This is a genomic window from Jiangella aurantiaca (assembly GCF_004349105.1).
In the GTDB taxonomy this organism is placed as follows: domain Bacteria; phylum Actinomycetota; class Actinomycetes; order Jiangellales; family Jiangellaceae; genus Jiangella; species Jiangella aurantiaca.
This window is the reverse complement of the sequence record NZ_SMLB01000039.1, coordinates 1-55,048: the sequence shown is the minus strand read 5'-3', so window position 1 is coordinate 55,048 and position 55,048 is coordinate 1. Positions and strand designations below refer to the sequence as shown.

Sequence of the window (55,048 nt, the reverse complement as noted above, 5' to 3'; positions counted from 1 at the left end):
GCGCCCAGCCCGCCGCCCCCGGGCATCGTCGGCACCCGGCCGGATGACACCTCACCCGCGTGAGGGCCGTGACAGGGGACCCGTACGCACGCCATCTGGCGTTCAGGCGGGTGAGGTGCACGTGCCCCGGCGCCGACTCGCCGGCCGGCAGCGCCTCGGCCGCGTGGCGGCCCCCGGGTGACCGCGGCGCGATCGCCGGGCTCGCCGGTGACCCAGGTCGTGACGGCCCACGGCTTCGGGAAGCTCGCGGACGGCTTCCCCATCCGCAGCGGCACCGGACCGGCAGCGGCAGCCGCGGAGCGAGGCCCGGCACCCACCGGTACTCCGTTGGTTGTCCCAGCCGGGGCCGCCAGACGGACGTCCAGGTCCGCGAGGTCGGGGTGCTGCTCGCGCAGCAGTGTCAGCAGCAGCCGTTCGTCCACCCGTGCCGACCCTAGGCACTCCAGGTGCCGGTCAGCAGCATCGCGAACGTGAACACGCCGAGCGCGATGCGGTAGACGATGAACGGGACGAACGACCGCTTCTCCAGCCACGACATCAGCCAGGCGATGACGCCGAAGCCGACGAAGAACGCGACGATCGTCGCCAGGATCGTCGGGCCGGCGCCGTAGACCGACCCCTCCTTCATCGCGCTCGGCCACTCGAAGACGCCCGAACCGAGCACGGCCGGGATCGCGAGCAGGAACGCGAACCGCGCCGCCGCCTTGCGGTCCAGTCCCAGGAACAGACCCATGCTGATCGACGCGCCGGACCGGGACACGCCCGGGATCAGCGCCAGCGCCTGCGCGAACCCGATGAGGACGGCGTCCTTGTAGGTGAGGTCGGCGGCGGTGCGCTCCTTGCGGCCGACGCGGTCGGCGATGCCCAGGATGATGCCGAGGACGACCAGCGTGGTCGCGATGATCCACAGTGAGCGGAAGTCGTCCTCGATGACGTCCTTGAGCACGTAGCCGAGTGCGCCGATCGGAAGCGTGCCGATGATCACGAACCAGCCCATGCGAGCGTCCTGCGGGTCGTACGTGGCGCGCCGGCGACGGCCCCGCGACGCACCGTCCCGCGAGTCGCGCGAGGCGACCAGCGAGCGGAACCACGCGCTGACGATGCGGCCGATGTCGCGGGCGAAGTACAGGATGACGGCGGACTCGGTGCCGATCTGCGTGACGGCGGTGAACGCGGCGCCCGGGTCCTCCCAGCCGAACAGCTCCGGATAGATCCGCAGGTGAGCGCTGGACGAGATGGGCAGGAACTCGGTCAGACCCTGCAGCACGCCCAGCACGACGGCGTGGAACCACTCCATGTGTGCGTCGACTCCCTACGACCCGGTCAGGATGCCAGTCCGGCGGCGTCCAGCGCCTCGGCGACGGTGCGCAGCGCCGCGATGCGGGCCTCCAGCGGCTCGGCGTGCGTCGCGACGGACAGCGTCGTCACGCCCGACTCCGCGTAGGCGTGCAGCCGGTCGCGGATCCGCTTCGGCGGGCCGATGAGCGCCGTCCGGTCGACGAACTCCAGCGGGACGGCGGCCGCCGCTTCGCGGTGCTTGCGATCCAGGAACAGGTCCTGGACGGTGCGCGCGGCGTCGCCGAAGCCCATGCGGACAGCGAGCGCGTTGTAGAAGTTCTGCTGCCGGCTGCCCATGCCGCCGAGGTACAGCGCCGAGTAGGCCCGGACCGGCTCGGCGCACGCCTCCAGGTCGTCGCCGACGGACACCGGGACGGTCGGCACGACGTCGAACCCGTCCATCGTCGCGCCGCCCTTGTCGCGTCCGGCGCGGATCAGGTCCAGCGACTCCGCGGCGTGCTCCGGCGCGTAGAAGACGCCCAGCCAGCCGTCGGCGATCTCGCCGGTCAGTTCCAGGTTCCGCGGGCCGATCGAGGCCAGGTACACCGGGATCGACGGCCGCGCCGGGTGCACCGTCAGCTGCAGCGCCTTGCCCGGGCCGTCGGGCAGCGGGAGCCGCCAGTGCTCGCCGTCGTAGGCCAGCCGCTGCCGCGACAGCGCGAGCCGGACGATGTCGACGTACTCGCGGGTGCGGGCCAGCGGGTGGTCGAACCGGACGCCGTGCCAGCCCTCCGAGACCTGCGGGCCGGAGACGCCGAGGCCGAGGCGGAATCGGCCGCCGGACAGGCTGTCGAGCGTGGCGGCCGTCATCGCCGTCGTCGCCGGAGTGCGGGCCGGGATCTGCATGACGGCGCTGCCGACGTCGACCCGCTCCGTCTGCGCCGCCACCCAGGCGAGCACCGTCGGAGCGTCGGACCCGTACGCCTCGGCGGCCCACACCACGGAGTAGCCGAGCCGGTCGGCCTCTTTGGCCAGCGCCAGGTTCAGGTGGTTGTCGCCACCGCCCCAGTAGCCCAGGTTCAGCCCGAGCCGCATCCGTCACCTCCCGCGAGACATCCCGGGCGACTCTACCCGTCGGCGATGCGCGGCCCGCGCCCGCGCCGCACCCGGTAGCCTCACGGCGTGGAACAGCGACGACTCGGGGGAAGCGGGCTGTACGTCTCGCGTCTGGGGCTCGGCACCATGACGTGGGGACGCGACACCGACCAGCACGACGCGCGGGAGCAGTTGAAGGCGTACGCCGACGCCGGCGGCACGCTGGTCGACACCGCGGCGTCGTACGGCGGCGGCGAGAGCGAGAAGCTCGTCGGCGCGCTGCTGGACAGCGCGGTGTCGCGGACGAACCTGCTGATCGCGACGAAGGCCGGTACGCGGCGCACGCTCGGCGGCCGCGTCGACGTGTCCCGCAAGGGTCTGCTCGACCAGCTGGACGACTCCCTCGACCGCCTCGACCTCGACTACGTCGACCTCTGGCAGGTCGACGCGTGGAGCGACGCCGCGCCGATGGAGGAGACGCTGGCCGCGCTGGAGCACGCCGTCACGTCCGGGCGGGCGCGCTACGCCGGTGTTTCCAACTACGCCGGCTGGCAGACCGCGGCGGCCGCGGTCCACCAGCGCGGGGTCGCCGGGACGCAGGCGCCGCTGGTGTCGACGCAGGTCGAGTACTCGCTGCTGGAACGCGGCGTCGAGCGCGAGGTGCTGCCGGCGGCATCGCGGTTCGGGCTCGGGGTGCTGGCGTGGTCGCCGCTCGGGCGGGGTGTGCTGACCGGCAAGTACCGCAGCGGCACCCCGGCCGACTCCCGGGCCGCGACGACGCACTTCGCGCCGTTCGTCGACAAGTACCTCGACGGCCGCTCGGCCAAGATCGTCGACGCCGTCTGCACGGCCGCCGACGGCCTCGACGCCCTGCCGCTGGAGGTCGCGCTGACGTGGGTGCGCGACCGGCCGGGCGTCAGTGCCGCGATCGTCGGCGCCCGCACGGCCGGACAGCTGCGCGACGTCCTGGGGTCGGACGACCTCGAGCTGCCGGCCGAGATCCGGGCCGCGCTGGACGAGGTGTCCGCGATCGAGTTCGGCTACCCGGAGAACCGCTGAGCGCGGACGTCAGTCGTCGGTGTGGATGATCTCGTCGACGCGGTAGACCAGGAGGTCCTCGTCGGCCACGCCGAACGGGTCGGTGGTGAGGGTCTGCTCGTCCGCCTCGCCCAGCGCCTGCACCCACACCGTCCCGCCGCGCGGCAGCAGCCCGGCGTCCTCGGCCCGCTCGTCCAGGCCGTCGACGCCGTAGGCGTGCAGCATCTGGTACAGCGCCCGGCCCGGGTGCGACACATCGGCGACGGCGGACTCGCGCGCGTCCTGCGGGTACAGCTCGCCGTACGCCTCGCGGCCCGCGCCGATCAGCCGGTCGGCGTCGTCGATCTCGTAGTCGCGGCGGACCAGCACGCCGACCACGCCCGGCTCGGCGTCGAGGTCCTCGAACTCGACACTCGGCGGCTCCTCGGGGAACTCCCACGGCGTGACCTCCTCGGTCACGTCGTAGAGGAGGTCGTCGTAGCGGTCGGCGGCGATCCGCAGCTTGTTGTAGGCGGCCTGGACCACCGGGTCCGATTCACCGGTGCGCGCCAGGCAGGCGTTGAGGTGGGCTTCCAGGGCGTCGGTGAGGTCGTCGAGCGCGGCCTGCAGGCGCTCGGCGTCGTGCGGCGGCATGGTCACAGTCGACGACCGTACCCGGTTCGGTCGTGGCAAGATACGTAAATGGAATGGTCGGTGGCGAGAAGCCTCAGTTCCCGAGTCTCCCCGGCCACCGAGTACGAGTTCCGGCACATCTCGCTCCCCCGCACCACGTCGCGCGGTGCGGCTCGCCGCCTGCTGACCGAGCAGGCGGAGCACGGGCACTGGGAACTCGCTCGGCTGCGCCTCCACCCCGACGGCACGCGCAAGATCGTGCTCCGTCGCAAGATCATGCGGGTGCGCCCGACGCTCTGACCAGCCGGGCGAGAGCGTCGCGCGGGCACCGTCAGGCCCGCCGGGCCTGCAGCGTCATCGCGGCACCGCCGGCGAGCAGCAGGCCGAGCACCACCAGCGCGCGTGCTCCATGCCGCCACCGGCCACCGGGGTCGCGCCCGTGTGCGACCTCGCGGCGTCGACGCTCCACGAGAACGAATTTCGTCAACCAAGACGTGTTCAGGCGAGGTCGAGGAAGCGGTCGAGGACGCGGGCGCCGAAGCCGAGCCCGTCGACCGGCACGCGTTCGTCGACGCCGTGGAACATGCCGGCGAAGTCGAGGTCCGGGGGCAGGCGCAGCGGCGCGAAGCCGAAGTTGCGGATGCCCAGCAGGCTGAACGACTTCGCGTCGGTGCCGCCGGACATGCAGTACGGGACGGTCCGGGCGCCGGGGTCCTCGGACAGCAGCGCCGCGCTCATGGCGTCGACCAGGGGGCCGTCGAAGGAGGTCTCGACGGCGATGTCGTGGACCAGCGACTCGCGCTGGACGTTCGGGCCGAGCAGCTCGTCGAGGGTGGCCGCGAACTCCGCCTCCTGGCCGGGCAGGAACCGGCCGTCGATGTAGGCCTCGGCACGGCCGGGGATGACGTTGTGCTTGTAGCCGGCTCTGAGCATGGTCGGGTTGGTGCTGTTGCGCAGCGTGGCGCCGATGATGCGGCCGAGGTTGCCGAGCTGGCCGAGCAGCCGCTCGGGGTCGTCGGGGTCGAACTCGAAGCCGAACGCCTGGCCGGCCTCCTCGAGGAAGGACCGCACCGTGGGCGTCAGCCGCACCGGCCACTGGTACCGGCCGACCCGCGCGACCGCCTCGGCCAGCTCGGTGACGGCGTTGTTCGCGCTGACCATGGAGCCGTGGCCGGCCCGGCCGGTGACGGTCAGCTTCATCCAGTCGATGCCCTTCTCGGCGGTCTCGACCAGGTACAAGCGAAGATCGTCGTTGACGGTGAGGCTGAACCCGCCGACCTCGCTGATGGCCTCCGTCGCGCCCTCGAACAGCTCCGGCCGGTGGTCGACGGCCCAGTGGGCACCGAGCCCGCCGCCCGCCTCCTCGTCGGCGAGGAAGGCGAGGATCAGCGGACGGGCCGGGCGCCGGCCGGTGCGCAGCCGGTGCCGCACGACGGCCAGGATCATGGCGTCCATGTCCTTCATGTCGACGGCGCCGCGCCCCCACAGGCAGTCGTCGGCGATCTCGCCGGAGAACGGGTCGTGCGTCCAGTCGTCGGCGTCGGCCGGGACGACGTCGAGGTGGCCGTGCATGAGCAGCGCGTCGGATCGGCCAGGGTCGGCGCCCTCGACCCGGGCGACGACGGTGGTGCGCCCCGGCTCGGACTCGAACACGACGGGGTCGAGGCCGACCTCGGCGAGCTTCTCGGCCACGTACTCAGCGGCCTTGCGCTCGCCAGGGCCGCTGCTGTCGCCGAAGTTCGAGGTGTCGATGCGCAGCAGGTCGCGGCAGAGGTCGACGACCTCGGCGTCGGCGCTGCTCGGTGGCGCGGCGGGGGTCTGCGTCATCCGCCTATCCTGGCACGCCGCCAGTACTGCCGCTTGTCCTGGTCACGCACCACGACCCCGAGCTTGCCCAGTTCCTCGCGCAGCTCGGCGAGGTCCTTCTGGTCGCCCTTCTCCAGTGCCCCGGCCCGGGCCTTGAGAACGGCGTTCGCGCCGGCCGGCAGCTCCGGCTCGTCCGGCACCCAGCGGCGGTACTCGTCGCGGTGCGGGTCGCCGTCGGCCCGCCACGGGTAGCCCTGCCCCGTGAACGCCGCCGCCAGCCGCCCCGTCGCGAGGTCGGACTTCTCCCGGGCCAGCTCCTCGCCGGACCGGCCGGTCAGCACCAACTCCTTGCCGTCGGCGAACACCGCGGTGACATCGCCCCTGGCGATGGTGCGGGTCGTGCCGTCGCGGGTCAGCGTGACGGCGGACGGGCCGACGCCGACGCGCAGCACCTCGCCCTGCGCCGTCAACGCCACGACGACGCCGAGCACCACGCCCGCGGCGACCGTCGCGATGGACGCCTGCGGCTGCGGCAGCTCGGCGACGAACCTGGCGGGGCCGATGTCGGGCACCCAGGACGTCTCGAGGATCCAGTCGGCCAGCGGCCGGACGCCCAGCCCGAGCAGCGCACCCAGTACCGGGAACCCGGCCCAGACCAGTACCGCCTCCCAGACCGAGCGGCCGACCACCGCCTCGCCGCCAGGCCCGATACGGCTCACTTGATCTCCGACCGCAGCACCCGCCACAGGCCGAAGGCCAGCGGGACGACCAGCCACACGGCGAGCGACGTGCCCAGCCGGCCCCACGCCTCACCGGTCATGTCGCCGTCGATCAGCGGCATCGTGGTGTTCGAGAGGTCCAGCCACTCGGCCGGGGTCTCGAGCGCGGAGATCGTGCTGCCGAGGATGGTCCACAGGGTCGGCAGCAGGAAGTACAGGACGATCGCCAGCGGCGTGCTCAGCAGCGCCAGGCCGAACGCGGTGCCGATCAGCACGTTGACGACCTGGAAGAGCACCACCCGGCCGAGGCCCTCGGCGCTGAAGCTCCAGCTCGCGTCCGCGTCGGTGACCAGCGGGGCGACGACGTTGGCTAGCGCGGCCCAGGCGAGGCTCGCGACGACGACGCCGACGGCCATCAGGACGGCTGCGGACAGCTTGGCCGCGACAACCCGCTCGCGCCGCGGCTCCAGCGCGAACGTGCTCAGCGTGGTGCGCTGCGACCACTCACCGGTGACGGCCAGGATGCCGACGACCGGGAGCAGGAGGCCCACCGGCAGCTGGGCGCCGCCGAAGAACTCGGCGAACGTGCGGTCCTCCGCCCGGCCGGTGAAGATCTGGATGAGGACCATGCCGAGCGCGGCCAGTGCGATGATCGCGAGCACCCAGAAGCCGGCCCGGGTGTCGGTGGCCTTGCGCAGCTCGACGGCGGTGAGCCGGGCGAGCGACGGACGGCTGGTGCGAGCGGGCCGGTGCGTGCCGGCGGCCGGGGTGGTGGCGAGGGTGGACATCAGGCGGCTTCCTTCTTCGAGTCACTGGCGTCGTGCTTCGAGGTGAGACGGAGGAACATCTCCTCCAGGCCTCCGGAGTCGGCGTTCCGCAGCTCCAGCAGGACGACGCCGGAGGCCAGCGCGGCGCGCCCGACGGTCTCGGCGTCGGCGGCGACGCTGAAGCCGCCGTCGCGGGTCGGCTGGACGGAGAGGCCGGCCTCGGTGAGCGCCTTCTCCAGGGTGGCGGGCTCGAGCCCGCGGACGTAGAGGCCGCCGGCGTGCAGCAGGTCGTCCTTGGCGCCGTCGGCGACGATCTTGCCGTTGCCGATGACCACCAGGTGGTCGGCGACGGCCTCGACCTCGCGCAGCAGGTGGGACGAGAGCATGACGGTGCCGCCGCGGTCGGCGAAGTCGCGTAGGACGCCGCGCATCCAGAAGATGCCCTCGGGGTCGAGGCCGTTGGCCGGCTCGTCGAGCATCAGCGCAGTGGGGTCGCCGAGCAGGGCGTGCGCGAGGCCGAGCCGCTGCCGCATGCCGAGCGAGTAGTTGCCGACGCGGCGCTTCTCCGCCGGGCCGGCCAGGCCGACCAGCTCGAGCATCGCGTCGACCCGCTTCTGGCCGACACCGAGCAGCTGGGCCGACAGCGACAGGATCTCGCGGCCAGTGCGGCCGGAGTGCTGGGCGGACGCGTCCAGCAGGACACCGATGTGCCGGCCCGGGTTGGGGAGGTCGCGGAAGGCGACGCCGTTGACGGTGGCGGTGCCGGACGACGGCGGGGTCAGGCCGCTGATCATCCGCATCGTGGTGGACTTCCCGGCGCCGTTCGGGCCGAGGAAGCCGGTGACGGTGCCGGGGACGCAGGTGAACGACACGTCGCTCACGGCGGTGAAGGCGCCGTACCGCTTCGTCAGGTGCTCGACAGTGATCATGGCATCCACCCTGGCCGCGCCACCCGGCCACGCGCGTCGGCCCGAAGGCTGCCGCCGTCCGACCAAGGTCTAGGGCGTGATCGACCTTCGTCGCTATCCGTCCGCGCCGATCGGCTCGTAGCGTGCTGTCTCATGACGACCCCTGTGCCCGGCGGCGTGGCCAGCAGCCCGGAGCTGCCGGCGCTGCTGCCGGGCATGCTGCGGGTCGACCCCGATGCCGCGGACCCGGCCCGGCGCGGGCGGGTGCGGCGGTCGGTGCGGGACTGGATCATCGACACGCTGTGCTTCGTGGTCGCGATCCTCGTGGGCCTGATGTCCTACGACACGGCGATGCAGACCGATCCGCCGGAACCGGTCCAGCTTCTCGACCTCGTCGCCGGCGCGATGGCCTGCCTGACGCTGTGGTGGCGCCGGCGCTGGCCGGTGCAGCTCGCCGTCGTCGTGACGCTGCTGTCCATCGGGGTGTCGTCGGCCGCGGGCGCGGGCCTCATCCTCATGTTCACCGTCGCCGTGCACCGCCGCTGGGCGGTGGCCGCCGCCGTCGCCGCGTTGGGCGCCCTGTCGGGCCTGGTCTTCTATCGCATCTACCCCGACCCCGAGCTGTCGTTCCAGTGGATGGCACTGCTCACCGTCTTCGGCATCGCCGCGATCACGCTGTGGGGCATGCTCGTGCGCTCGCGCCGCCAGCTGGTGCTGTCGCTGCGCGAGCGGGCCTACCAGGCCGAGTCCGAGGCGGCGCTGCGGGTCGAGCGGGCGCGTCACCTCGAGCGCGAGCGCATCGCCCGCGAGATGCACGACGTGTTGGCGCACCGCATCTCGCTGCTCAGCGTGCACGCCGGCGCCCTGGAGTACCGTCCGGACGCTCCGCGAGAGGACGTGGCGAACGCCGCCGGCGTCATCCGGGCCAGCGCGCATCAGGCGCTCCAGGACCTGCGCGAGATCATCGGCGTCCTGCGGGCGCCGTCCTCCGACGACGACCCCGACCGGCCACAGCCCACGCTGGCGCAGCTGCCGGCGCTGGTCGACGAGTCACGGCAGGCCGGCATGCGGGTCACCGTCGTCGACGAGCTCGCCGGCGCCGGCGCCGAGCCGCCGCCGGTCGTGGCCCGCTGCGCCTACCGCGTCGTGCAGGAGGCGCTCACCAACGTGCGCAAGCACGCCCGCGGCACCGGCGTCTGCGTCACGCTGACCGGCGGGCCGGGCGGCGGACTGGCCGTCGAGGTGCGCAACCGCATGCCGGTCGGTTCGGCGGGTCGCTCGGAGATCCCCGGCACCGGCACCGGGCTCATCGGGCTGGCCGAGCGGGTCGAGCTGGCCGGTGGCTCATTGGAGCACGGAATCACCGCTGACGGCGACTTCCGGGTCCACGCCTGGCTACCGTGGCCGGCATGACGTCCGAGCCCGAGCCAGCGGTCACCAGGATCCTCATCGTCGACGACGACGCCCTCGTGCGGGCCGGGCTGTCGATGATGCTGGCCGGCGTGCCCGACCTCGATATCGTCGGCGAGGCGGCCGACGGCGCCGACGTGCCGGCGATGGTGGAGTCGGCCCGGCCCGACGTCGTGCTCATGGACATCCGGATGCCCCGGGTCGACGGCCTGGCAGCCACCGAGGCGCTGCGCCGGCGCACCGACCCGCCGGAGATCGTCATCCTCACGACGTTCGACACCGACGACCACGTGCTGCGCGCGCTGCGGGCCGGCGCGACCGGGTTCCTGCTGAAGGACACGCCGCCGGCCGACATCGTCACAGCGGTCCGGCGCGCGGCGGCCGGCGAGCCGATCCTGTCGCCGTCGGTCACCCGGCAGCTCATCGCGCACGTGTCCGACGGCGACGGCGGCGGCCGGGCCCGGCGGGCGGAGAAGCAGCTGGCCGAGCTGTCCGAGCGGGAGCTGGAGGTGGCGGTCGCGATCGCCCACGGCAAGTCGAACGCCGAGATCAGCGCTGAGCTGTTCATGAGCGTCGCGACGGTGAAGGCGCACGTCTCGCGGGTGCTGACGAAGCTGGGCCTCAACAACCGGGTACAGATCGCGCTGCTCGTGCACGACGCCGGGCTGGTCTGACGCCGACCCGTAAATGATCACGTGATCAACCCAACTTGACTTGATCATTCGGGGGTCTTCTGCTCGATCCGTGGGTCCATCTCGCCCGTGAGCGGCCGCGGTGGGTGACGGACGCTCGGGGTGTTGCGGGTGGTGGCGGCGGCGGACAACCGGTCCGATGTCGGACGGGTCGTCTGCGCCGTCAGCGTGTCGTACGGGGCTGGCGCACACGGCGACGACGACCGGGTACGGCTTGATCATGGAGAAGGTCGGCTCTGCAGTCGCGGGAAACCCGACCCCTTCTCCATGATCAACTCGGTGGCGGCGGTGTGAGCCGCCATGGGGGTAGTTCATCCAGGCGCTGCCCGCTGCGGCGGCCGGGCGTCCGTGCCCGGGGGCCGGTCGTGGTCGCGGGGTGGTGACATGAGCGCCAACTGTTGGCGCTGGTGTCAACACGCCCGGGTCGTGTTCGGTGCCCTGGCCGGGTCGGCCAGGCCCGCGGGCGCGGCCGACGCCGTGACGACGCCGACGTCGCCGTGCCGATCACCCGACCTCGCCCGTGACCGCCAGATCCTCATGATCAGTGACGCCATCATCGGCAGTTTCATTGGCGGCTCACACGTTCGCGGTGGTTGTGTTCTGCCGAGCGCGTGGCACGTGGCACGTCAGCCGGGGTTCGTGCGTGGGCTTGTGGTGTGGCGTTGGTGCTTGTGGACAGCGGTGATCATCAACGATCGGCCACCTCACGTGAGAACCAACGGTCGAACGCCGTGAACGGCCGCCCGTCGAACCGGGACCCGCCGACCCACGGAAGCAGCAGAAGAGACTCATTCGGAGGCGGCGCGGGCGGCCCATTCGGACGCGAGCATGGCGTAGTCGTACTCGCTCGCCAAGACGCCCTTGACGAGCTCGTTCTCGACGAGGTGGGCCTCGCGGCGCATGCCGAGCCATTCCATGAGGCCGGCGGAGGCGGCGTTGGCGGCGTCGCAGCGGCCGATGATCCGGCGGAAGCCGAGGGTCTCGAACGCCAGCCGCAGCAGCTCCGTTGCGGCCTCACGGGCGTAGCCCTGGCCGTGGTGATCCGGGTGGAACGCGAACCCGATCTCGGCGCGCTGGTGCGTCTCGCTGGCGTAGTGCAGGTGCACCTCGCCGAGGAACATGCCGTCGGCGGTGCGGACGACCGCGAGATCGAGCGTGTCCCCCTCGTGCGCGGGCGTCGTCTGCTGCATCCGCTTGCCCAGACCCTCCAGTGCCCGGCCGCGCGACCAGGGCTCCCAGTACATGTACCGGGCGACGTCAGGGTGGGAGTGGAGGCGGTGGATGTCGTCGAGGTCGGTCTCGAGGTAGTGGCGCAGGGTCAGGCGGCCGGTGGTCAGTGGCAGCGGAAGGTCGGGCACCGGGCCATCCTAGGCAGCCCGACGCCGTGTCCGATTCCCGCCAGCGTTCCCCCGCTCCGGCGCCGAGGCTGGTCTCATGAACACGTACGACTACCGCCCGATCCCCGCCGACGTCGCCGCCCGGCTGCGCGAGCGGGACGACGCCGGGCAGATCCGAGAGCCGTTCGTCGACGACGAGGGCGGCGCGCCGCTGCGCTGCTGCCTGACCCGTAGCGTCCCCGGCGACACGCTCGTCCTCGTGTCCTATGCGCCGCTGCGCCGGTGGGCCGAGGAGCACGGCGCCGACCCGGGCGCCTACGACGAGACCGGCCCGGTGTTCCTGCACGCTCAGGCCTGCGCCGGGCCGCGCCACGACGGGTTCCCGGCCGGCGTCGCGTCGGCCCGCCGGGTGTTCCGCGGCTACGACAAGCGCGGCCACATCGTCGGCGGCCGGCTCGTCGACCCCGCGCGCGGGCATGCCGAGGAGGTCGCGGCGGCCGCGCTGGACGACCTCTTCGCCGACCCGGCGGTCCAGGTCGTCCACGTCCGCGCGGTCGAGTTCGGCTGCTTCCACACCGAGGTGCGCCGCCCGTCCTGACCGCACCGCTTGGCGCCGCCGGGAACGGGTATGAGCACGGCATGACCAACGGGAACGACGCGGCCGACCGGCTCGGCGACGTGCGCGAAGGAATGACGGTGGTCGACGCCCTCGGTGAGGAGTTGGGCCCCGTCGCGGAGGTGAAGCTCGGCGACCCCGAGGCGGTCACTACGGCCGGCCAGGAGCCGGCACCCGGCGGCGACGACCTCGTCGGCACCGCGGCCCGGGCGATCTGGAGCGGCCCGGACCTGCCCGAGCAGGAGATCGCCCGGTTCCGCCGGGTCGGCTACCTGCGGGTGGACCGGGCGATGGCCAGGGACCTCTACGCCGCGGCGGACGATGTCCATCGGGTCGACGGCGAGATGGTCCGCCTCTCCGTCCCCGCCGACCAGCTCGTCTCCGGCTGACGTCGTCGCCGGCCCGCGCTACGGGGACGACGGGCCGGCGACGCGGTGCCGGAAGACCCACCACGTCACCACCTGGCCGATCAGCAGCAACGGCAGCACGGCGCCCACCGCCGGGACGAGCAGCCGCAGCGTGGCGTCGTCGGCGGCCGAGCCGGCGAACTCGAGCCGGGCGCCGACGGCGAGCACGACCGCGGCCAGCGCGCCCGCCGTCAGCGCGAACCTCGCGCGCCCTCCCGTCCGGCCGGGCAGCCGAAGCCCGGCGAAGGCCAGGCCGTGCAGCGCGAACAGCGCGACGACGACGGCGCCGAGCAGGGCCACCACGGCGCCGCCGGCGACACCGTCCGTCACGCCGGTCAGCAGCCCGGCCAGGATCCACGCCCACGCGCCCGCGACCGTCCATGAGCCCAGCGTCACCACGGTGTCACAGACCGCGGGCCACACCCGGGCGCCCGCGCGCTCCCGCGACCACAGCCCCATGTCGCGGACGATCCACCCGGTCACCAGCGCGACGATCAGCGGGAACAGGCCCGGGAAGAGCTCCGCCTCCAGGGCCGGGAACGCGCCGATGAGCAGGCCGGCGGTCGCCACCAGCCACACCTCGTTGGCCAGGAAGAACGGGACGATCGTGGCGACGACCAGCCGCCGCCGGCCGCCGTCGCGGCCGAGGAACGGCAGCATCATGCCGACGCCGATGTCCGCGCCGCCGAGCACGAAGTAGCCCGTGGCGAAGAACCCGAGCAGCACCGCGGCCATCGTCTCTGTCATACGAGCACCCCCTGGGTCACCGGCTCCGGGCCTCGCGTCACAGGATCGGGGCCGCGCCGCGCCTGCCGGGCCAGCAGCCACGTGTTGACCGCGATGAGCACCGCGAACGCGGTCCCGAACAGCGCGAACGAGAACCGGATCGCCGACGGCGAGAGGTCCGACACCGCGTCCTGCGTGGTCAGGAGCCCGTCGACGACCCACGGCTGGCGGCCCACCTCGCGGAACACCCACCCAGAGATCATCGCGACGTACGGCAGCGGGATCGCCGCGATCAACGCGACGTGCCACAGGCGCGCCGTCACGATCACCCGTCGCGACAGCGCCAGCAGCACGTTCAGCAGCGAGAAGAAGAACATCGCCGCGAAGCTCGTCAGCATGAGCAGCGCGCCGACCCTGGCCGCGCTGGAGCCGTCACTGAACTCGGCCCACTTGTGCGGCTGGATGTCCCGAATCAGCTGCAGCTGGCGGCCACCGGTGACCGCGGACGCGAACAGCGCCGGCGCGGCGACGAACACCCCGATCCGCAGCGACCGGCCGAAGAACTCCGCCTCGGGCGTGCGCCGCAGCAGGTGCCAGGCGCTCACCCCGGCGAGGAAGAACCCGGCCGTGACCAGAGCGCCGGCCAGCACGTGCCAGAACGCCTGCAGCGTGCTCGGGTTCGTCAGCACCGCGGCGGCGTCGGTGAGCCGCAGCCCCTCGCCGCCGGGCGCCGCGCCGACCGGGTTCTGCATGAACCCGTTCGCCACCAGGATCCAGTACGCCGACGCGTACGCCGTCAGCGTCACCACCCAGATCGCGGCCAGGTGCGCCCACCGGTTCAGCTTGTCCCAGCCGAAGACCCACAGGCCGAGGAACGTCGACTCGACGAAGAACGCCACCAGCGTCTCCATCGCCAGCGATGCGCCCACCACGTTGCCGGCGAAGTGCGTCAGCCCGCTCCAGCTCAGGCCCAGCTGGAACTCCATGACCAGCCCGGTGACGATCCCCATCGCGTAGTTGATCACGTAGAGCCGGCCCCAGAACCGGGTCATCCGGGCATGGATCGCGCTGCGCCCGACGGTGGCCCGGGTCTGCAGGACGGCGACGACGGTGGCCAGCCCGAGCGTCAGCGCGACGAAGAGGAAGTGGGCGCCCGCCGTCAGCGCGAACTGCAGGCGCGCCAGCTCCAGCACGTCCATCGGCTACCGCTCGCGGCCGGCGGCGACGGCGTCGTCCCGCGTGAGCCGGTCGGCCCGCTCCAGCGCGATGTGCGGCAGGATCCGGTCCAGCCAGCGCGGCAGCCACCACGCCCGCTCCCCCAGCAGGCTCATCACGGCCGGCACGATCAGGCAGCGGATGACCACGGCGTCCAGGAAGACGGCCACCGCGAGGCCGAGGCCGAACTGCTGCAGCATCCGGTCCGGGCTGAGCAGGAACGCCCCGAACACCACGACCATGATCGCCGCCGCCGCCGTGATCACCCCGCCGGTCGTGGCCAGGCCCTCGCGAACGGCGCGGACGGCGTTGCCGGACCGGCGCCACTCCTCGTGCATCCGCGACACAAGGAAGACCTCGTAGTCCATCGACAGGCCGAACACGATCGCGAAGATCATCACCGGGACGAACGCCTCGACCGGGCCGGCCGGCACGCCGAACAACCCCTCCCCGAACACCAGCGTCACGACGCCCAGCGACGCGCCGATGCTCAGCAGGTTCAGCACGGCCGCCTTCACCGGCACCCAGACCGACCGGAAGACGGCCGTGAGCAGCAGTGCGGACAGCCCGACGACGACGGCGACGAACAGCGGCAGCCGGTCGCTGACGGCGGCGGAGAAGTCCTCCGCGGCGGCCGTCGACCCGCCGACCAGGTAGGTCGCCCCGGTCGACTCCTCCAGCGGCGGCAGCACGTCGTCGCGCAGCCGGTGGACGAGCTCGGCGGTCGCGGCGTCCTGCGGCGCGGAGTCCGGGAAGGTGACCACCAGCGTCAGGTCGGTGTCCGGCAACGGCTGCGGCGGCGCGACGCCGGCGATGCCGTCGGTCTCCTCCAGCGTCGACGCCAGCGCGGCGCCGCCGTCGGACGCGCCCTCCGCCAGCACGATCAGCGGACCGTTGAAGCCTGGGCCGAACCCCGCGGCGAGCAGGTCGTAGGCCTGCCGGCTGGTCGACGACGTGGCCTCGTGGCCGGCGTCGGCGAACCCGAGCCGCATGCCGAGCGCGGGCGCGGACAGTGCGAGCAGGACGGCGACCGCGGCGACGAGCGCGGGCAGCGGCCGGCGCCGGACCGCGTCGGCCAGGCGCCGCCACCGGGCGCCGGGCTGCCGCTTCGACCGCTGCGCGTGGGTGAGGATCCGCTTCTCGATCCGCTTGCCGAACACCGTCAGCAGCGACGGCATCAGCGTCAGCGACGCGAGCATGGTGACCAGCACGGTCAGCGCCACGGCGAGCGCCACGCCCTGCAGCGAGCCCAGGCCCAGCGCGAACAGCCCGAGCAGCGCGATGATCACGGTGCAGCCGGCGAAGATCACCGAGCGGCCCGCGGTGTCCAGCGCGGTCCGAGCGGCCTGCTGCCGGTCGGCGCCGGCCAGCAGCTCCGAGCGGTACCGGGCGAACACCAGCAGCGCGTAGTCGATGCCGACGCCGATGCCGACCAGCATCATCAGCGGCGCCGTATACGTCGCGATCGTGACGACGTTGGAGAGCAGGACGATCACACCCAGCGTCGAGCCGACCGCGAACACCGCGGTGATCAGTGGCAGCGTCGCGGCCAGGAACGAGCCGAACATGAACACGAGGATCACCAGCGCCGCCAGCATGCCGGCGCCCTCGGCGGCTCCGCCCTCGGACTCCTCGGCGCCGCGGACGGCGTCGCCGCCCAGCTCGACGTCGAGCCCGTCCCCGGACGCGGCCTGGGCGGTGTCGATGATGTCGCGGACGGCGTCGGCCGGCACGTCCGCGGCGGCGCCGTCCAGCGTCACAGTCACGTACGCGATGGTGCCGTCGCCGGACACCGTGCCCGGCGTGTCGAACGGGTCAGCGACGTGGGCGACGTGCGGCAGCATGCTCAGGTCGCCGAGCATGGGCTCGATGCGGTCCCGCTGCGCCTCGACGCCGTCCTCGTCGTGCAGCACGACCTGGACGGAGTCGCCGGCCTGCGCGGGGGCGGCGTCCTCGAGCGTGTCCGACAGCAGCTGCGACTCCGTGCCCGGCAGCGTGTGCTCGTCGTGGTAGTCGTCGCCGACGGCCTGCGACAGCACCGTGACGCCGGCCAGCACTGCCACCCACAGCCCGATGGCCAGCCAGTGGTGCCGCTGCGACCAGGCGGCGAGCCGTTCCAGCCCCATGATCCTGTCCTCCCTCGTTCATGCCGGGTTCTCCCGGCCATTGACGAGGATCGGGCGACGGCACCGCCGTGCGCGTCCGGCTGGAGCGGACACCTGACGTACTCCAGGAGTTGCGTCCTCGGGGTGATCACGTACGCCTGGAGTTGGCTCCGCCGCCCCCACCCCCGCCGGCACCGCCGCGTCAGGGCCCGTCCGACCTGGTGCTCGACGACGGGCGCGCGCGGCTGGTGCGGATCTACGCGATCCAGGTGTTCATGCTGGTCTTCGCGGTGGCCTACTTCCAGGTGCACACCCAGCCGGTGCGCCCGCGGCCGGCGACGACGCTGCTGGCGGTCTGGTACGCGTACACGGCCGCAGTGGTGGCGCACGAGGGCGTCGTCGACGCGGCGCCCGGCATCGCCGACGAGCCGGGACTGTCTGGCGTGCTCGGCCTGCTGCTGCCGCCGGACGGGCTGGCGCACACGCTGCTCGCCGCGCCCGCCGTCGCCGCCGGGTGCGCCGCCGTCCACGCGCTGGTCGCGCGGCTGCGGCGCCCTCAGCCCAGCCAGCCGGGCGTCACCAGCCCGGCCTCGTAGGCGAGCACGACCAGCTGGGCGCGGTCGCGCGCGTCGAGCTTGGTGAGGATGCGGCTGACGTGCGTCTTCGCCGTCGCCGGGCTGAGCACGAGCCGGTCGGCGATCTCGTCGTTCGACAGCCCTGCCGCGACCAGCTCGAGCACCTCGCGCTCCCGCTCGGTCAGCGCGTTGAGCCGGGTGTTCGGGACCGGCTTGGCGGCCCGGCCGGCGATCTCGGAGATCAGCCGCCTGGTGACGGACGGGGCGATCAGCGCGTCGCCGCGGGCCACGACCCGGACGGCGTGGATCAGCTCCATCGGCTCGGTGTCCTTGACGAGGAACCCGCTGGCCCCGGCCCGCAACGCGCCGTACACGTAGTCGTCGAGGTCGAACGTGGTGAGGATGACGACGCGGACGCCGGCCAGCGCGGGGTCGGCGACGATCCGGTTCGTCGCCTCCAGGCCGTCCAGCTCGGGCATCCGCACGTCCATCAGCACGACGTCCGGCCGCAGCTCGCGCACCAGCGTGAGCGCCTCCGCGCCGTCGGCGGCCTCGCCCACGACCTCCAGGTCCGGCTCGCCGTCGAGGATCGACCGGAACCCGGCCCGGACGAGCCGCTGGTCGTCGGCCAGCAGCACCGTCGTCACGCCGCACCCCCGTACGGCAGCCGCGCGGTCACCCGGAAGCCGCCCTCAGGACGGTCTGACGCCTCCAGCGAACCGCCGAGCGCCTCGGCCCGCGATCGCATGCCGTCGATGCCGCTGCCGCCACCGGCCCGCGCCCCGGCGCCCCGTCCGTCGTCGCTCACGTCCACCAGCACATCATCGCGCCCGTACCCGATGCGGACGGTCACCCGGCCCGCACCGGCGTGCCGGGTGACGTTGGTGAGCGCCTCCTGGACGATCCGGTAGGCGGCGAGGTCGACCGCCGGTCGGAGGCCGACCGGGTCGCCGTCGGTGCGGACGTCGACGGACAGGCCGGCGGCCCGGCTGCGCTCGGCCAGCTCCGGCAGCCGGCGCAGGCCGGGCGCGGGCGCCGTCGGGGCCTCCTCGTCGACCTGCCGCAGCACGCCGAGGGTGCCGCGCAGCTCGCGGAGCGCCTCGCGGCTGGTCTCCTTGATCGCGGTCAGCGCCTCCGCGGCCGGCCCGTCCGCGCCGTCCCGCGACAGGGCATGCAGCGCGGCCCCGGCCTGGACGTTGATCAGCGAGATGTTGTGCCCGAGAACGTCGTGCAGCTCGCGGGCGATGCGCAGCCGCTCCTCCGTCGCCCGGCGCCGCAGCGCCTCCTCGCGCTCGCGCCGTGTGCTGTGCATGACCGCCCCGATCGCGACGGCCGCCACCAGCCAGCTGACCAGCATAAACATCCCGGCGTCGCCGAGCGGGGACGCGTCCGTGCCGTACTCACCGAACGCAGAGCCGGCGATGGCCAGCCCGCCGATGACCGCAGCCGCGACGATCCGGCCGGCCGACGCCAGCGTGTACAGCGCGATGATCAGCGTGACCAGCAGCGCGCCGTCGGGGTTGATGGCCGGGTAGTAGATCGTCGAGGCCAGCAGCGTGACGACGCCCACCGCGACCGGGAACCGGCGCCGGAACGTCAGCGCGCCGCAGCCCACGAACATCAGCAGCCAGCCGGCCGCCGGCACCGGCCGCAGCCCGACCGGATCGCCCTCCCCGATCACCGTCGTGAGCACCACTAACAGGCCAGTCCCGGCCGCCAGCAGGACGTCGGCGCAGGTAGCGTCCCGACTGCAATTCCGTCGCGCTGCCGCACTGCGCGGGCCCGTTCCCCGGTCGCCGCTCATGCACGGCAGCTTAGATAAGGTCGGGGCTGTTCCGGCCACGTCTTCGCTAGGAGTCGCGACACCATGAGCACCGGCACCGGCCGTCGTTTCCCCGACGACTTCCTCTGGGGGTCGGCCACGGCCTCCTACCAGATCGAGGGCGCGGCCAAGGAGGGCGGCCGCGGGCCGTCCATCTGGGACACGTTCTCGCACACGCCCGGCAAGACCCTGAACGGCGACACCGGCGACGTCGCCGACGGCCATTACCACCGCTGGCAGGAGGACCTCGGCCACATCGCCGACCTCGGCCTCGGCGCGTACCGGTTCTCCACGGCGTGGCCGCGGGTGCAGCCGGGCGGGCGCGGCCCGGTGAACCGCGAAGGGCTGGACTTCTACTCCCGGCTGGTCGACGGCCTGCTCGAGCGCGGCATCAAGCCGGTGCTGACGCTCTACCACTGGGACCTGCCGCAGGATCTCGAGGACGCCGGCGGCTGGGCCACCCGCGACACCGCGTACCGGTTCGCCGACTACGCCGAGATCATGGCCCGCGAGCTGGGCGACCGCATCGACACCTGGACCACGCTGAACGAGCCGTGGTGCAGCGCCTACCTCGGCTACGCCTCCGGCGCGCACGCACCGGGCCGGGCCGAGCCGGCCGCCGCGCTCGCCGCCGTCCACCACCTCAACCTCGCGCACGGCCTGGGCATTCAGGCCGTCCGCTCGGTGCTGCCGTCGGCGCGAGCCTCGGTGACGCTGAACCTCCACGTCATCCGGCCGGTCGACCCCTCGTCCGAGGGCGACCTCGACGCCGTCCGCCAGATCGACGCGCTGGCCAACCGCGCGTTCACCGGCCCCATGCTGGACGGCGCCTACCCGTCCGACCTGCTGGACGACACCGCGCACGTCACCGACTGGTCGTTCGTCCAGGACGGCGATGTGGCGATCGCGCACCAGCCGCTCGAGATGCTCGGCGTCAACTACTACTCGACCGGCCTGGCCCGCCGCTGGGACGGCGTCAGCCCGCGCTCGGAGGACGACGGCCACGACGACGCGCTCGGCTCCCCCTGGGTCGGCGCCGACGACGTCGAGTTCGTCCGCCCCGAGGGCCCGTACACCGCGATGGGCTGGAACATCGACCCGTCCGGCCTCACCGAGCTGCTGCTGCGGATGCACCGCGAGCACCCGGGCCTGCCGATGATGATCACCGAGAACGGCGCCGCGTTCGCCGACACCGTCTCCCCCGACGGCGCCGTCCACGACCCGCAGCGCATCGACTACATCGCCCGCCACCTGGAGGCCACCGGCCAGGCGATCGACCAGGGCGCGGACGTGCGCGGCTACTTCGCGTGGTCGCTGATGGACAACTTCGAGTGGTCCTTCGGCTACGACCGCCGGTTCGGCCTCATCCGCGTCGACTACGACACGCTGGAGCGGACCTGGAAGGACTCCGCCCACTGGTACCGCGACGTCATCGCCCGCAACGGCCTGAAGGGCTAGCTCGGCAGCACGACCACGACGACGAACCAGGCGGCGAACGCCAGCCAGAGCAGGGCGGCGCCGGCCAGCGCGAGCCGGCCGCGCCTCCCCGTCCGCCGCGAGCACCGTCGCCGTCCGCCGCACCACCGTTCTCCCTCCACCCCCGCAGCTGTCGGGCGACGATCTATCCGCCGCGTGTCGTGCCCTGCCCGCCCGGACCTTTCGAGTTGCGAGCCGGACACGTGTTTTGCATATCTGCTTAAGTCAAGTACGGGTGGCGCGAGCGTTGATCGTGAACGCCACCAGGTTGCGGGCGGTTGAGCGTCGCCAGGCCATGACGTGCCGTGCTTCACGCGACTGGATCATGCGCTGCTTGCGACCAGTGCGCCGCCGGTGGCGGTCAGTGAATACAGCACTTCACGTCCGCTGCGTCGCCGGACCACCAGACCGGTCCGGCGCATCACGCCGAGGTGGGTACTGATGCCGCCCGCGCTCCACCCCGTCCTCGCGGCGAGCGCTTGGGTCGACGCCGGCTGGTCCAGCGCGAGCAGGATCGTCGCGCGTCGTCGGCCGAGGAGTTCTTCGAGTGCTCGCGGTCCCTGATCGTCGCGGAGCCAGACGTCCCCGAATCCCGGCGGCTGGTAGGTCAACGCCGGATCCCACGGGTCATCGACGCGCGGCCAGACTCCGAAGGCAAGGACTGACGGAATCAGGAGCAGCCCCCTGCCGCCGAGGCTGACGGTGTGCGAAGCCATCACGGGCCCGTGCACCGTCAAGCTCCAGTCGTCCGACGTGACGTCGGAGTCGAGGTCGTCGAACGCGGACCGGCCGCCGACGGTGACCCGCTCACCGGCCTGGCCTGGACCGCGCTGGAGTCGGGCCACCTCGGCTGCTGCCACCCGAACTGCGCCAACGCAGCCTCAACACTCGCCAGCACCAGCAAGCCCGGCGAGCCGATCCGCGACGGCGCGCCTCCGCACGCCGGTCCGGGCGACACCGCCCGACCCGCCGACACCGCGGGGCCGGTGGTTCTCGGCCGACGCCGCGGCAGGCCCGCCACCGTGCACCGCGGGTCAGCGACGCCGCGGGTGGTGCTCACCTCATCAACCTCACTCACCTCACTCGCCGCCAGCCCGCCGCCGGCGCTCGCTCACACCGATGGCGCCAGTAGCGCGGCAGCCAGGTCGGTGCGGGTGTAGACGACGCGGCGGCCGGTGCGGCGGCGCGAGACCAGGCCGGTGCGGTGCAGGATCGTCAGGTGGTATGAGACCGTCGCCGGCGAGAGGGCCTCGCGACGGCCCAGCTCGGCGGTCGTGCGCGGGATGTCCAGGGCCGCGAGCAACGTCGCCCGGGTGTGACCGATCAGTTCGCCCAGGTCGGCGGGCGCCGCGGCGCTCGTCGACCACAGCGCGTGCAGCCCGCGCGCCGGGTACAGGATCGACGGCGTCGTCGGGCGCTCGGCGTTCAGCAGCACGCCGTCGCTCAAGCCGGTGCACGGGATCAGCAACAGCCCGTCGTACGCCCAGTCGACCACCAGCTCGAACGGCTTGCGCACCAGGATCGCGCCGTCGTCCCAGCGCACCGACGAGTGGAAGTCGTCCAGCAGGGCCAGCGCGCCGTACTGGGCCATGCGGTCGCCGCGGTAGGCGACGTCGGCGGTCAGGACGTCGAGCACCCGCGGCCAGTCAGGCGCGAGCACCCGCTCGAAGTACGTCCGCATGGCGTCGGCCACCCGGGCCACGAAGGCCGCCGGTCCCCCGTCGAGCACCTCGGCGACGACGGCGGGCATCGGCTGGCGCAGCTCTTCGAGGCGGGCCGGGCCGCCGACGCTCTCGGCCACGGCCGGCGGAATGGCCCGGCCGCGGAACGCGATGTCCAGCTGGTATTCGATCAGCTCGACCGGCGTCGCCGCGATGGCGGCCACCTCGTCGTCGACCGTCATCACGGCGGCCTCCGGCGGCGGCGTGAGCAGGTCGAGGTTGTACACGTCGCTGCCCGTCAGTGCGGCGAGCAGGCTGAGCGGGGCAGCCGGGACGGCGTCGAGCGCCCGCGCGCGCCAGCGCATCAGGTGCGGCGACCCGGGCGACGGACGGTGCAGGGCGCGCAGGCTGCCGACCACCTCGGCGCACGGCGAGATGCCGAACCGGGACCGGCCCAGCGCCTCCGCGGTCATCGGCATCCGGACCGTCACGATTCGAACCTACTCGAATTCCTGGCGGCACCGGCGCCCGCCCGGGTCGGCTATGCCCATGACGCAACCGAACCTCACCCGCCGCCGGCTGCTCCGCGCCGGCACCACCACCGCCGCCGGCCTCACCGCCGGCCTCGCTCTCCCCGCGATCGCCGACGCGGCCCAGGCGCCCGCCCAGCGCAAGGTCGTCCTCGTCGGCGCCAACCCCGGCGTCCAACTGTTCCATCGCGACGTCGTCAGCGCCTACGCGTCGGTCTGGACGGTCGACTGGTCCGCTCAGGGCAGTGGTTCGGCGATCGTGCTGTGGCACGACGGCGAGGTGCGGGTCCTGACCGACCACTCGGACCTCGGCTACTGGCTGGAGCGGACCTTCACCCGGTTCTTCCCCGAGGCCGAGGGGCTGCCGTGGCCGGAGCCGCGGATCGAGCGGCGCGCCGTCCGCGTCGCCAACGACCTCGCCCGCGGCACGTACGCGCGGGCGGGCGACGTCGCAGTCCGCATCGCTGATGTGCTGGACCGGAGGGCGTTCGCGACCGACGAGTACGACCTCGGCGGCCGCGTCCACAGCCTCAGTCTGGTGACCGGGCCGAGCGCCGTCGCGTCCATCGAGGTCCGCGGCCGGCGGCTGCCCGGGGAGATCATCCGGGCGGGTACACCGGAGCGCCCGTCGTCCAGCGCATTCGTCGCCGTGGCGGAGGTCTGGCGGTATTGATGGGAATCACTTGCTCCGCCACATCTGATACCCCAAGATCACCCGGTACGATTTCACAGCTACCGGGTCATCTCGGAGGTAACAAGGCGTGTCGGCCAGCAACGAGATCGACGATTTCGCGAGCATGCTGCGGCGGCATCGGCTGGCGGCCGGTCTGTCGCAGGAGGAGCTTGCCGAAAAAGCCGGTCTCAGCTCCGACGCCGTCGCCGCCCTGGAACGCGGCCGCCGTCGCGCGCCCCGGCCGCTCACCGTGCGCCTGCTGGCCACCGCGCTGAACCTCTCCGAGAGCGAGTTCGGTGAGTTCACCGAGTCGCTGCGCCGGTCCCCCACGGTCTACGCACCGCAGGTCCAGGGTCCGCCGCTGCCGCCGGACACGCTGATCGGCCGGGCGTCGGAGCTGGCCGAACTGTCGTCACTGCTCAGCCACGGCGGCGTCCGGCTGGTCACGCTCACCGGGCTCGGCGGCGTCGGCAAGACCCGCCTCGCGATCGCCGTCGCCAACGAGGTGCGCCGGCAGTTCGAGGCCGGCGCCTGCTGGGTGCCACTGGGCGCGCGCCCGGACGGGCCGGAGGTCACCGACGCCGTCGCGGCCGCCGTCGGGCTGCGGCCCGCCTCCGACGCCGCCGAGGTCGACGCGCTGGCCGAGCACATCAGCTCCCGGCAGCTGCTGATCGTGCTGGACAACTGCGAGCACGTGGTCGAGACGTGTGCCTGGCTGTGCACCGTCCTGCTGCAGCGCTGCCCCCGGCTGACCATCCTGGCCACCAGCCGCGAACTGCTGCGCGCGCCCGGCGAGGTGGTCCGGCAGGTGCAGCCGCTGACGGTGCCGCCGTCCCGCGCCGCGCCGGAGGAGATCCGCGAGGCCGACGCCGTCCGCATGTTCCTGGCCCGTGCCGCCGCCCACGGCGTGCACCCGCGCGACGACCGCCTGCTGCAGGTCAGCCGCGTGTGCCGGAGCGTGCAGGGCATCCCGCTGGCGATCGAGCTGGCGGCCGCCCGCGTCAACGTCCTGACGATCGAGCAGATCGCGGACGAGCTGGACACCTCCTCGCGCATCCTCTCCGGTGGCAGCCGCACCGCGCCGCTGCGCCAGCAGACCATCGACGCCGCCCTGGACTGGAGCTACCAGCTGCTCAGCGCCGAGGAGCGCGGGTTCTTCGAGGCGGTCTCGACGTTCTCCGGCGGCTGGACGATGTCCGCCGCCGTCGCGGTGTTCTGCGCCGAGCAGACCGACGCCTGCCACGAGCGGGTCCTCGACCTCACCGGCCGGCTCATCGACAAGTCGCTGATCCGGGTCGACCGCGACGCCGCCGAGGCGCGCTACTCGATGTTCTCCGTCATCCGCCAGTACGCCGACCGGCGGCTCGACGACGGCGGCCGGCGCACCCTCATCGAGCAGCGGCATCTCCACTACTACGTCGAGCTGGCCGAACGGGCCGAGCGCAGTCTCGGCACCGACCAGCAGGCCGCGACGCTGGACCACCTCGACGTCGAGCTGGACAACCTGCGGGTCGCGCTCGGCCGGGCGATCAGCCGCGAACTGGGCGCGGAGTCGATGCGGCTGGGCGCCGCCCTGTGGCGCTACTTCTACCTGCGCGGCCACTACTCCGAGGGGCGCGACTGGCTGGAGTCGGCGCTGCGGATCGCCCGCGCCGCGCCCGAACCCGTCGCACCGTCCGCACTGGCGGCCGCCTCCCGCGGCGCCGGATACCTGGCGTTCCTGCAGTGCGAGTACGACGTCGCGGCCGAGCGGCTGGACGAGGCGCTCGCGCTCTACCGCCGGCTCGACGACGCCGCCGGCGCGGCGCTCACGCTGCGGCACCTGGGCAGCATCGCCCGCGAGCAGGGGGACTACGATCGCTCCTACCAGCTACACCTCGAGGGCATGCAGCTACGCCAGCAGCTGGGCGACAAGGCCGGCATCGCCTGGGCCTGGCATTACCTGGCATTCGTCTCGTGGCTGCGGATGGATTTCGACCGCGCGCGCGACTACGCCGAGGCGGCCCTCGCCTACTTCCAACAGGCCGGCGACGGCGAGGGCATCACCTGGTCGCAGATCAACCTCGGCGTCGTCGCCCTCTACGAAGGCGACCTCGGCACCGCCGAGCGGCTGCTGCACCAGAGCCTGGGCCGGGCGCAACGGCTCGGGTTCCGCGAGGGCGTCGGCTGGTCGCTGAACCTGCTGGGGGTGGTCGCCCGCCGTCAGGGGCGCCTCGAACGGGCCATCCACCTGCTCGACGAGAGCCTCGCCGAACAGCAGGAACTGGGCGACAAGTGGCGGGCCGCGAGCGTCCTCGAGGCGCTGGCCTCGGTGGCGCAGGAGCACGACAACAGCGCATACGCCGCGTTCCTGCTGGGCGCCGCGGCGGCGGTCCGCGACACCATCGGCGCGCCTGTCCCGCTGTGCGAGCGCCCGGACAACGAACTCACCATGGCGGTCGTTCGCGACAAGCTGGGCGAGCGCGCGTTCGCCCACGCGTGGGGGGCGGGTCAAGCCACACCCCTGCACGCCGTCGCCGACGGCTACCCGCCCGACACCCTGAGCACGCTCGACACCCCCTGGTGAGCGCTGCCCCCGGTGTGTCGGGCCAGTGGGTAAAATGCCCGGCCGGCAGCGGTCTTGCCCCCCGCTAGACGCGCTGCCGGCCAAGCTGTGCGGCGCCGGCGCCTGGCCATGTCCACCCACATCTGCTTCGGGTCCGGCACTCCTCCCCCCGCAGGAACAACAATGTCGTGCCGGGGCGAGACACAACAGCTACAGCACCCTGACAACAGCCTGACAATCAAAAGCCGCCCCGTACCTCCGTGGTACGGGGCCGACGATGGCTCTCCGGAGTGACGACTCGCGAAGCTGGCGTCCGTAGCGTCCGCAGGTATGACGACCGCACCCTTGCGCGGCGGCCTCCGCCTGGTCCAGCTGCTGCTCATCGCCCTCATCGCGCTGCTGATCGCGCGCGGCCCACTGTACGGCGTCGTCGACGGCGGCCCCTACGACGGCGCCTGGGGCGGGCCGTCTCGATCGGGCGCGTGGCTGGTACACGCCGCGGTCGCGGTGCCCATCGGGGTGGTCGCCGGCGCCCTGCTCGTGGCGGTGGAACGACTGCGCCGCCGGCTCGTCCCGCGGGAGCAGGGCGAACCGGCGGCGTGGTGGGTACGGTCCGCGGCCGTGACGACCGTCGTGCTGGCCGCGCTGTTCGTGGTGCTGTGGGTGCGCCAGCTCTAGCCGCGGCAGCTCTGACCGGGTCAGGACCGCCCGCCCGGCACCCGCACGTCCACCCAGACCAGCCGGTGGTCGCTGGTCGGGAACGGGAACTCGCCGGTCAGCCGGGACAGCGGGTCCGAGCGCACCGGCCAGAACACGCCCGCGCCCACCGGGCGCAGCTGCCGCGACGGCAGGACGTAGTCGGCGCGCAGGTTGCCCGGCGCGGTGTCGGCGAAGTCGGCGGTGTCGTAGCGCGGGTCGCCCTCGTGGGTCGTGTTCGCGCCGCCCTGAAGGACGGCGGCCTCGGGAGCGCCCTCCGACGTGGGCAGCGGGTCGACGATGCGCGGGTGCTCCAGCAGCTGCTGGATCGCGCCCGGCACCGAGTCGCCGTCGACCGGGTCGCTGTTCTGGTCGCCGAGGACGAGGAACGCCGAGCCCGGCTTCAGTCCGCCGCGCACGCCCTCGTCGTCGTAGATGTAGGACCCCCGGCCGGGGCCCACGTAGTCGGCCCAGAACCGGATCTCGTCGTGGTTGCGCCGCCCGTTGCGGTCCTCCGCGCCGTCGAACGTCGGCGGCGTCGGGTGCGAGGCCAGCACGTGCACCACCCGGCGGCCCACCTGCACCGGCACGTCCCAGTGCGACTTACTGGACAGCCGGACCACCTCGAGCTCCTCCGGCGAGAACCAGTCCGGCGGCAGCAGCGCGCCGGGCATGTCCGTCCAGAGGAAGTTCTGGAACGTGCGGACGTCGTCCTCCAGGATCGGGTACTTCGACAGCACGGCCATGCCGTACTGGCCGGGGAACAGCCCGAACCCGTAGGCGTCGTCGCCGCCTCCGACGGTGCCGTCGTTGTTGAGGTCGAAGCCGCTCGGGATGCCGGTGTTGGACGGCGCGACGAAGGCGTACGGGTACTCGATCGGGTCGGCGCCGCCCTGGCCGACCTCCAGGTAGTTGTCGCGGAACAGGTCGGCCGCGACGCCGCCCTCGACGTAGTCGAACTCGTTGAGCAGGACGATGTCGGGCCGGGTCCGCTGGATGACCTCGGCCACGGCCTGCGCCTGGGTGTCGGTGCCGCTGGCCAGGTCGGTCTCCAGCTCGCCCTCGGCGGCGCGATTGAGGCTGAGGTTGTACGTGGCGACGCGGATGGCGGCGGCGCCGCCGTCGGGCCGGCCGACGCTCGCCGGTGCCGCGGCGATCAGCACCGCGGCCGCAGTGGTCAGGGCCGCCGTCACCGCGACGGCGGCGATCGAGATGCGCATGGGTGTCCTTCCCGTGGTGGACCCGAACCGGGCAACCCTAGACCTCTCGGGCGAACACTGGATTATCGGAGACTGACGTCAGACCTCGCGGTCGGCTACCACCACGTGTCACGACGATGACGCAGCGAGTTCGAGCACCCGCCGGGCCAGCGCGGCGTCGGTCACCAGCGTGGTGACGAAGCCGCCGCGCACCGCGGCCAGCGCGGCCTCGGCCCGGCGCGCGCCGTAGGCGATGGCGATGACGACAGGGGTGTCGCGCAGCTCCTGCAGGGTCACCCCGACGACGCGCTCGTCGAAGTCGCCGGTGACGTCGCGCCCGCGAGCGTCGAACAGGCGGCCACCGGACTCGCCGACGGCGCCGCGGGCCAGCGCCTCGGCCCGCTCGGCCTCGGTGACGGCGTCCCACACCGTCGACAGCCCGGGCCCCCAGCTGCCCACCGAGACGACGGCGACGTCGAGCGCCCTCGACCGGTCCAGGGCCCGGGCGATCTCGCGCTGCCGGCGCAGCCCGGCCGCCGTCGCGGCGTCCTCGACCACCAGCGGCGCGTAGACCGGCAGCGCCTCGCCGCCGGCCACGGCCGCCACCGACCGGACCACCTCGACGGTGCCGGCCGAGGCGCCCTCGACGGCGATCGACCCGGCCAGCTGAACCACCGTGCACGGCGCCAGCCGCTGCAGCCGCCGTGACATCGCCTCGATGGTCCGGCTCCAGGTCAGGCCCAGCACCTGGCCGGGCTGAACGGTCTCGGTGACCAGCCCGGCGACGACTTCGGCCAGCTCGTCGCGGGTGGCCGACTCCGGCTGCGCAGGCGCCTCGACGACCACCGCCTCACGCACCCCGACGGCGTCGCGCAGCGCCAGCGACAGCTCGTCGTCGAGGTGCCCGGGGAGGGTGATCTCGACCCGCACCCAGCCACGCGCCCGCGCCTCGGTGAGGATGCGCGCCACCTGGAACCGGGACAGCCCGAACTCGTCGGCGATCTCGACCTTCGACCGGCCGTCGACGTAGTGCCGGCGAGCCACGGCGCCCGCGAGCACCAGGTCGGACGGCCCCATCGACGGACCGCCTCCGGCCGGTGGCCTTCCCCTGCGTGGCATGACTCCCCTTGACCGTCCACTCACACCGCGATACAACCATCATTGTACACATATGAGCGTCAAATTCGCTCATATGAGCGACAGCAAGGAGGCTGCATGCGCGCCGTCGTCATCGAGAAGCCGGGCGACATCTCCGTCCGCGACGTGCCCGACCCGGCGCCCGGACCCGGCGACGTGGTCGTCGCGGTGGGCGCCTGCGGCCTGTGCGGCACCGACCTGCACATCGCGGCGGGCGAGTTCCCGCCCAGCCCTTATCCCCTGGTCCCGGGGCACGAGTTCGCCGGCGTGGTGGCCGAGGTCGGCCCCGGCGTGACCACCGGCCTCCAGGTGGGCGACCGGGTCGCCGTCGACCCGTCGCTGTTCTGCGGGCACTGCCGGCAGTGCCGCCGCGGCCGCGGCAACCTGTGCGAGAACTGGGGCGCCATCGGCGACACCGTCGACGGCGCGTTCGCCGAGTACGTCGCCGTCCCGGCCGCATCCTGCTACCGGCTGCCCGACGAGCTGACGTTCGCGCAGGGCGCGGTGATCGAGCCGGTGTCGTGCGCGGTGCACGGCCTGCGCCGACTCGGCGCGGAGCCCGGCGAGCGGGTGCTCGTCCTCGGCGCCGGCACGATGGGCCTGATCATGACCCAGCTGCTGGCCGCGGCCGGCGCCCGGGTCAGCGTCGTCGACCTCGCCGCGGGCAAGCTGCCGCTGGCGACGGAGCTGGGCGCGGCCGAGGTCGCCGCCTCGGTGCCGGAGCTGCCGACGCAGCGCTTCGACGCCGCCGTCGACGTCACCGGCGCGCCGCCCGCGCTGGAGGCGGCGTTCGGTGCACTGGACCGCGGCGGCCGGCTGCAGGTGTTCGGCGTCGCGCCGGCCGAGGCCCGCATCGCGCTGTCGCCGTTCCGCATCTACAACGACGAGATCACCATCGTCGGCTCGATGGCGGTGCTGCACAGCTTCGGCGACGCCGTCGGACTGGTCGCGTCCGGGCAGGTGCGCACCGAGCCGCTCGTCTCGCACACCGTCGGCCTGGAGGAGTTCCCGGCCGTCCTCGACCTCGTCCGGTCCGGCGCGACCATCAAGGCGCAGGTGGCACCGGGCGGTGCGGCATGAGCCGGCGGACGCTCCGGCTGGCCGCCGCGGCCGGTTCGCTGGCCGTGCTCAGCGCCTGCGCCGGGGCCGGCGCTCTGACGTCCGGTTCGGACTCGGGCACGACGATCGTCGTCGCGGTCGTCTCGAACCCGCAGATGACCGACGCGATCGCGCTGGCCGACGACTTCCGCGAGGTGCACCCCGGCGTCGACGTCGACTTCGTCTCACTTCCGGAGAACGAGTCGCGGGCGAAGATCACCGCGTCGGTCGCCACCGGCGGCGGCGAGTTCGACGTCATCATGGTCAGCAACTACGAGACCGCCATGTGGGCCGAGAACGGCTGGCTGGTCGACCTGCAGCCGTACGCCGACGCCACCGAGGACTACGACACCGACGACTTCATCGCACCGGTCCGCGAGTCGCTGTCCTACGCGGGCGACATGTACTCGGTGCCGTTCTACGGCGAGTCGTCGTTCCTGGTGTACCGGCAGGACGTGTTCGACGCCGCCGGCCTCACCATGCCGGAGCGGCCGACCTGGCCGGAGGTGCGCGAGCTGGCCGCCGCCATCGAGGAGGCCAACCCGGACATGAATGGCATCTGCCTGCGCGGGCTGGCCGGCTGGGGCGAGAACCTGGCGCCGCTGAACACCGTGATCAACACGTTCGGCGGCCGCTGGTTCGACGAGGACTGGAACGCGCAGCTGGACTCCCCCGAGGTCCGCGAGGCGGTCGAGTTCTACGTCGACCTGGTCCGCGAGCACGGTCAGACGGGCTCGGCCACCAGCGGGTTCGCCGACTGCGCGACGCGCTACGGCCAGGGCCAGGCGGCGATGTGGTACGACGCCACGTCGATGGTCAACGTGGTCGAGAGCCCGGAGGACTCCGTCACCGCCGGCCGCAACGGCTACGCGCCGGCGCCCGTCGTCGAGACCGACGCCAGCGGCTGGCTCTACACCTGGTCGCTGGGCATCCCGGCGTCGTCGGATCACCCGGACGAGGCGTGGGACTTCATCGCCTGGATGACCGACAAGGAGTACCCCCACCTCGTCGCCGAGGAGCTGGGATGGGAGCGGGTGCCGCCAGGCAGCCGCACGTCCACGTACGAGATCCCCGAGTACGCCGAGGTGGCGGCCGCATTCGCCGAGCCGACGCTGTCGTCGATGGAGGTCGCCGACCAGGAGCACACGATGACGGCGCCGGTCCCCTACGACGGCATCCAGTTCCTCGCCATCCCGGAGTTCCAGGACCTCGGCACCCGCGTCGGGCAGCAGATCTCCGCCGCCATCGCCGGGCAGATCAGCGTCGACGAGGCCCTCGACCAGGCACAGCGCTACGCCGAGACCGTCGGCGAGTCATATCAGGAGGTGGGCTCGTGAGCACCGACGTCGCCACCACCGCCGTCCCACGGCCGGCCGTCCCGGCCCGCGAGCCCGTCCGCTCCGCGCGTCGCGAAGGCTGGCGGCGGCGGGCGCCCCTCCTGCCCGCGCTGGTCTTCGCCATCCTCGTGACGCAGATCCCGTTCCTCGTCACGCTCTGGTACTCGCTGAACTCGTGGAACCTGGTCCGCCCCGGCTCGGAGCGGTTCGTCGGCCTGTCCAACTACGCCGACGTCTTCGCCGACCGGGTGTTCCGCCAGGCCGCGCTGAACACCATCGTGATCACCGCCGGCTGCGTCATCGTCGCGATGTTGCTGGGCGTCGCGCTGGCGCTGCTGCTGGACCGCAAGTTCGTCGGCCGGTCCGTGGTGCGGACGCTGATCATCACGCCGTTCCTCATCATGCCGGTGGCCGGCGCGCTGGTGTGGAAGACGACGATGCTCGACCCGCTGTTCGGCATCGTGAACTTCGTGCTGTCGCCGTTCGGCGCCGGCGACTACGACTGGACCAGCTCCGCGCCGCTGATCTCCGTCATCGCCGCGCTGGTGTGGCAGTGGACGCCATTCATGACGCTGCTGGTGCTGGCAGGGCTGCAGAGCCAGGGCCGCGACGTGCTGGAGGCCGCGCAGGTCGACGGTGCGGGCGCGGCCCGGACGTTCCGGTCGATCACGCTGCCGCACCTGCGCCGCTACATCGAGCTGGGCGTGCTGCTGGGCGCGATCTACGTGGTCAACACGTTCGACCAGATCTACATCATGACGCAGGGCGGGCCTGGCACCGCCAGCTCGAACCTGCCCTTCTACATCTACCAGCGGGCGTTCCTCGGCTTCGACGTCGGCCAGGCCGCGGCCATGGGCGTGGTCGTCGTCATCGGCACCATCGTCGTCGCGACGCTCGCGCTGCGGCTGCTGTTCCGCTCGTTCGTCCAGGAGGACCGATGACTGCCGCCGCCGTCGCCGTCGCCGGCCCGCGCCGCCGGTCCGCCGGCCTGCTGACCGTGCTCACCTGGATCATCGGCATCGTCTTCTTCTTCCCGGTGCTCTGGATGGTGATCACCGCCTTCAAGCACGAGGCCGACGCCTACACCGACCCGCCGAGCCTGATCTTCACGCCGACGCTGGAGCAGTTCCGGGCGCTGTTCGACGCCGGCGCCTGGCCGTACTTCCTCAACTCGCTGTTCGCGACGACGGTGTCGACACTGCTGGTATTGGCGCTCGCGGTGCCGGCGGCGTACGCGCTGGCGATCCGGCCGGTGAAGAAGACCCAGGACGTGCTGTTCTTCTTCATCTCGACGAAGATGCTGCCGGTCGTCGCGGTGATCGTGCCGATCTACGTGATCGCCGGGCGCATCGGCGCGCTGGACAACGTCTGGACGCTGGTCGTGCTGTATACGGCGATGAACCTGCCGATCGCGGTCTGGATGATGCGCTCGTTCCTGCAGGAGATCCCCGCCGAGGTGCTCGAGGCCGCCGCCATGGACGGCGCCTCGCTGCGGCAGACGCTGCTCAAGGTGATGCTGCCGATGGTCGCGCCCGGCCTCGCGGCGACCGCGCTGATCTGCGTGATCTTCGCGTGGAACGAGTTCTTCTTCGCCGTCAACCTCACCGCCTCGCAGGCCGCGACGGTGCCACTGTTCCTCGTCGGCTTCATGACCAGCGAGGGCCTCTACTGGGCCCAGCTGGCCGCCGCCGCGACGCTGGCCTCGCTGCCGGTGGTGCTGGCCGGCTGGGTGGCGCAGAAGCAGCTCGTCCGCGGCCTGTCGATGGGCGCCATCAAGTGACCCATCCCGGTCGGAAATGAGGTTCTCCTCGCGCTTCCCCAGACGTTCTCCCGCTTCACCAGACATGCATGCCTCGCAGAGCGGGAGCGTCATCGTCTTCTGCGACGAGGGCTACGCGTCCAGCCTCGCCGCCGGGTCGCTGCGCGAGCTCGGGCTGGTCAACGCGATCGACCTGGTCGGCGGCTTTCACGCCTGGGCGGGCCTCCCGGTCACGGGAGGCCCGCCCAGGCCCCTGACCCTCCTTTCCTCGTGGGGCTCGTCGTCGCTCGGGACCTTCGCGGTCGGCGTCTGGCTAGGCTCGGGGGCATGACGCTGGAACGCGGTGTCTACGCCAACCGCACGCTGAACCTGCGCTCGGTGCAGGCCATCGGCTACGACATGGACTACACGCTCATCCACTACCGCACGCGCGAATGGGAGCGGACGGCGTTCGAGCACGCCACGCGGGTGCTCGCGGCCGGCGACTACCCCGTCGCCGGCCTGACGTTCGAGCCCGACCGGTACCTGCAGGGCCTGGTCATCGACCTCGACCTCGGCAACCTGGTCAAGGCCACCCGATTCGGCTACATCATCCAGGCGCAGCACGGCACGCGCCAGCTGTCCTTCGACGAGCTGCGGACCACGTACAACGGCGTCAACGTCGACCTCAACAACCCGCGGTTCAGGTTCATGAACACGCTGTTCACGATCTCCGAGTCCGCGCTCTACGCCCAGTTCGTCGACCGTCTCGACGACGGCACCATTCCCGGGCCGCTCGGCTACGACGAGCTGTACCGCATCGTGTCGGCCGCGCTGGACGAGTCGCACACCACCGGGGCATTGAAGGCGGAGATCGTCGCCGACCCGGACCGCTTCTGCGACATCGACCCGTCCACCGCGCAGACCCTGATCGACCAGCGGCTGGCCGGGAAACGGCTGCTGCTCATCACGAACAGCGACTGGTCGTACACGAAGGCGATGATGAGCTACGCCTTCGACCGCCACGTGCCGTCCGGCTCGTGGCGCGACCTGTTCGACATCGTGGTCGTGGCTGCCGCCAAGCCGCGGTTCTTCGCCGAGGTCGAGCCGGTGTACCGCGTCGTCGACGGCGAGCGCGGGCTGCTGCAGCCGCACTGGGGCCCGTTCAAGACCGGCGAGGTCTACCACGGCGGGTGCGCCCGGCAGGTCGAGCAGAGCCTCGGCCTCACCGGCGCCGAGATCCTCTACGTCGGCGACCACCTGTTCGGCGACGTCCACGTCACCAAGTCCGCGCTGCGCTGGCGCACCGCGCTCATCATGCGAGAGCTCGAGGCCGAGATCGCCGCGGCCCAGGTGTTCGCCGGCGACGAGGCCGAGCTGCGGCGCCTCATGACCGAGAAGGCCGTCCTGGAGGACCGCCTCGCGCACGCCCGCATGGCACTACTGCGCCCCGGCGACGACGCGCCCCGCGAGAGCGTCGAGGCGCTGCGCGAGGCGCTGCGGACGCTGGACGAGCGCATCGTGCCGTTGGCTCGCGCCGCCAGCGAACTGGGCAACCCCACGTGGGGCCCGATGATGCGGGCCGGCAACGACAAGAGCCTGTTCGCCCGCCAGGTCGAGAAGTACGCCGACATCTACACCTCGCGGGTCGCCAACCTCGGGCAGCGCACACCGTTCGCGTTCCTCCGGGCGGCCCGGACGTCGCTGCCGCACGACCTCATGCCGCGGGAGATAGCGCCGGAGTGATGCGCTTCTCACGGCGGGCCCGCGCGATGCCTGAACGTCACGCCGGCCGGCACCTGCTCGCCGCCGGGATGATGGTGGACGGCGACCTGTGCGCCCTGCGCCGCGAACGCTCGCGCCACCGCCGCGCCGATACCTCCGTCGGCGCCCGTGACGAGCGCGACCTTTCCGCTCAATCCGGTGTCGATCACGCCGGCGAGCCTTCTTGATCCGCTCGGCGCGGCGCAACCGGTTTAATCCGGACATCGCACCCGGATAGTTTCCGCAAAAAAAGACCGTCCGCGTATGCCCGGGAAATCCCAGAGGCATACGCGGACGGGTTCGTGGGGAGCCGCCAAGCGCCCACCGGATGGAGAAGGGCTTACGCGCCAGATGTCAGCCGAGCAGGCCGGTGACGGTACCCAGCAGCTGGTTGACCAGCGCGACGATGCTGTCGAGGATGCCGGAAAGTGCGTCCATGATCGTGACTCCTTCGGTGAAGATCTTCGGTTGGCGAACCGCAGGGCCAAGCTCTTGTCCGGACGGCCCCGTGTTCTTGACTGTGAGTCTAGGCAGAGAAAGTAGTGGCGCAAGGAGAAACGAAGAAATCCTTCTTGCGTGTCGTCCCAATAAACATTCTCGACGCACAGAATGTCGTTCAAAGGCGGACATACGTGTCTTGACACGCCGCATCACCGGCTTGTCACGGCCTGTCGAGGCGTTCCGCAGCAAGTCAGGCGTACCATTGACGGCATGACCCAGTGCACGCAGCCGATGATGCGCCCCGTCCAGGGGCCACTACGCGTGCGCTGACACCGTCACCCACAGCAAGCGTCGCCCCTGCTCAGCGGGGGCTTCGTCATCGTGCGCACTCCCCCGCCGGCGCAGGGCGGAGGGGAGCCACCATGACCACCGGCCACTACTACGTCACCACGTCGATCCCGTACGTCAACGGGGCGCCGCACCTCGGCCACGCGCTCGAGCTGGTCCAGACCGACGTGCTCGCCCGGCACCGGCGCCGCCGCGGGCGGCCGGTCCGGTTCCTCACCGGCACCGACGACAACGCGCTGAAGAACGTCGTCGCCGCGCGGGCCGCAGGCGTGCCCACCCGCGAGTTCGTCGACGCCAACGCCGCCAGGTTCGCCGCGCTGCGCGGGCCGCTGGCGCTGTCGGTGGACGACGTCATCCGGACCAGCGGCGACCCTCGGCACCCGCCGGGCGTCCGGCGGCTCTGGGAGCGGTGCGCCGCGCGCGGCGACTTCTACCGGCGCCGCTACACCGGGCTGTACTGCGCCGGCTGCGAGCAGTTCTACGCGGAGGCCGAGCTGCCCGGCGGCGTGTGCCCGGAGCACGGCGTCGCACCCGAGCAGGTCAGCGAGGAGAACTGGTTCTTCCGGCTGTCGCGGTACCAGGACGAGCTGCTGCGCGTCCTGGAATCCGGCGCCGTCCGGATCGAGCCGGCGGCCAGACGCGCCGAGGTGCTGGCCTTCGTCCGGTCCGGCCTGCGCGACGTCAGCGTGTCCCGGCCGGCCGAGCGGGGCGGCGGCTGGGGCATCCCGGTCCCCGGCGACCCCGGCCAGGTGGTGTACGTCTGGTGGGACGCGCTGGCCAACTACGTGACGGCGCTCGGCTACGGCGGCGACGACAGGGCCTACCGGAACTGGTGGACGGAGTCGGCCGACCGCGTGCACGTCATCGGCAAGGGCATCGTGCGGTTCCACGCGGTGTACTGGCTGGCCCAGCTGCGCTCCGCCGGACTGCCGCTGCCGACGGCGATCCTCGTCCACGACTACCTCACCGCCGGCGGCGCGAAGATCGCCAAGAGCAGCGGCGGCGCCGCCGACCCCGCCGCCCTGGTCGAGCGGTACGGCACCAACGCGTTGCGCTGGTGGTTCGTCCGCGAGGTGCCACGCACCGGCGACACCGACTTCACCGAGGAGCGGCTGGTCGCCCGGCACGACCTCGAGTTGGCGAACGGGCTGGGCAACCTGGTGCAGCGCACGCTGACACTGGTACACCGGCTGGACGACGGCGTCGTCGGCGCGCCCGACCCCGGCGCCGAGCTGGTCGCGGCAGCCGGCGCGCTGCCGGCCGCCGTCGACCGGGCGCTGGACGGGTTCGACCTGCGGGCGGCGACGGCCGCGCTGGTCGCCGTCGTGGACCTCGCGAACCGCACGATCGAGGCGGACCGGCCATGGGAGCGCGACCGCCGCCGCCGGCCCGGGGCCGCGGTCGTCCTGGCCGGTCTGGTGCACGCGTGCCGGGTGGTCGCCGCCGAGCTGGAGCCGTTCCTGCCTGGCGGCGCGGCCCGGCTGCGGGCCCAGCTCGGCGCCGTCGGCGACACGAGGGTGCGCCGGCCGGAACCGGCGTTCGAGCGACTCGCGCAATCACGGGCCGGCCGACCCTAGACTCGGTCACTGTTCGCCGGCGAGAAGGGATACATCATGGGCCAGGGCGTGCACATGCAGGAGCTGCCGGGCATCGGCAAGCGGTATGACATCGACCTCGGCAGCGCGACGCAGCGGATCTCCGTCGTCGTGCGCCACGGCGACATCCGCGACCTCTACGTCTTCACCACCAAGGGCGACGAGCCGACCGCCGTCCTCGAGCTGAGCCGCGAGCAGGCGTTGAAGCTGGGCGCCGTCCTGACCGGCACGTTCTTCGAGGGCTAGGGCGCAGGTGCACGCTGACCTCATCGGCCTGGGCGCCATCGTCCTGCTCGCCGGGCTGGTGGCCCGGCTGGGCCGCCGGTACGGCTTCCCGACGGTGCCCTGTTACATGCTGATCGGCATCGTGTTCGGCCCCGGCACGCCCGGGCCGGTGCTGATCGAGCACCCCGAGGACCTCTCGCTGCTGGCGTCGCTGGGTCTGGTGCTGCTGCTGTTCCACCTGGGCGTGGAGTTCCCGGCCGAGCAGGTGCTGGGCAGCGGGCGGCGGCTGTTCATCGCCGCCGGCGTGTACATCGGACTCAACGTGAGCGCCGGCCTGGCGCTCGGCTTTGCGCTCGGCTGGGGCACGTCCGAGGCGCTGGTCATCGCCGGCGCGCTGGGCATCTCGTCGTCGGCGATCGCGACGAAGTTGCTGATCGAGCTGCGCCGGTTGACCAACGCCGAGACGCCGATCATCCTCGGCATCATCGTCATCGAGGACATGTTCCTCGCGTTCTATCTGGCCCTGCTGGCGCCGGTGCTGAACGACTCCGGCTCGACGCTGGACTTCGTCGTCGACCTGCTGGTCAGCTTCGGGTTCCTGGTGGCGCTCTTCGCGCTCGCGCGGTGGGGCGCCCGGGCGATCGCGCTGGTCCTGGACTCTCGCGAGGACGAGCTGCTGGCGATCCTCATGATCGGGCTGGTCGTGCTGGTGGCGGGCGTGGCCCTCGAGGTCGGCGTGTCCGAGGCGATCGGCGCGCTGATGATCGGGCTGGTGGTGTCGCGCACGGCGCTGAAGGAGCGGGTCGAGCAGCTCGTGCTGCCGCTGCGCGACGTGTTCGCGGCGGTGTTCTTCATCTCGTTCGGGCTGACGATCGATGTCGGCGATCTCGGCGCCGTCGCCCTGCCGGTCGTGATCGCCGTCTGCATGACGCTGCTGACGAACCTCACCGCCGGCGTCTTCACCGCCCGGCTGTTCGGGTTCAACCAGCGGGCAGCGGCGAACATCGGGCTGACGGTGCTGGGCCGCGGCGAGTTCTCGCTGATCCTGGCGACGCTGGCCATCGCCGCCGGCCTGGACGAGCGCATCGGCCCGTTCGTCGCGCTGTACGTGCTGGTGCTCGCGATCGCGGCGCCGCTGCTGGCGTCGCAGTCCAGGCACTTCGCCCGATTCGTGCCCGACCGGATCCTGCGGTCGCGCTGGCAGTACGTCCGCTCCGAGACCATGAGCACGTCCTGCACCCACCAGGACCAGATGAACGTCACCGACACCGACATCGACGTGTGCCAGCAGTGCGTCGACGAGGGCGCCAACTGGGTGCAGCTGCGGCTGTGCATGAAGTGTGGTCTGGTGGCCTGCTGCGACGACTCACCCCGGCGGCACTCCCGGGCGCACTATCAAGCCGAGCACCACCCGATCATCCAGTCGCTGGAGCCGGGCGCGGACTGGCAGTACTGCTACGTCGACGAGATTCTCGTGCGCGAGCCGCTCGGCCGATCGCGCGCCGGCTGACTCACGGCGTGACGTAGATCCACTCGAGGCCGTCGAAGCCGAGCCCGTCGAGGTGCTCGGCCCGGGTCAGCCCGGCCCGGACGGCGACCCGCTGCGAGGCGAGGTTCGTCGGCCGGATCCGGGCGACGACCGCCACGCCCGGCAGGTGCTTCGCGGCCCACTCGACGGCGGCGCGGGCAGCCTCGGCTGCCAGCCCGCGTCCCCACCAGGCCGGGTCGAAGCCGTAGAAGAGGTTCGTCACCTGGTCGTCGTGGAACCACATGTACTTGAGCCCGCAGAACCCGACCGGCCGGTCGGACTCCTGCCGCAGCACCGTCCAGTAGCCGAACCCCGTGGCGCGCCAGTGCTCGTCCCAGCTGTGGTACAGGTTCTCCGCGCCGTCGCGGTCGCGCAGCCGGTTGGACGGGTTGTGCTCACTGGACCGCGGGTCGCGGTAGATGTCGAAGATGATGTCGACGTCCTCGGGCCGCGGCCGCCGCAGCAGCAGCCGGTCGGTCACGAGTGTGGAGTGCCCGGCGTCCCTCACCGGGGCGAGGTTACCCGCCCCCGGTGACGATCATGCGAACGGCCAGCACCACGATGACGGCGCCGGACACGAACGCCGTCGCCAGCCGGCCGCGCGGCCCCGTCACGAACCGGCCGAGCAGCGCTCCCCCGCCGGCCAGCAGCAGTTGCCAGCTGGCCGAGGCGGCGAACGCCGCGACGACGAACGCGACGGCCTCGGCACCGCCGGCCAGCTCGGCGCCGCTGCCGATGACCAGCGCGGCGAAGTAGACGACGGTCATCGGGTTGATCACGGTGATGCCGGCGAACCTGACGAACGCCCCGGCCGGCGTCACCCGGTCGGCGCGGCCGTCGTCCGGGTCCGCCGTGGCCGGGCCGGCACGGTGCCGGCGGTACGCGGCGACCGCCCCGACGGCCGCCATCACCAGCAGCACGGCGGCGGACGCCCAGCGCAACGGGACGGCGTACGGCTCGATCGCGCCGGCCAGCGCCGCCCCGCCGAGCACGGCGGCGATCGCGTAGCCGCCGTCGACGGCCGCGATGCCCAGGGCCGCGCCCGTGCCCACCGTCAGCGAGGTGCGCGCCGTCAGGGCCACCAGATAGGCGCCCACGGCACCGACCGGGATCGCGATGCCGTAGCCGGCCAGCAACCCCGCGACGATCGCCGCGGTCACGGCGTCGGAGCGATCGGCCTCCAGCCCGGGCGCGTCTGCTGCTTCGTCGCCGCCGGACGAGCGGGGACGGGCAGCGCGCGGGGACCGGGTGTCGACATCATGGACGGATGATGGCAAACGACGACCTCGCCCTCAACGGGGTTTCCGGCCGGCCGCTGGAGCTGCTGGCGCGCTGGCTCTCCGACGCCGGCGACGACGGCATCGCCACCAGGGCCCGCTTCGACCTCGCCGGCGGGGAGTGGACGCGCCGCTTCGTCCTCCCGTGACCTACCCTGTGAGCCGTCCCGCCGATCGATGGAGGCCGCGCCTTGCCCGAACCGCCCGAGCACTACTACGCGAGCACGCCCGGCGTGGCCAGCTCGAGGCGGACGATCGAGCTCGACCTGCCGGACCTGCGGCTCACGCTGCTAACGGACACCGGGGTGTTCTCGTTCAAGCAGCTCGACGCCGGCACCCGGGTGCTGCTGGAGAACGCGCCGCGACCGGCGGTCCGCGGCGACCTGCTCGACCTCGGGTGTGGATACGGGCCGATCGCGCTCACGTTGGCGCACCGGCAGCGGCGGCGGCGCGTCTGGGCGGTCGACGTCAACGAGCGGGCGCTGGAGCTGGTGCGCGAGAACGCCGCCGCGGCCGGCCTGAGTGGGGTCCGGGCGGCGCTGCCCGGCGACGTGCCGGCCGACGTGCGGTTCGCGGCGGTGTACTCCAACCCGCCCATCCGGGTCGGCAAGGCGGCCCTGCACGACCTGCTGCTCCAGTGGCTGCCCCGGCTGTTGCCGGGCGGCGCGGCGTACCTGGTCGTGCAGCGCAACCTGGGCTCTGACTCGCTGGCCCGGTGGCTGTCGGAGACCGGCTTCCCGACCCGGCGGCTGCTGTCCCGGCACGGCTACCGGGTGCTCGAGGTCAAGCCACGTTCGTCCACCACGACAACGGAGTAGCACGTGCGACAGCTCGGCGGAACGGAACTGAAGCGACTGCACCGGTCGTGGCGCCGGAAGGACTCCTTCCGGCTCGCGCTGCTGCTCGAGGACGTGCAGTCGCCGTTCAACGTGGGGTCGATCATGCGGACGGCGGCCGCGCTCAGCGTCAGCGAGCTGTACGTCGTCGGCCGCACCGCCGCCCCGAACTCCCCCAAGGCGCAGAAGACCGCGCTGGGCACCGGCCGCTACCTGACGTGGAGCACCCACGAGGACATCGCGGCGGCGGTCGGCGTGGTGCGCGCCGACGGCTACCTGGTCGTCGGCCTGGAGCTGGCCGACGAGGCCGAGCCGCTGGCCTCGCTGAACCTGCGCCGGGACGTCTGCATCGTGCTGGGCAACGAGGACCGCGGGCTGTCCTCGACGTGCCTGAACCTCTGCGACGCGGTCGGCTACGTGCCGCAGACGGGCCGGGTCGGCTCACTCAACGTCGCCGCCGCGGCCGCCGTCGCCTGCTATGAGGTGCGCCGGCAGGGCTGGGCCGACGCTCCCGCCGAGTAACTGGGCAGCGTCGGATCCCATGTCGATCTTGGAGTTGTTCGGCAATTGCGAGGTGAAATGTCCGATAGATGGCCGAACAAGTCCAAGATCAACACTGGGTGGGCGGCGTGGCGTCGCCCGGGCCCGGGATGCATCAACGGCATGGGCGCGCAGACCAGCCGACCTCGACGACCCACATCCACCCCGGCCTACGGTCAGGGGACGCCGAGCAGCCGCAGGACGGCGGCCGTCCCGGCGGCGGCCAGGACCACCACGACGAACGGCGCGCGCCGCCAGGCCAGCACCGCACCGACCACGACGCCGGCCGGCCGGGCGATGCTGTCGAATTCGCGGCCGTCCAGCATCGTGGCGGTCGCGACCAGCGCGGCCAGCAGGACGATCGTCGACACGCCCAGCAGCTGCTCCGCCCGCGGCGGCAGCGTCATCCGCTCGCGCAGCGCCGGACCGGCGTAGCGGAACGCGAACGTCCCGACGCCCAGCACCAGAACGGCCGCGACCAGCGTTGTCGTCGACACCGTCATGCAGCCACCTCCTCGGGGCGCGACGCGGACCGGGCCCGGGCAAGCGCGACCACGACCCCGGCCAGCGCCAGCAGCACCGGCAGCCCGGCTTGCAGGAAGGGCGCCGTCGCCAGCGCGATCGCCGCGCCCACGGCCGCCGCCAGCGCCGTCGTCCGGTCTCGCAGCGCTGGCAGTACCAGCGCCAGCAGCACCGCCGGGAAGGCGGCGTCCAGCCCGAGTGCGGCCGGGTCGCTCACCGCCGTCCCGAGGAACGCGCCGGCCAGCACGCCGAGGTTCCAGCAGACGAACACCGCCACCCCGCAGCCCCAGTAGGCCGCCCGTCGGCGCTCCCCGTCCGGCTGGGCCAGCGCGAACGCGACCGACTCGTCGACCATGACATGACTGCCGGCGGCCCGCTGCCAGCCGCGGCCGACGACGTCGCCGACGGTGAAGCCGAACACCACGTGCCGCAGGTTCACCAGCAGCCCGGCCAGCACCGCGGCCACCGGGTTGCCGCCCGACGCGACCAGCCCGACGAACATGAACTGCGCCGCCCCCGCGAACACCACGACCGACAGCAGCATCGGCAGCCACACCGGCAGCCCTTCGCCCACGGTGATGGCCCCGAACGACAGCCCCACCACCCCGTCGGCGACACACACGAGCGCGATGTCCCGCGCCAACGCCCGGTCGGCGCGTAGTGTTCGGTAGATCGAACGCATGACCAGTAGACTGAACGATTAACGTCCGTTCGTCAAGACGAACGATCGATCGATGGAGCGAACGATGAGCCAGTCCCCGAGCGCCCCGCTCGCCGTCATCGCCGCGTCCCTGCAGCGGGAGCGGCGCCGCACCGGCCTGTCGCTGGCCGAGGTGGCCCGCCGGGCCGGCATCGCGAAGTCGACGTTGTCGCAGCTGGAGTCAGGCGCCGGCAACCCGAGCGTCGAGACGCTGTGGGCGCTGAGCGTCGCGCTGGACGTGCCGTTCGCCCATCTCGTCGAGCCGCCGCGGCCGCGAGTCCAGGTGATCCGCAAGGGCGAGGGGCCGGCCGTCGCGTCGGAGCGGTCGGACTACGTCGCCACCGTCCTGTCGGCCAGCCCGCCGAACGCCCGCCGCGACATCTACCTCGTCAGCGCGCAGCCCGGCGAGCCGCGCGCGTCCGACCCGCACATGCCGGGCGTCGTCGAGCATGTGGTCCTGAGCGCCGGCCGGGCGCTGGTCGGGCTCACCGACGACCCGGTGGAGCTGGCACCCGGCGACTACGTCTCCTACCCCGGCGACCTGCCGCACGTGTTCCGCGCGCTGGAGCCGGACACGGTCGCCGTCCTGCTCTCCGAACACCATTGAGAAATTTCTTGGCCGGGGTTGTCGATTCACCTGCCGGCCGCGTGTCGAGGGTATGAAGACCGACAGTCACACCGACACCATCGAGGAGACCTCATGGCCCAGTACGCGATCCTCATCTTCGAGCGCGAGGCGGAGGGCGGCCAGGCGCCGGACCTGCCGCCGGAGATCATGGCGGCGCACGAGGCGCTGCCCGGCCGCATCGCCGAGAAGGGCGGCCGCGAACTCGGCGGCATCGCGCTGGAGCCCAGCGCGACCGCGACGTCGATCCGCGGCGACCTCGTCACCGACGGCCCGTTCATCGAGACCAAGGAGGCGCTGGCCGGCGTCTTCGTCATCGAGGCGCGCGACCTCGACCACGCGATCGAGCTGGCCCGCATGACGCCGATCGTCAGCGGCGGCGTCGAGGTGCGGCCGCTGCTCGGGCTCGACTTCTCCGGGCTGACGTCCTGACCGTCGAGACCGCCGTCGCCGACGCGCACCGCCGCGAGTGGGCCTTCGTGCTCGCCGCGACGGTGCGCGTCACGCGCGACCTCGACGCCGCCGAGGAGGCCGTTCAGGACGCCTACGTCCAGGCGCTGACCCGGTGGGCCCGCGACGGCGTCCCCGCCAAGCCGGCCGCCTGGCTGACGACCGTCGCCCGACGGACCGCGCTGAACAACCTGCGCCGCCAGCGCACCCTGCAGGCCAAGCTCCCGCTGCTGGTCATGGACGTCGACGACGGCGGCCGCGACAGCGTCGCGGCCGCCGTGCTGGACGACGCCGCGCCGATTCCCGACGACCGGCTGCGGCTGGTGTTCACCTGCTGCCACCCGGCGCTGTCGCGGGAGGCGCAGGTCGCGCTGACGCTCCGGCTGGTCTGCGGCGTCAGCACCCCGGACATCGCGCACGCGTTCCTCGTCACCGAGCCGACGATGGCCGCCCGGATCACCCGGGCCAAGAAGAAGATCGCATCCGCGCGCATCCCGTACGCCGTCCCCGCCGCGGCCGACCTGCCGGCCCGCGTCGACGCCGTCCTGACGGTCATCCACCTGCTGTACGCGACCGGGCACACCGCGCACTCCGGCGAGAACCTGGTCCGCGACGAGCTCACCGGCCGCGCCCTCGACCTCGCCCGCATGCTCCGGCCGCTGCTGCCGTCGGAGCCGGAGACCGCCGGCCTGCTGGCGCTGCTGCTGGTCCACCAGGCACGCCGGGCCACCCGCACTGACGCCGACGGGCGGCTGCTGCGGCTGGAGGAGCAGGACCGGTCGGCGTGGGATCGCGCCCTGATCGCCGAGGCGGATCGGCTGGTGGTGGGCGCGCTGCGGGCCGGGCCGCCCGGACGGTTCACGCTGCAGGCCGCGATCGCCGCCCTGCATGCCGAGGCGCCCAGCTATGCCGAGACCGACTGGCCGCAGATCCTGACGTTGTACGACGAGCTGCTCCGCCGCTGGCACTCCCCCGTCGTCGCGTTGAATCGCGCCGTGGCCGTCTCGATGGTCGACGGCCCGGCCGCGGCGCTCGCCGAGGTGGAAGCCCTCGAGCGGGACGGCCGGCTGGCCGGCTACCGCTACCTGCCCGCGACGAAGGCCGACCTGCTGTCGCGGCTCGGCCGGCACGCCGAGGCCGCCGCGGCCTACCGGGCGGCGCTCGCCCTTAGCGACAACGCCGCCGAACAGGAGTTCCTGCAGGACCGGCTGAGCCGTACGCCGCGGTGATCCGTGCGGAACCGTGCGCCGGCGCACCCCGGCCTACCTGCATGAACCGGGTCACGGTCGCCGTTGTCGCGGCCAGCGCCGCGGTGGCGGCGTGCGGCGACACCACCGGCGCCGTCGACGGGCCGGTGCTGACGTCCGGCAGCGCGGCCTACGGCGGGTACGACGCCCAGGTGTTCGGCGAGGTCGTGCTCGACGGCGACTGCATGCTGCTGGACGGCCGTCTCCCGGTCGTCTGGCCCGGCGGGACCACCTGGCAGGCCGACCCGGGCACCGTCGCCCTCCCCGGCGGCACCCGGGTCGAGCCGGGCAGAGCGGTCAACGGCAGCGGCGGCTACGTCGGGCGCGACCAGGTCGAGTCGAGGGCCGGGCAGAGGTCGCCGACGCGGCCGCGGGCTGTGCCGGCCCGGACGGCGAGATCGCCGTGTGCCACCACCAGCCGCGCCATCTCCTGAGATGACAGGCTCAAAATGAGGCTCTTCTGCCCGATCCGTGGGTCGGTCGCGTTCGGCTCGCCGGGGATGCCGCGTCGGCCGGGGGTTGCCACGTCCACCGTCCCCCTGCTGCCCATTGTCTTAGCCGCGCAACCGCGCCTCAAGCGGACTGTTGGGCGCTTCGCGCGGCGAGGACCGCTTGACCCGCGGCTGCGCGGTCTAAGAACGGGCAGCTATCAGGGGGACGGGGCGAGTCTGGGCACACCTCGACCCCGCGCAGCCGTGGTTCGGTGTGGCGCTGGTGTCTGTGGACAGCGATGATCATCCACGATCGCGTACACCACCAGGATTACCCGAGCCTCACCACGATTGCAGGCGTGTTGAGGCTCGAGAAAACCTCATGATGCCCTCCGGATCAGTGGGAAATCTCACCACGTGGACACCCGGCCAAGAGAATGGGCGGCAGGGGGAGGCCAACGCCGCACCCCCGGCCGATGACCCACGGATGCGTCAGAAGAGCCCGTCAGGCGAGCCAGTGCGGCGGACGGTCCAGGCCGGCGGGCAGCCGGGTCGCGGCGTCGCCGGCCGCGGCGTTGACCTGCGGCTGGGTGAGGAACAGGGCGGCCGAGAGGTCGGCGCCGCGAATGTCGGCCGCGCGGAAGTCCGCGCCGATGACGTCGGCGCGGTCGAGGGTCGCGTCCCGCAGGTCGGCGCCGATGAGGTAGGCGCTACGAAGGTCCGCACCGGTGAGGTCGGCGCCGCGCAGCTTCTTCCCGATGAGGTCCGCGCCGCGCAGGTCGCGGCCCGGCGTGCCCGCGCGCGCCAGCCGGGACGCCTCGCGTAGCAGCACGTCCGCGTCGGCCCGCAGCGCGCCGACATCGACGCCGGCCAGCTCGGCCGGCGGCGCCGAGGTGAGCCGCGACACCGCGTCGACCTGCTCGTCCAGGGCCGGGCGCAGCGCCGCCGCGGCCGCGATCCGCCGCGCCGCCTCGAGGTGCCAGAGCAGCTCGTGCACCGGCCGCAGGACGGCGAACGCGGCGAGCATCTCCTCGCGCAGCTCTGGCGACGACCGCCACGTCGCGCCGCCGAACGTCACCTGCACGACCCGCTGGCCGGCGCCGAAGCAGTCGTACACCGTGCAGCCCGGGAACCCGCGCGAGCGCAGCGAGGCATGGATGCCGCAGCGGAAGTCGTCGCGCAGGTTCGGGCACGGCTCCCCCGCCGGCTTGTCGATGGCGAAGTCGGCGGAGCGGGTCAGCGCCGGCCCCACGCAGCACAGCGCCGCGCAGCGATCGCAGTCGGCGCGCAGTTCGAGCACGTCCGAAGCATACGTGCGCGGCTGCGCGCCGCCCTCGCCTCCACGTCAGGCCGGCTCGAACCGCGCGTGCACGGCGTTCTCGCCGGCCGTGAAGCCCGTGCACCGGTAGCCGGGCACGCCGACGCCTTCGTCGAACAGCCGCTCACCGCCGCCGAGCAGGATCGGCGAGATCGCGATCTCCATCTCGTCGATCAGCCCGGCCCGCAGGTACTGCCGGATGGTCGCGGCACCACCCGCGACGAGGGCGTCCTTGCCGTCGGCGGCCGCGAGGGCCTGCTCGCGGGCCGACTCGATGCCGTCGGTGACGAAGTGGAAGGTCGTGCCGCCCGCCATCTCGACGGACGGGCGCGCGTGGTGGGTCAGCACGAACACGGGGTGGTGGTAAGGCGGGTTCGGCCCCCACCAGCCGGTCCAGTTCTCGTCCGGCCAGTCGCCGCGGACCGGGCCGAACATGTTGCGGCCCATGATCGTGGCGCCGATGTTGCGCCAGTTGCGCTGGACGTACTCGTCGTCGACGCCGGCGGGCGCGGCCGCGATGGGATCGTCGGCGTTGAACGTCGGGGTGACGACGGCCCAGTCGTGCAGGCTCTCGCCGCCGATGCCGAGCGGGTTCTCGATGCTCTGGTCGGGCCCGGCGCCGTAGCCGTCGACGGACACGGAGAACATGTGGACGCGGAGCTTCTGTGTGGTGGTCATGTCCGTAGGTCGGAGTCGGGGACGGGACTTCTACATCATGCCGCCGACTTCTTCTTTGTGGACGTCTTCTTCGCCGCCGTCTTCTTCGCCGGCGCCTTCTTCTTCGCAGCGGTCTTCTTGGCCGGCGCCTTCTTCTTCGCCCCGCCGGAGCGCCCCTTCTTCGCCGCCGCGACGCTCTCCTGCAGCGCGGTGAGCAGGTCGGTCGCACCGGTGGCGGCCGGCTCGGTCTCGGCGACGACCTCCCGGCCCTCGTGCTTGGCCTCGACCAGCTCCTCGACCCGCTCGGTGTAGGTGTCGTGGTACTGCTCCGGCTTCCACGGCTCGGTCATCGCTTCGACGAGGTCGACGGCCATGTCGAGCTGCTTGTTCTTCGACGCCGCCTTGGGCAGGTCGCCGAGCTCCGTCACCGGGTCGCGGATCTCGTCGGCGAAGTACATCGTCTCGAGCACCAGGACCGGGCCGGAGGCGCGGACGCAGGCCAGGTACTCCTTGCTGCGCATGACGAACTTCGCGATGGCCGCGCGGTCGGTCTTCTCCAGCGCGGTGCGCAGCAGCGCGTACGAGGAGGCGGTGTCGTCGTCGCTGGGGCCCAGGTAGTAGCTCTTCTGGAAGTGGATCGGGTCGATCTCGGCCAGCTCGACGAACTGCTCGATCTCCAGTGCCCGCGACCGGCCCGGCGCGATCTCGGCCAGCTCCTCGCGTTCGACGATGACGTACTCGCCGCCGCCGACCTCGTGACCCTTGACGATGTCGTCGTAGTCGACCTCGTCGCCGGTGCGCTCGTTGACCCGCTTGTAGCGGATCCGGTCGGACGTCCCGCGTTCGAACTGGTGGAAGTCCACCTCGTGCTCCTGCGTCGCGGAGTACAGCCGGACCGGGATCGACACCAGCCCGAAGCTCAGGAACCCACTCCAGATCGACCGTGCCATGCCGGCCCCATACCCGCCCAGGCCACGGGGCATGCGCGCATGCCATGCATGGCGACCGGGTAGCGACCAGGCATGAGAGCCGTCCTCCTCAACTGCACGCTCAAGCCGTCGCCGCAGCCGTCCAACACGGGGGCACTGGCCGACGTCGTCGCCGGGTCCTTGCGTGACGACGGCGTCGAGGTCACCGCGTTCCGGCTGGCCGACCTGAAGATCCCGCCCGGCGTCCAGACCGACATGGGCGACGGCGACGACTGGCCACGGGTGCACGAGGCGATCCTGGCTGCCGAGATCCTCGTCGTCGCCAGCCCCACCTGGGTGGGCCGGCCGTCGTCGCTGGCACAGCGGGCGCTGGAACGGATGGACGCGATGATCTCCGAGACCGGCGACGACGGCCGGCCGGTCGCGTTCGACAAGGTCGCCGGCGTGGTCGTCACCGGCAACGAGGACGGCGCGCACCACGTCATCTCCGAGCTGTGCGGCGGGATGGTCGACATCGGGTTCACCATCCCGGCGCAGGCGTGGACGTACTGGCACCTCGGCCCCGGCCCCGGGCCGGACTACCTGGACGAGACCAAGGGCCACGACTGGGCGCACTCGACCGGCCGGACGATGGCGGCCAACCTGGTCGCGACGGCGCGGGCGCTGGCCGCGGCGCCGCTGCCCACACCGGCGAGCTGACGCCGTCCGCTCATCGCCGATACGGCCGGAAGAACTCCCGCAGCTCCTGCGCGTAGCGCTCCGGCTCCTCGAACGGCGCGAAGTGACCGCCGCTCTCGGGCTCGGTCACCCGCACGACGTTGGCCGTGCGCTCGAGCCAGACCCGCGGTGGGCGTACGAGGTCGCCGCGGAACAGCGCGAACCCCGACGGCACCTCGACCCGCCGCGCCAGCTGCGCCGGCGGGATGGCCGCGTTCGCCTGGTACATGCGCATCGACGAGCCGATGGTCCCCGTCAGCCAGTAGATGGTGAGGTTGGTGAGGATCTCGTCCTTGCTGAACCGCCGCTCCACGTCGCCGTCGCAGTCGCTCCAGGACCGCAGCTTCTCGACGATCCAGGCGGCCAGCCCGGCCGGCGAGTCGGTCAACCCGGCGGCCGCGGTCTGCGGCTTCGTCCGATGAATCGCCGCGTATGCACCCTCCGTCGCACCCCAGGCGGCGGCACCCTGGATGAACTCGCGCTCCTCAGGTGTCAGCTCGGCCGGATCACCCCCGAACACCGGCACCCCGGCGTCCATGCGGTGCACGGCGACGACGCGATCGGGATGGTCGAGCGCGAGGTAGCGGCTCACGTGGCTGCCGAGATCGCCACCGGCCGCGCCGAACCGCTCGTAGCCGTGCCCGCTCATCAGCCGCGCCCACAGTCCGGCGACGGCGACGGAGTCGAGCGGCCGGCCGGGCCGGTCGGAGTACCCGTAACCCGGGAGGTCGGGCACCACCACGTCGAACGCGTCGGCGGGGTCGCCGCCGTGCGCGCCCGGGTCGGTGAGCAGCGTGATCACCTTGGTGTAGCGCCAGAAGGAGTCGGGCCAGCCGTGCGTGAGCACCAGCGGCAGCACCGGACCGGACGGCGCGACGGCGCGCGCATGCACGTAGTGGATGCCGAGACCGCCGACGGTCGTGCGGAACCGGGGCAGCCGGTTCAGCGCCGCCTCCTGCGCCGGCCAGTCGAAGCCGTCGGCCCAGTACGCGACCAGCTCGCGCAGGTAGCCGACGTCGGTGCCGAGTGACCAGCCGGCGTCCTCGGGCGCGTCGGGCCAGCGGGTGGCCCGCAGCCGGGCGCGCAGGTCGTCGAGTTCCGCGGCGGTGGCGCGCGGGGCGAACGGCTCGGGGCGGGGCTGGTCGTCGGTCATGCGATCACCCTAGGAGCCCACGCCGTCGGCGCGGGGCAGAACCGAGTCCTCCAGCCGGCCGTCGGGGTCGTACACCGCGCACATGATCGCGCGATCTCCGTCGGCCCAGGTCTCGGCGGTCGGCAGGATCGGGTAGTAGTCCAGGCCGGACTCGTCCTTGCTGGTCCACTGCTGCTCGAAGCCCTTGCCACACTCGGCCCAGCCCAGCTCGGCCACGGCGTCGCGGTCCCACGGGCCGTCCGGCGCGTGCACGAACAGGTACGACTGGTTGTCGGCGCCGTCCGGGCACGGCGTATAGACGACCACATCCTCCCCGGCGAACTCGGAGTACTCGGGGTCGGAGAAGCATTCCGTCAGCTCGATGTCCAGCAGCCCGGTGACGCCGGCGTCGATGAACGCGTCGTCCTTGTGGGCCGGACCGCCGCACGCGGCCACCCCAAGCACCCCGGGCACCAGGAGCGCGACGCGGACCAGGCGACGGACGGCGGACGGGTCGGGCACGGCCGGATCGTAGGCACCCCCGGATGAACGCCGCCTGACGTCCGGATGCCCGCCCGGCCGACCGGACGTGGCCATTGGCCGTCGCGCGCTGCGACCTGGTCGCAACAAGAGAATCGTTTTCAGGTGTTCATCGCCGGGACAACCAGCCGTGACCTGCCGGTTCTCACCCTTTCCGCCGGGTCTGGGATGAATCGGTCAGACTGCCGCGCGCTCTGCCGGCAGCGTCCAGAAGAGTGTCCTGGGAGGAGACTCAACGTGAGTGATGTGAGGAAGCGCGGGCCGTTCGGCTCACGGCGTGCCGCCGGTGCCGCCGTCGGCGCCGTGCTGCTCGGTGGCGGCCTGATCGCCGTCCCCGCGGCCGTCGGTGCCGACAGCGGGCCCCCGGTCAAGGTTCCCGATGCCGAGGTCTATGAGCCGTCAGCGCTGCCTGACCGCATCATCCTGGTCCCGACGGCGACCCCGGCCACCTCGCAGAAGGTGACCTGGCGCTCCGAGGTCGGCGGCGAGTACGCGCAAGCCCAGCTCCTGGAGGCCCCGATCGCCCTCGGCGACGTGCGTCCCGCGGAAGGCGCCGTGCGGACCGTGATGGCCGGCTCGACCAACCCGGTCACCACCAGCCTGGGTTACGCCTCGGTGTACCACCAGGTCGAGTTCACCGGCCTGCAGCCGAACACCCGCTACACCTACCGCGTCGGCGACGGCGTCAACTGGAGCGAGTGGATCGATTTCACCACGGCCTCCGCCGGGTTCGAGCCGTTCTCGTTCATCTACTACGGTGACATGCAGAACTACATCGACTCGGCCGGCCCGCGGGTGTTCCGACAGGCCTTCGCCGACCGCCCGGAGGCGAAGGTCATCGTCAACGCCGGTGACCTGATCAACTCGGCCAACAGCGAGCTCGAGTGGGGCCAGTGGCACGCCGCCGACGGCTTCATCAACAGCCAGATCAACAACATCTCGATCACCGGCAACCACGAGTACAGCGGTGGCCGGCTGTCGACATTCTGGCAGCCGACTTTCCCGTACCCGACGAACGGCCCGGACTTCGGCGACGCGGCCACGAACGCCGCCATGCGCAACACCGTCTACTCGGTGGACTACCAGGGCGTCCGCTTCATCGGCCTGAACAGCAACGTGCAGAGCCTCGCCCCGATCATGGCCGCGCAGACCGCGTGGCTGGAGCAGCAGCTGGCGAACAACCCGAACAAGTGGACCGTGGTCACATTCCACCACCCGGTGTACTCGGTCGCGTCGGGCCGGAACAACCCGACCGTGCGTGCGCAGTGGGGACCGCTGTTCGAGAAGTACGGCGTGGATCTGGTCCTGCAGGGCCACGACCACACCTACGGACGTGGCAGCACCACCGCCTCGCGCAGGTCGGCCACCGTCCACGACAGCACCGTCTACGCGACGTCGGTCTCGGGCGGCAAGATGTACGACGCCGTCGCCTCGAACTGGGTCGACAACGGCGCCGACCAGATGTCCGTCGGCCAGGACATGCAGCTCTACCAGATGATCGACGTCACCGAGGACAGCATCACCTACGAGGCGCGCTACGCCAACGGTGAGCACCACGACGGCGTCGTCATCCGCAAGAACGACGCGGGCGAGCGCACCGTCCAGGAGATCCGCACGCCGGAGAACACCGTCGGCGAGCAGGTTGCGGTCGACACCACCACGGTCGGCTTCCGCGGCACGGTCAACGTCTCGGCCTGGGGCTACGACCCGGGCGAGACGGTGAACGTCTACGTCCGCAACGTCGAGCGCGGTCAGGACGTGCTGGTCGGTGAGGCCACGGCCGACGAGCTCGGCCGCGTCCTCGAACTGCCGGTGACCTTCCCGTCGTCGGCGAAGAAGCTGAGCACGCAGATGGTGTACCTGGAGAGCGTGAACCAGCAGATCACCAGCCCGGAGATCACTGTCAACCGCTGATCCTCCGGTCGACGCACGCGACGGCGGGCCGTCCCGATACCGGGGCGGCCCGCCGTCGCCGAGTCGGTCAGACGTCCGCCTGCGCGGCCGCGCGGATGAGCGCGCCGCGCTGCCGCTCGGTGATCAGGCCGGCGTCGGCGAGCCGGTCGGCCAGGTCAGTCGTGTGCCGGACGAACGCGCCGAGGTTCGGCCAGCCCTCCTCGTCGAGGACGTGGTCGTTGACGGTGCACGTGCCGGCCAGGCCGGCGTTCGGGACGCCGGTGTCGACGCCGTCGATGACGACCGTGGTGCGAGTGTCCTCGGCGCCGCAGATCGGCAGCGCCAGCGGACCGCCGACGACCGGCAGCTCGACCGTCGTGCCGGCGAGGTCGACGGAGAGCTCGGTGCCCGGCTCCGGGCGCAGCGTGAACTCGCGGTCGGTCGACCAGATCATCAGCCCGATCCGGGAGCCGGCCGGGATCACCTGGTCGTCCGGCTGCAGCGGGACGGTGACGTCGACGAACTCGCCCGGCGTCACCGGGTGCTCCCGCGAGATGGACCTCCGGTTGAGCGGGTCGGCCCAGCCGCGGGTGATGACGCTGGTGGTCGGCCGCTGCGTCGTCGACGTGCAGCCGGAGTCACCCGTCCACGGCAGCTTGACCAGGGCGACGGACAGGTTGGCCCGCGCCTTCGACGCCGCCAGCCGCACCGTCACCTCCGTCGTCCCGGACAGGTGCACGTTCTCCGTCAGCGTCGGCGTGGTGTAGAGCAGGCGGTTCGCCGACGGCGTCGTCGCCAGCACCCCCGCGTTGCAGGCGTTGGCGCCGGCGTCGACCAACGTCTCGGTGGCGTCGTCGGCCAGCGCCAGGGACGTCAGGCCGCCCTCCGTCGCGCCGCCGGCCTGCAGGTTCAGCGTCGCCGTCGCCGCCGCCGGGTTCGGGTAGTCGGTGTACGAGGTCAGCGTGCTGCCGCCGAGCTCGTTGCGGACGACGAACGCCGTGTCGGTGTCGTCTTCGATGCCGTTGTCCTGGCCGTAGAGGTACTGCGAGAACCAGCGGTTCATCATGTCCGTCGGCGGGTTGCCGCCGTGCCCGCCCTGGTGGAAGTACTCGTGGACGGTGACGCCCTTGGCCTCGAGCGCCGAGGAGATGCGGACGCTGTGCTCGGGCACGACGTTCCAGTCGTTGAACGCGTGCGCCATCAGCACCGCCGCGTGCACGTCGTCGAGCTGGTTCAGGTAGTCGCGGCCGGCCCAGAAGTCGTTGTAGTCGCCGGTGACGCGGTCGTGTTCGGCCTGCATGAGGTCGCGGACGGTGTCGCGGCAGTACTGCCGCTTCTCCAAGTCGCCGCTGTTGATGTAGTCGAACAGGTAGTCGATGTCCTCACCGACCCAGCCGCCGGGGCTGCGCACCAGGCCGTTGGACCGGTAGTAGTGGTAGTACGACGTGTTCGGCGCGACCGGGATGATCACCTCGAGGCCCTCGACGCCGGTTGTCGCGGCGGCCAGCGGCAGGGTGCCGTTGTACGACGTGCCGGTCATGCCGACGCTGCCGGTCGACCAGTACGCCGTCACCTCCGCGCCGCCGTCGGCGCTGGTGTAGCCCTTGGCCCGGCCGTTCAGCCAGTCGACGACGGCCTTCGGCGCCAGCGACTCGTTCGGCCCGCCCACCGTCGGGCAGCCCTCGGACAGGCCGCTGCCGGGCGACTCGGAGTGGACGACGGCGAACCCGCGCGGCACCCAGGTGTTGATCAGGCTGTTCGAGATGACCGGGCTGGTGCCGCCCGGGGCGCGCGGCGCGTCGGGCAGGTCGTCCGGCGAGAGCCGCAGCGGCGGCTGCACGCCCAGCTCGACGTTGCCGTTCCAGAAGAACTTCCGGTCGGTGCTCGCCGTGCCGGAGTAGTACGGGCTGGACTCGTAGATCACCGGCACGTCCAGGCCGGCGCTGTCGGTCTCGACCGGCCGCGTGACGTCGACGTGCATGCGGTCCGGCTCGCCGTCGCCGTCGGTGTCGAACTCCGTCTCGACCCAGAGCTCGTGCCGGACGAACGGCCCGGTGAAGACCGGCTGCGCCAGCCCGTCGACGAACGTCGGCTCGGCGGGCAGCGGGGCTGGGG

At 72.4% G+C, this 55,048-nt stretch carries 60 protein-coding genes; 29 read left to right on the top strand and 31 right to left on the bottom strand.

The annotated features are described in order from the left end of the window. Window positions 1-433: 433 nt before the first annotated feature. Entirely contained in the window at window positions 434-1,297 is an 864-nt protein-coding gene (locus tag E1262_RS22250) for an undecaprenyl-diphosphate phosphatase (protein WP_132105715.1), read from the bottom strand. Window positions 1,298-1,323: 26 nt separating this feature from the next. Then, window positions 1,324-2,373, bottom strand: coding sequence for an LLM class F420-dependent oxidoreductase (locus E1262_RS22245; RefSeq protein ID WP_132105712.1), 1,050 nt, complete (start codon window positions 2,371-2,373; stop codon window positions 1,324-1,326). A gap of 87 nt (window positions 2,374-2,460) precedes the next feature. Between E1262_RS22245 and E1262_RS22240 the strand changes: the two genes are divergently transcribed. After that, window positions 2,461-3,432, top strand: coding sequence for an aldo/keto reductase (locus E1262_RS22240; RefSeq protein WP_132105709.1), 972 nt, complete (start codon window positions 2,461-2,463; stop codon window positions 3,430-3,432). Between the two features lie 9 nt (window positions 3,433-3,441). On the opposite strand, the gene E1262_RS22235 is transcribed toward E1262_RS22240, so the two are convergent. Next, the gene (locus E1262_RS22235; RefSeq protein ID WP_132105706.1) at window positions 3,442-4,044 is read right to left on the bottom strand and encodes a hypothetical protein; all 603 of its coding nucleotides are present in this window, start codon (window positions 4,042-4,044) and stop codon (window positions 3,442-3,444) included. A 60-nt stretch (window positions 4,045-4,104) separates the two neighbouring features. On the opposite strand from E1262_RS22235, the gene E1262_RS22230 reads away from it, so the two are divergent. Beyond that, entirely contained in the window at window positions 4,105-4,323 is a 219-nt protein-coding gene (locus E1262_RS22230; RefSeq protein WP_238993014.1) for a DUF5703 family protein, read from the top strand. A 31-nt stretch (window positions 4,324-4,354) separates the two neighbouring features. Here E1262_RS22230 and E1262_RS30475 read toward each other — a convergent pair whose 3' ends face one another. The 5 genes from E1262_RS30475 to E1262_RS22210 are packed head-to-tail and all read right to left on the bottom strand — an operon-like array spanning window position 4,355 to window position 8,244. Continuing rightward, complete coding sequence (locus tag E1262_RS30475; protein ID WP_162606031.1) at window positions 4,355-4,492, bottom strand: hypothetical protein; 138 nt, start codon at window positions 4,490-4,492, stop codon at window positions 4,355-4,357. 29 nt (window positions 4,493-4,521) lie between these two features. Continuing rightward, a complete protein-coding gene (locus tag E1262_RS22225; RefSeq protein ID WP_132105702.1) occupies window positions 4,522-5,850 on the bottom strand; it encodes a M20/M25/M40 family metallo-hydrolase in 1,329 nt (442 codons plus the stop codon). Next, window positions 5,847-6,548: a YqeB family protein gene (locus E1262_RS22220; protein WP_203454202.1), complete on the bottom strand. Its 702-nt coding sequence runs from the start codon at window positions 6,546-6,548 to the stop codon at window positions 5,847-5,849. Before E1262_RS22220 ends, E1262_RS22225 begins: the two co-directional genes overlap by 4 nt. Further along, a complete protein-coding gene (locus tag E1262_RS22215; RefSeq protein ID WP_132105700.1) occupies window positions 6,545-7,336 on the bottom strand; it encodes an ABC-2 transporter permease in 792 nt (263 codons plus the stop codon). Before E1262_RS22215 ends, E1262_RS22220 begins: the two co-directional genes overlap by 4 nt. Further along, window positions 7,336-8,244, bottom strand: coding sequence for an ABC transporter ATP-binding protein (locus E1262_RS22210; protein WP_132105697.1), 909 nt, complete (start codon window positions 8,242-8,244; stop codon window positions 7,336-7,338). Before E1262_RS22210 ends, E1262_RS22215 begins: the two co-directional genes overlap by 1 nt. A 132-nt stretch (window positions 8,245-8,376) precedes the next feature. On the opposite strand from E1262_RS22210, the gene E1262_RS22205 reads away from it, so the two are divergent. Both E1262_RS22205 and E1262_RS22200 read left to right on the top strand, forming a co-directional pair. Then, entirely contained in the window at window positions 8,377-9,636 is a 1,260-nt protein-coding gene (locus E1262_RS22205) for a sensor histidine kinase (protein ID WP_132105694.1), read from the top strand. Beyond that, a complete protein-coding gene (locus E1262_RS22200) occupies window positions 9,633-10,307 on the top strand; it encodes a response regulator (RefSeq protein ID WP_132105691.1) in 675 nt (224 codons plus the stop codon). The genes E1262_RS22205 and E1262_RS22200 overlap by 4 nt, the downstream gene beginning before the upstream one ends. Window positions 10,308-11,113: 806 nt before the next feature. Here the strand turns inward: E1262_RS22200 and E1262_RS22195 are convergent. Then, the gene (locus tag E1262_RS22195) at window positions 11,114-11,683 is read right to left on the bottom strand and encodes a GNAT family N-acetyltransferase (protein WP_132105689.1); all 570 of its coding nucleotides are present in this window, start codon (window positions 11,681-11,683) and stop codon (window positions 11,114-11,116) included. 76 nt (window positions 11,684-11,759) lie between these two features. Between E1262_RS22195 and E1262_RS22190 the strand changes: the two genes are divergently transcribed. Together E1262_RS22190 and E1262_RS22185 are read left to right on the top strand one after the other, a co-directional pair. Beyond that, window positions 11,760-12,260 (top strand): DUF1203 domain-containing protein, encoded by a 501-nt coding sequence (locus tag E1262_RS22190; protein WP_132105687.1) that lies wholly within the window; start codon window positions 11,760-11,762, stop codon window positions 12,258-12,260. A gap of 41 nt (window positions 12,261-12,301) precedes the next feature. Then, window positions 12,302-12,667 (top strand): hypothetical protein, encoded by a 366-nt coding sequence (locus E1262_RS22185; protein ID WP_132105684.1) that lies wholly within the window; start codon window positions 12,302-12,304, stop codon window positions 12,665-12,667. 18 nt (window positions 12,668-12,685) lie between these two features. Here the strand turns inward: E1262_RS22185 and E1262_RS22180 are convergent, their stop codons facing one another. The 3 genes from E1262_RS22180 to E1262_RS22170 are packed head-to-tail and all read right to left on the bottom strand — an operon-like array spanning window position 12,686 to window position 16,752. Beyond that, on the bottom strand, window positions 12,686-13,432 hold the full coding sequence (locus E1262_RS22180) for a cytochrome d ubiquinol oxidase subunit II (protein ID WP_203454200.1): 747 nt from the start codon (window positions 13,430-13,432) through the stop codon (window positions 12,686-12,688). Further along, window positions 13,429-14,610, bottom strand: a complete 1,182-nt coding sequence (locus tag E1262_RS22175) for a cytochrome ubiquinol oxidase subunit I (protein ID WP_132105682.1) — start codon at window positions 14,608-14,610, stop codon at window positions 13,429-13,431. Before E1262_RS22175 ends, E1262_RS22180 begins: the two co-directional genes overlap by 4 nt. Window positions 14,611-14,613: 3 nt before the next feature. Then, entirely contained in the window at window positions 14,614-16,752 is a 2,139-nt protein-coding gene (locus E1262_RS22170; protein WP_203454198.1) for an MMPL family transporter, read from the bottom strand. Between the two features lie 200 nt (window positions 16,753-16,952). Between E1262_RS22170 and E1262_RS22165 the strand changes: the two genes are divergently transcribed. Beyond that, window positions 16,953-17,327, top strand: coding sequence for a hypothetical protein (locus E1262_RS22165; RefSeq protein WP_132105680.1), 375 nt, complete (start codon window positions 16,953-16,955; stop codon window positions 17,325-17,327). On the opposite strand, the gene E1262_RS22160 is transcribed toward E1262_RS22165, so the two are convergent. Beyond that, window positions 17,288-17,953, bottom strand: coding sequence for a response regulator (locus tag E1262_RS22160; RefSeq protein ID WP_132105678.1), 666 nt, complete (start codon window positions 17,951-17,953; stop codon window positions 17,288-17,290). The two genes, E1262_RS22165 and E1262_RS22160, sit on opposite strands and share 40 nt — an antisense overlap. Continuing rightward, on the bottom strand, window positions 17,950-18,999 hold the full coding sequence (locus tag E1262_RS22155; protein ID WP_203454196.1) for a sensor histidine kinase: 1,050 nt from the start codon (window positions 18,997-18,999) through the stop codon (window positions 17,950-17,952). Before E1262_RS22155 ends, E1262_RS22160 begins: the two co-directional genes overlap by 4 nt. A gap of 174 nt (window positions 19,000-19,173) precedes the next feature. Here E1262_RS22155 and E1262_RS22150 point away from each other — a divergent pair, with 174 nt between their 5' ends. After that, entirely contained in the window at window positions 19,174-20,586 is a 1,413-nt protein-coding gene (locus tag E1262_RS22150; protein WP_132105672.1) for a GH1 family beta-glucosidase, read from the top strand. Here E1262_RS22150 and E1262_RS30470 read toward each other — a convergent pair. From E1262_RS30470 to E1262_RS22140, 3 genes are all read right to left on the bottom strand, one after another. Continuing rightward, entirely contained in the window at window positions 20,583-20,726 is a 144-nt protein-coding gene (locus E1262_RS30470; protein ID WP_162606030.1) for a hypothetical protein, read from the bottom strand. The genes E1262_RS22150 and E1262_RS30470 overlap by 4 nt on opposite strands. A gap of 201 nt (window positions 20,727-20,927) precedes the next feature. Beyond that, window positions 20,928-21,320, bottom strand: coding sequence for an ArsR/SmtB family transcription factor (locus E1262_RS22145; protein ID WP_132105670.1), 393 nt, complete (start codon window positions 21,318-21,320; stop codon window positions 20,928-20,930). Between the two features lie 395 nt (window positions 21,321-21,715). Beyond that, the gene (locus tag E1262_RS22140) at window positions 21,716-22,756 is read right to left on the bottom strand and encodes an ArsR/SmtB family transcription factor (RefSeq protein WP_132105667.1); all 1,041 of its coding nucleotides are present in this window, start codon (window positions 22,754-22,756) and stop codon (window positions 21,716-21,718) included. 58 nt (window positions 22,757-22,814) lie between these two features. Here E1262_RS22140 and E1262_RS22135 point away from each other — a divergent pair, with 58 nt between their 5' ends. The 3 genes from E1262_RS22135 to E1262_RS22125 all read left to right on the top strand — a co-directional run bounded on the left by E1262_RS22135 (window position 22,815) and on the right by E1262_RS22125 (window position 26,691). Next, window positions 22,815-23,468 carry a hypothetical protein gene (locus E1262_RS22135; protein WP_203454194.1) on the top strand — a complete coding sequence of 218 codons (654 nt, stop codon included), beginning with the start codon at window positions 22,815-22,817 and terminating at the stop codon, window positions 23,466-23,468. Between the two features lie 88 nt (window positions 23,469-23,556). Then, window positions 23,557-26,034, top strand: coding sequence for an ATP-binding protein (locus E1262_RS22130; protein WP_203454191.1), 2,478 nt, complete (start codon window positions 23,557-23,559; stop codon window positions 26,032-26,034). 309 nt (window positions 26,035-26,343) lie between these two features. Then, window positions 26,344-26,691 (top strand): hypothetical protein, encoded by a 348-nt coding sequence (locus E1262_RS22125; protein ID WP_132105663.1) that lies wholly within the window; start codon window positions 26,344-26,346, stop codon window positions 26,689-26,691. A gap of 20 nt (window positions 26,692-26,711) precedes the next feature. Here E1262_RS22125 and E1262_RS22120 read toward each other — a convergent pair whose 3' ends face one another. Together E1262_RS22120 and E1262_RS22115 are read right to left on the bottom strand one after the other, a co-directional pair. Then, a complete protein-coding gene (locus tag E1262_RS22120) occupies window positions 26,712-27,929 on the bottom strand; it encodes an endonuclease/exonuclease/phosphatase family protein (RefSeq protein WP_132105660.1) in 1,218 nt (405 codons plus the stop codon). Between the two features lie 108 nt (window positions 27,930-28,037). Continuing rightward, window positions 28,038-28,985, bottom strand: coding sequence for a sugar-binding transcriptional regulator (locus E1262_RS22115; RefSeq protein WP_132105657.1), 948 nt, complete (start codon window positions 28,983-28,985; stop codon window positions 28,038-28,040). A 138-nt stretch (window positions 28,986-29,123) separates the two neighbouring features. Between E1262_RS22115 and E1262_RS22110 the strand changes: the two genes are divergently transcribed. From E1262_RS22110 to E1262_RS22085, 6 genes are all read left to right on the top strand, one after another. Beyond that, entirely contained in the window at window positions 29,124-30,125 is a 1,002-nt protein-coding gene (locus tag E1262_RS22110) for a zinc-dependent alcohol dehydrogenase family protein (protein WP_132105655.1), read from the top strand. Continuing rightward, entirely contained in the window at window positions 30,122-31,480 is a 1,359-nt protein-coding gene (locus E1262_RS31450; protein WP_132105652.1) for an ABC transporter substrate-binding protein, read from the top strand. The genes E1262_RS22110 and E1262_RS31450 overlap by 4 nt, the downstream gene beginning before the upstream one ends. Further along, window positions 31,477-32,421 carry a carbohydrate ABC transporter permease gene (locus E1262_RS22100; RefSeq protein WP_132105649.1) on the top strand — a complete coding sequence of 315 codons (945 nt, stop codon included), beginning with the start codon at window positions 31,477-31,479 and terminating at the stop codon, window positions 32,419-32,421. The genes E1262_RS31450 and E1262_RS22100 overlap by 4 nt, the downstream gene beginning before the upstream one ends. After that, a complete protein-coding gene (locus E1262_RS22095) occupies window positions 32,418-33,260 on the top strand; it encodes a carbohydrate ABC transporter permease (protein WP_132105646.1) in 843 nt (280 codons plus the stop codon). Before E1262_RS22100 ends, E1262_RS22095 begins: the two co-directional genes overlap by 4 nt. Before the next feature lie 64 nt (window positions 33,261-33,324). Next, window positions 33,325-33,570, top strand: a complete 246-nt coding sequence (locus tag E1262_RS31015; protein WP_203454189.1) for a rhodanese-like domain-containing protein — start codon at window positions 33,325-33,327, stop codon at window positions 33,568-33,570. After that, the gene (locus E1262_RS22085; RefSeq protein WP_132105644.1) at window positions 33,567-34,964 is read left to right on the top strand and encodes an HAD-IG family 5'-nucleotidase; all 1,398 of its coding nucleotides are present in this window, start codon (window positions 33,567-33,569) and stop codon (window positions 34,962-34,964) included. Before E1262_RS31015 ends, E1262_RS22085 begins: the two co-directional genes overlap by 4 nt. 8 nt (window positions 34,965-34,972) lie before the next feature. Here E1262_RS22085 and E1262_RS31795 read toward each other — a convergent pair whose 3' ends face one another. Together E1262_RS31795 and E1262_RS22075 are read right to left on the bottom strand one after the other, a co-directional pair. Next, window positions 34,973-35,152: an SDR family NAD(P)-dependent oxidoreductase gene (locus E1262_RS31795; protein ID WP_132105641.1), complete on the bottom strand. Its 180-nt coding sequence runs from the start codon at window positions 35,150-35,152 to the stop codon at window positions 34,973-34,975. A gap of 184 nt (window positions 35,153-35,336) precedes the next feature. Continuing rightward, entirely contained in the window at window positions 35,337-35,672 is a 336-nt protein-coding gene (locus E1262_RS22075) for a hypothetical protein (protein WP_132105638.1), read from the bottom strand. Window positions 35,673-35,845: 173 nt separating this feature from the next. Between E1262_RS22075 and metG the strand changes: the two genes are divergently transcribed. Genes metG through E1262_RS22060 form a run of 3 tightly spaced genes read left to right on the top strand, consistent with a single transcriptional unit; the run spans window position 35,846 to window position 39,101 of the window. Beyond that, the gene (gene metG, locus E1262_RS22070; RefSeq protein ID WP_132105636.1) at window positions 35,846-37,348 is read left to right on the top strand and encodes a methionine--tRNA ligase; all 1,503 of its coding nucleotides are present in this window, start codon (window positions 35,846-35,848) and stop codon (window positions 37,346-37,348) included. A 36-nt stretch (window positions 37,349-37,384) separates the two neighbouring features. After that, window positions 37,385-37,612, top strand: coding sequence for a cation:proton antiporter regulatory subunit (locus tag E1262_RS22065; protein ID WP_132105634.1), 228 nt, complete (start codon window positions 37,385-37,387; stop codon window positions 37,610-37,612). A gap of 7 nt (window positions 37,613-37,619) precedes the next feature. Then, window positions 37,620-39,101, top strand: a complete 1,482-nt coding sequence (locus tag E1262_RS22060; RefSeq protein WP_132105631.1) for a cation:proton antiporter domain-containing protein — start codon at window positions 37,620-37,622, stop codon at window positions 39,099-39,101. Between the two features lies 1 nt (window position 39,102). On the opposite strand, the gene E1262_RS22055 is transcribed toward E1262_RS22060, so the two are convergent. Further along, window positions 39,103-39,627: a GNAT family N-acetyltransferase gene (locus E1262_RS22055; protein ID WP_132105628.1), complete on the bottom strand. Its 525-nt coding sequence runs from the start codon at window positions 39,625-39,627 to the stop codon at window positions 39,103-39,105. 10 nt (window positions 39,628-39,637) lie between these two features. Further along, entirely contained in the window at window positions 39,638-40,279 is a 642-nt protein-coding gene (locus tag E1262_RS22050; RefSeq protein ID WP_132105623.1) for a LysE family transporter, read from the bottom strand. 107 nt (window positions 40,280-40,386) lie between these two features. Between E1262_RS22050 and E1262_RS30465 the strand changes: the two genes are divergently transcribed. Genes E1262_RS30465 through E1262_RS22040 form a run of 3 tightly spaced genes read left to right on the top strand, consistent with a single transcriptional unit; the run spans window position 40,387 to window position 41,754 of the window. Then, window positions 40,387-40,545: a hypothetical protein gene (locus tag E1262_RS30465; RefSeq protein ID WP_162606028.1), complete on the top strand. Its 159-nt coding sequence runs from the start codon at window positions 40,387-40,389 to the stop codon at window positions 40,543-40,545. A 42-nt stretch (window positions 40,546-40,587) separates the two neighbouring features. Continuing rightward, window positions 40,588-41,214 carry a class I SAM-dependent methyltransferase gene (locus E1262_RS22045; RefSeq protein ID WP_132105620.1) on the top strand — a complete coding sequence of 209 codons (627 nt, stop codon included), beginning with the start codon at window positions 40,588-40,590 and terminating at the stop codon, window positions 41,212-41,214. Window positions 41,215-41,217: 3 nt separating this feature from the next. Further along, on the top strand, window positions 41,218-41,754 hold the full coding sequence (locus tag E1262_RS22040; RefSeq protein WP_132105617.1) for a TrmH family RNA methyltransferase: 537 nt from the start codon (window positions 41,218-41,220) through the stop codon (window positions 41,752-41,754). A gap of 194 nt (window positions 41,755-41,948) precedes the next feature. Here E1262_RS22040 and E1262_RS22035 read toward each other — a convergent pair whose 3' ends face one another. Both E1262_RS22035 and E1262_RS22030 read right to left on the bottom strand, forming a co-directional pair. Next, window positions 41,949-42,275, bottom strand: a complete 327-nt coding sequence (locus E1262_RS22035; RefSeq protein ID WP_132105615.1) for an AzlD domain-containing protein — start codon at window positions 42,273-42,275, stop codon at window positions 41,949-41,951. Continuing rightward, window positions 42,272-42,976 (bottom strand): AzlC family ABC transporter permease, encoded by a 705-nt coding sequence (locus E1262_RS22030; protein ID WP_132105613.1) that lies wholly within the window; start codon window positions 42,974-42,976, stop codon window positions 42,272-42,274. The genes E1262_RS22035 and E1262_RS22030 overlap by 4 nt, the downstream gene beginning before the upstream one ends. 64 nt (window positions 42,977-43,040) lie before the next feature. Between E1262_RS22030 and E1262_RS22025 the strand changes: the two genes are divergently transcribed. The 4 genes from E1262_RS22025 to E1262_RS22010 all read left to right on the top strand — a co-directional run bounded on the left by E1262_RS22025 (window position 43,041) and on the right by E1262_RS22010 (window position 45,750). Then, a complete protein-coding gene (locus E1262_RS22025; RefSeq protein ID WP_132105610.1) occupies window positions 43,041-43,601 on the top strand; it encodes a helix-turn-helix domain-containing protein in 561 nt (186 codons plus the stop codon). Between the two features lie 93 nt (window positions 43,602-43,694). Continuing rightward, window positions 43,695-44,051 carry a YciI family protein gene (locus tag E1262_RS22020; protein ID WP_132105608.1) on the top strand — a complete coding sequence of 119 codons (357 nt, stop codon included), beginning with the start codon at window positions 43,695-43,697 and terminating at the stop codon, window positions 44,049-44,051. Window positions 44,052-44,098: 47 nt separating this feature from the next. Next, entirely contained in the window at window positions 44,099-45,298 is a 1,200-nt protein-coding gene (locus E1262_RS22015) for an RNA polymerase sigma factor (RefSeq protein WP_132105606.1), read from the top strand. Between the two features lie 41 nt (window positions 45,299-45,339). Further along, window positions 45,340-45,750: a hypothetical protein gene (locus tag E1262_RS22010; RefSeq protein ID WP_132105604.1), complete on the top strand. Its 411-nt coding sequence runs from the start codon at window positions 45,340-45,342 to the stop codon at window positions 45,748-45,750. 502 nt (window positions 45,751-46,252) lie between these two features. Here the strand turns inward: E1262_RS22010 and E1262_RS22005 are convergent. Genes E1262_RS22005 through ku form a run of 3 tightly spaced genes read right to left on the bottom strand, consistent with a single transcriptional unit; the run spans window position 46,253 to window position 48,672 of the window. Then, on the bottom strand, window positions 46,253-47,047 hold the full coding sequence (locus E1262_RS22005) for a pentapeptide repeat-containing protein (RefSeq protein WP_132105602.1): 795 nt from the start codon (window positions 47,045-47,047) through the stop codon (window positions 46,253-46,255). 45 nt (window positions 47,048-47,092) lie between these two features. Then, window positions 47,093-47,743, bottom strand: a complete 651-nt coding sequence (locus E1262_RS22000) for a dihydrofolate reductase family protein (protein WP_132105600.1) — start codon at window positions 47,741-47,743, stop codon at window positions 47,093-47,095. 35 nt (window positions 47,744-47,778) lie between these two features. Beyond that, the gene (ku, locus tag E1262_RS21995) at window positions 47,779-48,672 is read right to left on the bottom strand and encodes a non-homologous end joining protein Ku (RefSeq protein ID WP_132105598.1); all 894 of its coding nucleotides are present in this window, start codon (window positions 48,670-48,672) and stop codon (window positions 47,779-47,781) included. Between the two features lie 72 nt (window positions 48,673-48,744). Between ku and E1262_RS21990 the strand changes: the two genes are divergently transcribed. Further along, window positions 48,745-49,350, top strand: a complete 606-nt coding sequence (locus tag E1262_RS21990) for a flavodoxin family protein (RefSeq protein ID WP_132105595.1) — start codon at window positions 48,745-48,747, stop codon at window positions 49,348-49,350. Between the two features lie 10 nt (window positions 49,351-49,360). Here the strand turns inward: E1262_RS21990 and E1262_RS21985 are convergent, their stop codons facing one another. Next, the gene (locus E1262_RS21985; RefSeq protein ID WP_132105592.1) at window positions 49,361-50,521 is read right to left on the bottom strand and encodes an epoxide hydrolase family protein; all 1,161 of its coding nucleotides are present in this window, start codon (window positions 50,519-50,521) and stop codon (window positions 49,361-49,363) included. Between the two features lie 9 nt (window positions 50,522-50,530). Then, a complete protein-coding gene (locus E1262_RS21980; protein WP_132105590.1) occupies window positions 50,531-51,022 on the bottom strand; it encodes a hypothetical protein in 492 nt (163 codons plus the stop codon). Window positions 51,023-51,277: 255 nt separating this feature from the next. Between E1262_RS21980 and E1262_RS21975 the strand changes: the two genes are divergently transcribed. Next, entirely contained in the window at window positions 51,278-52,954 is a 1,677-nt protein-coding gene (locus E1262_RS21975) for a purple acid phosphatase family protein (RefSeq protein ID WP_203454188.1), read from the top strand. Window positions 52,955-53,021: 67 nt separating this feature from the next. Here the strand turns inward: E1262_RS21975 and E1262_RS21970 are convergent. Beyond that, the coding region (locus E1262_RS21970) for a Xaa-Pro dipeptidyl-peptidase (RefSeq protein ID WP_132105585.1) at window positions 53,022-55,048 on the bottom strand (2,027 nt) is incomplete at its 5' end.

Excerpts from the sequence above, each read along its gene's own strand:
- ku (WP_132105598.1), bottom strand. The coding sequence starts at position 48,672 with ATGGCACGGTCGATCTGGAGTGGGTTCCTGAGCTTCGGGCTGGTGTCG.
- E1262_RS22215 (WP_132105700.1), bottom strand. The coding sequence starts at position 7,336 with ATGTCCACCCTCGCCACCACCCCGGCCGCCGGCACGCACCGGCCCGCT.
- E1262_RS31450 (WP_132105652.1), top strand. The coding sequence starts at position 30,122 with ATGAGCCGGCGGACGCTCCGGCTGGCCGCCGCGGCCGGTTCGCTGGCC.
- E1262_RS21985 (WP_132105592.1), bottom strand. The coding sequence starts at position 50,521 with ATGACCGACGACCAGCCCCGCCCCGAGCCGTTCGCCCCGCGCGCCACC.
- E1262_RS22145 (WP_132105670.1), bottom strand. The coding sequence starts at position 21,320 with ATGGCTTCGCACACCGTCAGCCTCGGCGGCAGGGGGCTGCTCCTGATT.
- E1262_RS22035 (WP_132105615.1), bottom strand. The coding sequence starts at position 42,275 with ATGACGGTGTCGACGACAACGCTGGTCGCGGCCGTTCTGGTGCTGGGC.
- E1262_RS22135 (WP_203454194.1), top strand. The coding sequence starts at position 22,815 with ATGACGCAACCGAACCTCACCCGCCGCCGGCTGCTCCGCGCCGGCACC.
- E1262_RS22085 (WP_132105644.1), top strand. The coding sequence starts at position 33,567 with ATGACGCTGGAACGCGGTGTCTACGCCAACCGCACGCTGAACCTGCGC.
- E1262_RS22200 (WP_132105691.1), top strand. The coding sequence starts at position 9,633 with ATGACGTCCGAGCCCGAGCCAGCGGTCACCAGGATCCTCATCGTCGAC.
- E1262_RS22210 (WP_132105697.1), bottom strand. The coding sequence starts at position 8,244 with ATGATCACTGTCGAGCACCTGACGAAGCGGTACGGCGCCTTCACCGCC.
- E1262_RS22120 (WP_132105660.1), bottom strand. The coding sequence starts at position 27,929 with ATGCGCATCTCGATCGCCGCCGTCGCGGTGACGGCGGCCCTGACCACT.
- E1262_RS22065 (WP_132105634.1), top strand. The coding sequence starts at position 37,385 with ATGGGCCAGGGCGTGCACATGCAGGAGCTGCCGGGCATCGGCAAGCGG.
- E1262_RS22190 (WP_132105687.1), top strand. The coding sequence starts at position 11,760 with ATGAACACGTACGACTACCGCCCGATCCCCGCCGACGTCGCCGCCCGG.
- E1262_RS22150 (WP_132105672.1), top strand. The coding sequence starts at position 19,174 with ATGAGCACCGGCACCGGCCGTCGTTTCCCCGACGACTTCCTCTGGGGG.
- E1262_RS22030 (WP_132105613.1), bottom strand. The coding sequence starts at position 42,976 with ATGCGTTCGATCTACCGAACACTACGCGCCGACCGGGCGTTGGCGCGG.
- E1262_RS22095 (WP_132105646.1), top strand. The coding sequence starts at position 32,418 with ATGACTGCCGCCGCCGTCGCCGTCGCCGGCCCGCGCCGCCGGTCCGCC.
- E1262_RS22025 (WP_132105610.1), top strand. The coding sequence starts at position 43,041 with ATGAGCCAGTCCCCGAGCGCCCCGCTCGCCGTCATCGCCGCGTCCCTG.
- E1262_RS22205 (WP_132105694.1), top strand. The coding sequence starts at position 8,377 with ATGACGACCCCTGTGCCCGGCGGCGTGGCCAGCAGCCCGGAGCTGCCG.
- E1262_RS22110 (WP_132105655.1), top strand. The coding sequence starts at position 29,124 with ATGCGCGCCGTCGTCATCGAGAAGCCGGGCGACATCTCCGTCCGCGAC.
- E1262_RS30465 (WP_162606028.1), top strand. The coding sequence starts at position 40,387 with ATGATGGCAAACGACGACCTCGCCCTCAACGGGGTTTCCGGCCGGCCG.
- E1262_RS22180 (WP_203454200.1), bottom strand. The coding sequence starts at position 13,432 with ATGACAGAGACGATGGCCGCGGTGCTGCTCGGGTTCTTCGCCACGGGC.
- E1262_RS22185 (WP_132105684.1), top strand. The coding sequence starts at position 12,302 with ATGACCAACGGGAACGACGCGGCCGACCGGCTCGGCGACGTGCGCGAA.
- metG (WP_132105636.1), top strand. The coding sequence starts at position 35,846 with ATGACCACCGGCCACTACTACGTCACCACGTCGATCCCGTACGTCAAC.
- E1262_RS22000 (WP_132105600.1), bottom strand. The coding sequence starts at position 47,743 with ATGACCACCACACAGAAGCTCCGCGTCCACATGTTCTCCGTGTCCGTC.
- E1262_RS22225 (WP_132105702.1), bottom strand. The coding sequence starts at position 5,850 with ATGACGCAGACCCCCGCCGCGCCACCGAGCAGCGCCGACGCCGAGGTC.
- E1262_RS21990 (WP_132105595.1), top strand. The coding sequence starts at position 48,745 with ATGAGAGCCGTCCTCCTCAACTGCACGCTCAAGCCGTCGCCGCAGCCG.
- E1262_RS22235 (WP_132105706.1), bottom strand. The coding sequence starts at position 4,044 with ATGCCGCCGCACGACGCCGAGCGCCTGCAGGCCGCGCTCGACGACCTC.
- E1262_RS22115 (WP_132105657.1), bottom strand. The coding sequence starts at position 28,985 with ATGGGGCCGTCCGACCTGGTGCTCGCGGGCGCCGTGGCTCGCCGGCAC.
- E1262_RS22020 (WP_132105608.1), top strand. The coding sequence starts at position 43,695 with ATGGCCCAGTACGCGATCCTCATCTTCGAGCGCGAGGCGGAGGGCGGC.
- E1262_RS22125 (WP_132105663.1), top strand. The coding sequence starts at position 26,344 with ATGACGACCGCACCCTTGCGCGGCGGCCTCCGCCTGGTCCAGCTGCTG.
- E1262_RS22175 (WP_132105682.1), bottom strand. The coding sequence starts at position 14,610 with ATGGACGTGCTGGAGCTGGCGCGCCTGCAGTTCGCGCTGACGGCGGGC.
- E1262_RS22250 (WP_132105715.1), bottom strand. The coding sequence starts at position 1,297 with ATGGAGTGGTTCCACGCCGTCGTGCTGGGCGTGCTGCAGGGTCTGACC.
- E1262_RS31015 (WP_203454189.1), top strand. The coding sequence starts at position 33,325 with ATGCATGCCTCGCAGAGCGGGAGCGTCATCGTCTTCTGCGACGAGGGC.
- E1262_RS22010 (WP_132105604.1), top strand. The coding sequence starts at position 45,340 with ATGAACCGGGTCACGGTCGCCGTTGTCGCGGCCAGCGCCGCGGTGGCG.
- E1262_RS22170 (WP_203454198.1), bottom strand. The coding sequence starts at position 16,752 with ATGGGGCTGGAACGGCTCGCCGCCTGGTCGCAGCGGCACCACTGGCTG.
- E1262_RS22245 (WP_132105712.1), bottom strand. The coding sequence starts at position 2,373 with ATGCGGCTCGGGCTGAACCTGGGCTACTGGGGCGGTGGCGACAACCAC.